Origin of the sequence: Parabacteroides sp. PF5-6 (genome assembly GCF_029504695.1) — a bacterium.
Lineage (GTDB): Bacteria > Bacteroidota > Bacteroidia > Bacteroidales > Tannerellaceae > QVMG01.
In genome coordinates this window covers 173,015-230,685 of the sequence record NZ_JAQFIN010000003.1, presented here as the reverse complement: position 1 = coordinate 230,685, position 57,671 = coordinate 173,015, and the positions used below count along the sequence as shown (strand labels likewise).

The following is a 57,671-nucleotide window of genomic DNA, read 5'->3' as shown; positions in this document are numbered from 1 at the left end:
GGTTACCGTCTTTGGTTTCTTCGATCAGAAGGAAAATACCACTGTTGGTCGCTTCCTTGGGATAACACCATTCGACGTGCAGTTTGCAGTCGCCATACTTCTCTTTGGTGTACATATAACCGAAAGGACTTCCGGCAATGTGAATCAAGCCGTTCTCGATGAAGAACACCTGATCGGCAGGTTTGGAGTTCTTGTCTACAATGAACGACCAGTTGGACAGGTCTTTTCCATTGAATAACTTCACAGTCTTCTGCGCATTTACATGGCTGAAAGAACAAAACATCGCGGCGATGGCGACCGCGGCAAAAAACAATTTTCTCTTCATGGCAAGAAATTTAATGATGAATTATTAATGATTATGATTAATTCTCTGCTGGTGGTGAATGACTAACCATTAAACATTAATCATTCACCATTAAACATTAAATTCAGTCTATCAGCTTCCGATACCGAACCCGCTTGGGCTCTTCGTAGCCTTGTTGTTTACGTTTGTACTCTTCGTATTCGGAGTAAGTACCTTCATAGTAAGCGACGTTGGAGTCGCCTTCGAACGAGAGGATGTGCGTGCAGATACGGTCGAGGAACCAACGGTCGTGGGAGATTACCACGGCACAACCGGCGAAGTTCTCCAATCCTTCTTCCAAAGCACGCAAGGTGTTTACGTCGATATCGTTGGTCGGTTCGTCGAGCAACAGGACATTCCCTCCGGCTTTCAAGGTCAATGCCAGATGCAGGCGGTTCTTTTCTCCACCGGAAAGTACGCTACAGAGCTTTTCCTGATCGGCACCGTTGAAATTGAATTTGGAGAGGTAGGCGCGGGCGTTGACTTCTTTATTCCCGACACGGATTAGTTCTTGTCCGCCGGAGATCACCTGGTAGACGGTTTTGTTCGGGTCGATATCTTTGTGAGTCTGGTCGGCATAACCGAGCACAACGGTTTCACCCACTTCAAAGTTCCCTTTATCCACGGTTTCCATTTCCATGATCATCTTGAACAAGGTGGTTTTACCGGCGCCGTTCGGACCGATTACTCCAACAATACCGTTTGGCGGAAGCATGAAGTTCAGGTCGTCGAACAATAACTTCTCACCGAACGCTTTGGCAACGTGTTGGGCTTCGATCACTTTATTACCCAGACGCGGACCGTTCGGGATAAAGATTTCCAATTTGTCTTCCCGCTCTTTCTGGTCTTCGTTCAATAACTTCTCGTACGAGTTCAGACGGGCTTTTCCTTTGGCATGGCGTGCTTTGGGAGCCATACTGATCCATTCCAATTCGCGTTCCAACGTCTTGCGGCGTTTGCTGGCCTGTTTTTCTTCCTGCGCCATGCGTTTGGTCTTCTGATCCAGCCAGGATGAGTAATTACCTTTCCAGGGAATTCCTTCCCCGCGGTCGAGTTCAAGGATCCAGCCCGCCACGTGGTCGAGGAAGTAACGGTCGTGTGTGATACAGATCACCGTTCCGGCATAGTGTTGCAGATGCTGTTCCAACCAGTCGATCGACTCGGCATCCAGGTGGTTGGTCGGCTCATCGAGCAACAATACATCCGGTTGCTGGAGTAGGAGACGGCAGAGGGCTACCCGGCGGCGTTCCCCTCCCGAGAGTGTGTCGACCACCTGATCTTCGGGCGGACAACGCAAGGCATCCATCGCCCGTTCCAGCCGACTGTCCAGGTTCCAGGCATCCGAAGCATCGATCTTATCCTGCAATTCGGCCTGGCGATTGAAGAGCTTGTCCATCTTGTCGGCATCTTCATAATATTCCGGCAAGCCGAACTTCTCATTGATCGCTTCATATTCAGCCAGTGTATCAACAATTTCCTGTACACCTTCCTGCACGATCTCTTTCACTGTTTTACCCGATTCCAGTTGCGGATCCTGCTCCAGGTATCCGACGGAGTAACCCGGCGAGAAGACCACATCGCCCTGAAATTCTTTTTCCAGTCCGGCAATGATCTTCAAAAGGGTAGATTTACCAGAGCCATTCAGACCGATAATACCGATCTTCGCCCCGTAGAAAAAAGATAAATAAATGTTTTTAAGAACTTGTTTTTGAGGAGGGTATATCTTATTTACCCCCACCATCGAAAAGATAACTTTTTTATCGTCCGCCATAACTTATGTAGTATGATTATTTGTCTGTTGTTTGCTTTGGGGACAAAGATAACAAAATAAAAAGGAGTCGAAAGCTTGCGAACTAAAAATTAAACGCCTATCTTTGCGCCCGTATTTCAATAAAATACACCGGAGATTTGCTAGCTCAGCAGGTAGAGCACATCCCTTTTAAGGATGGGGTCCTGGGTTCGAACCCCAGGCAAATCACCAGGCGGATCACAAGAGAAGCCAAGAAATCGAAGAAATTCAACGTAAATCCCTGATATTCATGAAATATCGGGGATTTTCTTTTTTGCCCCGGGTAGCAGAAAAAGGCGGGAAAATGCAGACTTAACTAGTCCAAATCGTGGAACTTTTGAGTTTTCCAAAAAGTCCCACGATTTAGGTGCTATTTCGCTGTATATCATAATTTTGCATAGTGTGTTTTTGGAGGATATAAAATAACTTTGTATCACTAAAAACGATGTAAAAATGAAAAGAAAAACATTCAACGTGTTGTTCTTTATCAGAAAGAACAAGCTACTGAAGAACGGCGGAGGAATGCTGAGGTGTTTCGGAAATATATAATTGAGAAATCTGTTAGAACCGAGAAAATAGCAAGGCTTATACTTCCATTACATATAATGGATATCAATAATTTAAACTAAATTTGTAGAACCATATTGTGGTCAGTTAGACACAATGAAAAACAGAATTAAAATGGCTAAGATTAAAGTACAAGAAGCAGATATCACGATTGTTCATATAAATAATGGCGACTATATATCTCTGACTGATATGGCAAACGCCAAAGAAAGTGGAAGTCGTGCTGCTGATATAATTAAGAATTGGTTGCGAAATAGATATACGCTGGAATTTCTCGGGACTTGGGAAGTGATAAATAATCCCAATTTTAAAGTGGTCGAATTTGACCACTTTAAATCACAAGCCGGATTACCCAGTTTTGTAATGAGCGTTTCAGAGTGGATTGAGAAAACGGATGCAATAGGCATCATAGTTCAAAAAGGCAAATATGGTGGGACTTTCGCTCACAAAGACATTGCGTTTGAATTTGGGGCAGCCATTAGTGTACAATTCAAGTTGTACTTGATAACAGAATTTCAACGCCTCAAGGAGCATGAACAGCAACAACTTGGTTGGTCTGCAAAAAGGGAACTATCAAAAATCAACTATCACATCCATACCGATGCAGTTAAGCACAATCTTATACCAGAAGAACTTACCGCTCAGCAAATATCGATTGTGTATGCCAGTGAAGCGGATGTACTTAACATGGCTCTTTTTGGTATTACTGCCAGGCAATGGCGTGATACGAATCCAGACAAAAAAGGAAATATCCGTGACTATGCTACTATCAATGAACTTATTTGCTTATCTAACATGGAGAATATCAATGCCGTTTTGATAAACGAGCAGGTTCCGCAATCTGACCGTTTACTAAAGCTCAACCAGATAGCCATTCAACAGATGCGAGTATTGCACGAAGTAGATAGTCGGAAATTATTGAAATGACAGGTATCGGATAGTTCCTTTTCAGTCACAAGCGATTGTACCATCCTGTTTTTTTAGATCAAAAAATATTCTTCAACAACGAATACATCGTCATATTATAGTGTTTATTATTCCAATACATCCAATCTCTCAAAACGCCTTCTTTTGTGAAGCCGAGTTTTTTAAGAACCTTTTCCGAAGCTATATTTCCTTGCATGACTTCGGCTTCAATTCTGTTTATTTCGAGCGTCTCAAAACCAAACTTCAATATTATTGTTAAAGCTTCGGTCATATATCCCTTATTCCAATAATCAGGATGCAGGTCATAACCGAAGTTTGCTCGATGATCCTTTAGGTAGTTGTTAAATCCGGCTGTTCCGATAATACCTGGTCTGCCTTTTAATTTGATTCCCCAGCGGATACCTAAGCCTTCTTTATAGCGAGATTGAAACCAATCAATATACTTCTGAGCCTCTTCTTCTTGATGAAAAGGAAGGACATTATAGTATTTTGTGGCTCTCTCATCTTTGAATATCTCATAGAAATCCGTAAGATGAGACTGGCTAATCTCTACTAAGTCTAATCTTTCGGTATGTAATTCCGGAAATTTGTCAAGCATAATTACTATTGTTGAGTTTTGCTATTAAAGGCTTAAATGCAATATCGGATAATCCTTCCCTGTCGAATCCTTCTCTGAGCGGGCGATCACATGGAAGCCGAATCGTTCATAAAATCCGACAGCCTGTGTGTTCTGCTCGTTTACATCTACTTTTGTCACTTGGAGATTATCGATAGCATATTTCAAAAGTTGTTTCCCATACCCTTGTCCTCGCGCTTCGGCGGAAACAAAAAGCATTTCAAGATTGTCGTCGGAGATTCCCATAAAAGCAACGATCTCCGTTCCCGAACGTAATACATGCAAGTCAACCTGTGGAAAATAACCAGGCACGGCCTGTTTAAAGAATTCGAAATCCTCCGGTTTTAAGAAATGGTGAGTCGCTTTAACAGAACTTTCCCAGATTGCGGCCAATTGATCGTAATCAGCTTCTTCGCCTTTTTGAATTTGATAGTTTTCCATGAATGGCAAAGGTAGCAAAAAGGGTACTCCGAAATGAATAGGAGTACCCTGTTTTGTGTTAAATATTTGTTCTTTTATTATCTTTTGCCGCCGTGTCCTTTGTTGTGTCCCTGGCCAGTGGTGGTGGCGTTTAGGCAATAGGTGCAGGTGCCGCAATTGTTGACGTGGCCTTTGTTGCCGTGGTGGTTTTTGCCTTTGCCGTTATTGGTATTCTGGCCTTGCTGGCCTTGTTTGCAGTAGTAGGTGCCATGGTGGTTGGACGCATTGATGATTTCGTTGTATTGTGTATCGTTCATCAAGGTCGGCTTGAATGTGCCACCTAAAGCCGTTATTTGCTTTACCAATGTTCTGAAATGATTTTCAGAGCCTAAGCCAAGATTGGTGATGATTACTTGCAGATTGATGTTGGTCAGCTCACCGGCGACTTTCCGATAGGTCACAATGTTTTCTTCTTCAATAAAAGCCATGATCTGGTAAGCGGCCGCTAATGTCGATCCCTCTGTTTTCAAGCGGTCATACGTGTCTTGCCGGTCTTTGTCGGTAAAGACACCCGGTTGACCAAGGGCCGGAAATTCAATCTCATAATAAGTCAGTACCCGCTCTATGGCAGCGATATGATTGGTTTCGGCATTCCCGATATTCGTTAACGGAAGTGCAGTGGGGTATTGCGAGGCGAAATAGTTATACAAGTCGCGGGAAAGCTTTTCTTCCTCCCGGACAATATTAAGGAATTCAATTTCATCGGCTGTCAACGGATCGGTAACCGACAGTACGGGGCAAACATTTTCAAGGATAAAGGTAGACGTACCATTACCGGCAACACGTAAGAGTTCTACCGGTGATTCCTGTACTAACTCATCCGTTCCTTCATTTTCATTGCAAGAGGTGAATACCAATGCAAATGCCGCTAAGGCTAACAGGCTTGCTTTTGTTTTCATTTTCATTCTTTTTTTAATTTAATAATCAATGGTTCATTGCTTTTAAGGTAAACCGCACAAAGGGGAGATTACCCTACCTGTTTTCAGAATATAATTTCAATAAAAAGTGTCGGAGTAAAAGGTTGTGCCTGTGTGAACACATTGGTTACGTCTTCGCGTGCGGGAAGTCGATAGGCGTATTTGATGTTTTCAGTTCCCAACACATTGATAATCGAAAGCCCGGTTTGCAGTTTCAGTTTCGGAAAGGAATAACTGTAAGTCGCGGCCACATCGAGTCGGCTGTAGTTCTTCTCCATATCGGCATGGTTGTTCGACTGCCCTTGTCCCGTGCCCGTTCCATGTATTCCATGCCCTCCGATATAAGGATAAGAAAAGCCGGAGCCGAAAACATAGTTGGCCGAAAATGTAAACGGAGAGAACGAAAGGATAGTTCCCGCTTTCAGTTCGTGTCCCGTTTCCGTAACCTGTTCCGAGAGATGGGACAAAGAATAAGAGCCAAAGAGAGAAACCTTATCGAACTCTTTTTTCAGGAAGACATCGAACCCGGTCATATCGACATCCGTCCGGTACACAGCGTCCGAGATCCGAACGACATCTTTGTTTTTCTTGTGATAGCCCTCTGCACTGATCAGTAATCCGTTGCGGTTGAAAGCAATACCGGCAGCCGATTGCATCGACGAAGGCGCGTTGTCTTCCTGTATCTGCCAGGCGAAAACAAAATTCCCGGCTTCGTCTTCCACCGGAATATGGGCGATATATTGCCGGTAAAGTCCCCACGAAGCGGTGCCCGTCCAATCTTTATTTATTCTATATCGCAGAGAGGCGCGCGGTTGAAAGTAAGCCTTTCCGGGAATAAAGTCCGTTCGCAAACCGGCATTCAGGGATAGATTGCCCAGGGTAAACCGGTCGGTAACATATAGGGTCGGTTTAGAGAGTTTTTGATTGACTCCGTTCAATTCGTCGGTATAGTGAGTGAATTCGCCGCCGGCTTCCAACTGCTGAAAGTACCCTAAAGGGAAAGAATGATTTAACCGGGCAGTCACTTCGCTGATCCGGTTTTCGGAATGGCTGGCGATCTCGGGCACCGCCTGGTTGCCTTGCACGCTGCTGATCAGGTCCTCTTTGGTTTTCAAGCGGGAGAAAGAAACCTGTATCCCTGTTTTCGAAGTATTGTTCCACATCCGGTCATAAGCGAACGAACCCGCTTGCTGATGGCTTTTCTCTGCCGCGTCCAGATTGAAATCATTATCCTGCGCGACTGTAAAGTCAAAATCATCATCGGCAGCATAGAACGATAAGGCATATTTATCCCGGTCCGAAAAGCTACCGCTATATTTCACGTTCACATCCCGAAAAGCATAGTCGGGGTAGATATAGAAATCATTATTCCCTGCCTGTGAACCCTGTCCACTTCCCGGACCTTGACCACTACCAGAACCATGCCCTTTACCTCCGTTTCCATTGCCTTCATTCCCATTTCCCCCGGTTGTATTTCCGTGGCTGTTGCCATACGGATTGAGCTTCTCCACATCGTAAAGATTATAATAAGTCTGGCGGTAGCCGACCATCAGGACAGATCTTTTCGTCACCGGCAGCGAACCGAAAAGATTAGCCGTAAGGTTACTTACGTTGGCTTTGAAAGAAGGCGCCGACAGGTTCCCGTCAACTCCGGTAATATGGCCCGTAGCCCCGATGCGGTTGCCTTCCGAAGCATCCATTCCGCCTTTGTTGAGGCGGATCTCTTTGACCATATAGGGATTGATAAAGCTGATATTATCACTGAAACTCTTCAACCCGAAAAGCGTATAACCATCGAATGTGATTTTGCTTTCCCCGCTTTCACTGCCCCATACGATCAGTTCTTCGTTGGGCTCTCCCGAAGCACGCACGCCGGGCATCATACGCAAAAGATTAAACACCGAGTTGTCGCCGCTACCCGGCATATAACGGGTAATCGCATGATTGACACGCACTTCTCCGGAAGTACGCCCCGTTTGCATCATCATGGCGCTTTTAGCCGGTGAGACAAACACCTCATCCATTACCATAGGCTGCGACGACAGATTGATAACATGGGAACCCGGCATCAAAAGGGTATCGACCGGATGATAACCAAGGTACGTAAACCGCATACGCAGCGGAACAGGACGATTGCTCTTCACACTGAAAAAGCCATTTTCATCTCCTACGATCATTCCCTGCGCGGTAAGAATATGGGCATAAGGCAATCGCTCGCCATTGTCTTTGTCCGTCAGTACGCCCGACAAGGTGTATGTTTCCGGAATAGGAACCGGTGCGATGACCTCCTCTTCGTAGGGCACAATGACATATACCTTGCCAATCTGCTCGCATACAAAAGGCTTTCCCTGCAAAAGAAAATCAATGGCTTCGCGGAAGGAAGAGAAGTCGCGGTTTACACTCACCCGGTAAACGGAAAGCGCTTTACTGTCGAACGATAATTCAACGTTCAATGTACTCAACACCTGGTCCAACGGTGTGTCGGAGGCCTGCAAGCGTATCTGTTGGGCAGACAACGGAAAAACGAATGCACCCACAAGAACCAGGATAGTCAGTAAACGTTTCAACTATTCTTTAATCTTAAATGCGATGCCAAAAGCTTTGCCGATGATATTCAGCGTTTCCTTCGGATCATCTAATCGGGCAAAATTGCCGCTGTAAAGATAGTCATTCTTCTCCGGCCGTTCAATCACGATCGCATACTGCCTTTCTATCTCGCATAAAACATCTTCCAGGGGAGTCTTCAAGAAGTAGAAGTGATAGGTCGTCCACGCTGTCGCCAATTGAGGTTCGCCGACTTCTTCGGCCACCATTCTATCGCCGGAATACAAGGCTTGCATGCCGGGAGTGAGGATGACACTCTGCTGTGCGTCGCTCACATTCACCTTTCCGGTAAGACAGGTGACGACGTATCTTTCCGAACGGGCAAAGACATTAAAAGAGGTGCCCAACACTTCCACATTCTTCCCATAGGCGCCGACCGTGAAACGGCTTCCCTTGGTGACTTCAAAATAAGCTTCCCCTTCCATCTCAACATCCCGTGAGAAACGCCACCAGTGCGGCTTGTAAATCAAACGACTATCGGCATTCAACCGAACATTTGAACCATCGGGAAGCGTAACGGAGCGATGTTCCCCTTTGGCAGCCATAAACGTTTGCGTATGCAGAAACATATATCCCGGCACGATCAATAACAGCAATAAAACCGCTGCCGCCGCATACATAAACACCTTCCGCAGAGAAAACGACGCTTTCTTTGCTATCGGTGTCTCGTCTGCCGCGGCAAACAGTTCATCCCATATCTCTTCTTTGTTTTTATTCCACTGAGGTACTATTTTTATTTGCTCTTCTTTATGCATATCTTCTTTATTTAAAGCAATTTCAGTTTCAAAACCTTCAGTGCGGCAGTCATCCTTTTCTCTACTGCCTTGACACTGATCCCCAGGCGTTCGGATATCTCCGTATATTTCAACTCATCGTTGCGGCTCATCAGGAAAGCGACCCGTTGGCCTTCGTTCATCGCATTCAGGGCATCCGCATACTGTTGTTTCAGTTCCTCGAATTGCATTTGTTCCTCCGGTGAGTGCGTCTGATTATCACGCTCTATTGCCATATCTTCCGCATAGTTGCGTTGTGAAAGCGTTTTGCGGTAGTCGCTGATCACCTGATCGTTTGCCATCTTATAGAGCAATGGCTTGATTGTACGCGGGTCGAGCTGTTCTTTCTTCTCCCAGACCTTCATAAACAGATCCTGTGTGATATCAGAAGCCGTCTCCTTATCGCCACAACGGTAGTAGACGAAACAACGGATCGTATCGAAATATTGATCGAATATATGTTTGAACTCAGCTTTATCCACAATCGCTTTCCCGCTTTTTTAGGTTATATCGCACAATATTTATTTTACCCTACCGGGGTTTTACAAAGTTATTGAATATTTGTTTCCCGGCTTGCCCCGGGGTAGTTTATTGCTACGAATCTAAATCCAAATTCACGGGACTAATTTCCCTTTTGCCGGGAGTATTTGTTTGTTGATAACCGTCAACACATTTGTTGACAATTGTCAACAGATCTGTTGATAACTATCAACAAATCTGTTGATAATTATCAACAAATAACTACTCTCGGCAATACGCTAAAATACAGGGTCTTATAGCTGTCGGAAAAATAGGGGAGGAAATTGGGGAAAAAATGGGAGATTTTTTTCAGAAGTTGGAAGTTAGAAGTTAGAAGTTAGAAGGCGCGAAGCGGGAGAGTAGAAAAGGATTTGAAGAAAGCCACGGATTGCGCGGATGACATAGATTTTCAGGGGAGAAAGAAAATTTCATTTCAAGATAGTTTTAGTATCCACAAACAAAATACATAATCCGTGTAATCCGCGCAATCCGTGGCTAAATAACCTTCACATCTCACCCGGTTTATGAATGATACAGGTCAAATGCCAAAAGAATTGATCAGGCGGTAATAAAGTATTCCAGTACCTTTTCGATATCAATAAAAGCTTTACGCATCACTTCTTCCACCTTTCCGCCTATGCTGGCGGCCATCGCTGCCGAATTCATGCGGGAGATATAGGCTTTTCCGCCTTCTTTCTCGTAGACCGACAATCGGCAAGGCATCATGGAGGAATAGATTTTCAAAGAATCTACTTCAAGCAGTTGACCGGAGTAAACCGGGTTGCACAGTTCAAAGATCTTTATCGGCAATACCTCTTTTCCATTCTTCTTCAAGGTAGCTTGCAAGTCATGAATCATTGAGGTTTTCCAGCCAATAGCTGAAATTCGGTCGGTAAGCAACCTAACTGTTTCGTCGTAGGGGAATTTGCTTGCATTTTCCAGAAACATCTGATCGGGTGAGAATTCATTTTCTTTCATAGTGCTGTGAGTTTTAAATGATTATTCACGTAAAGATAGTGATTCTATTGGAAAATGCACAAAAAAAGAGAGCACATTGGCGCTCTCTTTTCATAATAACTTGTATGGCTTGAATATCAATCCCGCTTATTTTACCTGCACGGTGATCGCGCTTCGGATATCTGCCGAAGAGGCGCCGACCATGATGTTCACTTTGCCGGGTTCTACCACAAACGTATTCGCGGCATCGTCCCAGTAGGCGAGATCTTCGGCTTTCAATTCGAAGGTCAATGACCGGTTTTCTCCTTTGGCAATCCTTGTGCGCTGGAAACCTTTGAGTTGTTTGACGGGTCGCGACACTTTGGAGTCGGGATAGGAGACATACAATTGCACGACTTCTTCTCCATCTCTTGCCCCTGTGTTTTTGATGTTTACCGAGACGTTCAACGTCTCGCCCTTTTGCAGCGTACGGGTGGAGGCCGTGAGGTTGGAGTAACTAAACGTCGTATAACTCAGTCCGTATCCGAAAGGGTAGAGGGGTTTTTCTTTGGCATACATATAGGTTCGGCCGTTGCGTATATCATAGTCCATCATCGGGGGCAGGTCGGCGATGCTCTTCACCCAGGTCTGGGTGGTTCGTCCCGCGGGATTGACCTGTCCGAAGATCACATCCGCCAGACCGTTGCCGAGCTCCTGGCTGTTGTTGGTGATCTGCAGGATGGCAGGCAGGTTCTCTTGCGACCAGTTGATAGCGAAAGGGAAGCTGCTGACCAGTACCATGATCGTATTCGGATTGGCCTTGTAGACGAGCCGGGCCAGGTCTTCCTGTTCCAATGACAATGCTTTACGGTCGACGGCTTCTCTGCCGTCGCTCGGAACGGGAGAGTATTTCCATTTGGGATCGGTGCCGTACACATGATTGCCGACACAGACGATAGCTACATCTGCCTTTTGGGCGGCGATAACTGCTTGTCCCATTTCATCCGTCGGTTCGTAATAGACTTGCACCTGATCGCCTACGGCATTTTTTATCCCTTGCAGGATCGTTACGACGTAGGGGGGAGTTCCACTGTACCAGTCTTCCAGTACTTCGTTGGCACGCGGGCCGATCACCGCGATGGATTTCACTTTGTTTTTATCCAAGGGTAAGAGGTTTCTCTCGTTCTTTAGTAGGATCGCGGATTTGGCGGTGACGAGGCGGACGAATTCCTGTACCTCTTTGTTATTCCACGGTGCAACGGTATCGGTCACACCGATATGTGCGTAGGGCACGTTTTCCTGAGTCGCATCGAGCAGGCCCAGGCGGAGGGCAATGAAATAATTGCTTCGGAGGGTTTTGTCGATCTCCTCTTCGGTGAGTAATCCCTGCGAAAGGGCTTCGTATATATATGGCTTATAGGTGTCGAGGAACTGGCCTACGCCTGCTTTAACGACAGCGGCCGCGCCTTCTGTGTGGGTCGGAAAAGCTTTGTGCGCAGTGATCAATAGATTCAACGCTCCGCCGTCGGTACAGATAATACCTTTCATATTCCATTCCTTGCGAATCTTTTCGAATACGGGGTGTATGGTCATAGGCGTGCCGTTCCAACTGTTGTAAGCCGCCATAAAGGCTTGCGAACCTCCCTCGACGATGCCTTTACGGAAAGGATAAGCATAGTACTCCTGGAAGAGGCGGTTGTCGAAGTTGGACGAGGTAGAGTCGCGCCCGTCTTCATTGCTGTTGGCCAGAAAATGTTTCATCAGCGAGGCGGTTTTCCAGTAACGCGGGTGGTCGCCTTGCAGCCCTTTGACGAAGGCAACCGTCATCTCACCGGTAAGAAAAGGATCTTCCCCGAAAGATTCTTCGGTACGTCCCCAACGCGGATCACGTGCCAGGTCGGCATTGGGTGCCCGCATGACGAGTCCTCTTTTCTGGTAACGATCGTTTTGTGCATAGTAGCGGGTTTCTGTCGATTCGATATCGGCTACCTTTTGGATCAACTCCGTATCCCATGTCGCTCCCAAGCCGTATGCCTGCGGGAAGGTGGTGGTGGGGTAGGTGACGGGCACCATCCTGTAGTTTCTCATTTGCATTCCTCCCCAGTTGCCGGGCCCGCCGAGTGCCAGGCCGTGCAATCCTTCGGAATGTCCCGTATTGCGTATGCCCAGGCGGGGTACTCCCAGATCGGTGGATAATGCATTTACCTTTTCATCGATGGTCATCAAGGATAATAGGTTCTCCACGCGTTCGGCGTCGCTCAAGGCGGTGTTCTGGAACGGATAAGTGTATTGTGCCTGTAAAAGATGGACAGACAATATACAAACGACAGTGAATACGAATCTTTTCATGATATGGAAGTTTAATAATTATTTACAATGGATACGCAAGGTCGCAGGCTTAAGTCCTTCGGCGGTTGCCGTCAGTTCGATATTTCCTTTTTTGCCATCCGACTGAACGACGGCCAATGCTTTGCCGTTAAACAGTTTGCGCGCGGGCTTTTTCAACGATTGGTGATCGGTCGGATTGCCATTGTCTGTTCCGGCAATAAAGCCGTTGCCCGTGATACTGAAATCGATCATGCAATCAGCCACAGGCACAGGGTGGCCGTTGGCATCCAACGCTTCAACGGTGATGAACGAGAGGTCTGTGCCGTCGGCATTCAAGGTGTTGCGGTCGGCGGTCAATCGCAATTCAACCGGCTCGCCGGAGGTTTGGATCTCGCGTACAACGACCTCTTTGCCGTCTTTGCGTGAGATGGCTTTCAAGGTGCCTTTTTCGTAGGGAACGCGCCACCATACTTTCATCTCGTCGTCTTTCTTGGTGCGTTTGCCCAATGAACGGTCGTTCAGATAGAGTTCCACCTCATCGGCCTGGTTGTAGTAGGCCCAGATATCGACGGTCTCACCGGCCTGCCAGTTCCAATGGGGGAAGAGGTGTAAGACCTCCTTATCGGTCCATTCGCTCTGATACATATAATATACGTCTTTAGGGAAGCCGGCCAGGTCGACGATCCCGAAATACGAGCTGCGCGAAGGCCACCAGTAGGGGGTCGGCTCGCCCAGGTAATCGAAGCCGGTCCAGATATAGACGCCCGAGAGGAAGTCGTGTTTCCTGATCAGTTGCCAGGTGCGTTCGTGGGTCGTTCCCCAGGGTACGCGGCTGTTGTCGTAGGATGAGCATTGATTACCCGGCTTCGAGTAAGGAATATCCCAACGGTCGGGACGGACAAACACCTGGTCGGAAGGCATCTCGTAATAGCCGCGCGACATCAGTGAGGAGGTCGACTCGGTGATGATATACTTCTGTCCGGGATACATCTCGGGCAGTTCCGACCATAGGCCATCGTTGTAGTTGATGCCGAGTATATCCATCGCGCCGGATTGAAAGAGGTGGTTGACAGGCCGTGCCTCGTTATTGCCCGAAGTCACGGGACGGGTGGGATCGAGCTCTTTTACCATATTGGCCAACTTGATGGTGAGCAGGGAGTTGACGTGTAAGTTCTCCGATTGTTTGTCCGCACTCATCTTGCTGGCGAAGTTGAACAGGATATTGGCTTGTTGCAGATCGAGTGTATCTACATTCATATCCGTCCATTGTTCGAGTATCTCATTGCCGATGCTCCACATAAAGACAGAAGGATGGTTGCGGTCGCGAAGGATGAAATCCGTCAGGTCGCGCTCGTGCCATTCGGCAAAGAACTGCGCGTAATCATGCGGTGACTTCCTTTTGCGCCACATATCGAAGACTTCGTTCTGCACGATAAAGCCCATCCGGTCGCAAAGCTCGAGCAGTTCCGGCGCCGGTGGGTTGTGGGCCGTGCGGATACCGTTGCATCCCATCTCTTTCAGGATTTGCAGTTGACGCTCCAAAGCACGTACATTCACCGCCGAACCCAGGCATCCGAGATCATGGTGTTGGCATACGCCCAGGATCTTTACCGGTTCGCCGTTCAGGATAAACCCTTTGGCGTGATCGAACGTAAAGGATCGAACGCCCAACGGCGTGTCGTACTCATCGACTATCTTGCCGTTTTCAATGACCTGCGTAGTGATACGGTACAGATACGGATGGGTATCCGACCACAACATTGGCTTTTCCAGTCGCATCACCTGTTCGGTTTCCGCTTTCTCTTCTTTCGGAATGGTGATCCGATTACTTATTGTTGCTTTTATATGCCCATCGGCATCTTTGACAACCGATACGAGTTCAGCACTTCGGCTTTCTTTACTCTTATTCTCCAATGTGATCCGGAGATTGATCCCGGCCGACTCCGCCGAGACATCGTGGGTGGTGACGTAAGTGCCCCAATGGCCGATATGTAATGGATCGACCGTGACGAGTCGGACATTCCGGTAGATGCCCGAGCCGGAGTACCAGCGTGAGTTGGGTTGTTGGGAGTTGTCTACCTTTACCGCAACCGTATTGGATTGTCCGTATTTGAGGTAGGGAGTAAGGTCGTAACGGAAGGAGATATAGCCGTTGGGTCTTTCGCCCAGCAGTTGGCCGTTGATCCATACGGAGCTGTTCCAGTATATGCCGTCGAACTCAATGAAGGTGTTTTTCCCTTCGTCGGCAGCGTCCGCTTTGAATGTTTTCCGGTACCAGCCTATACCGCCCGGCAGCGCACCGCCTCCGGGAGTTGCCGGATTGTCTTGAGAGAAGTCGGCTTCGATGCTCCAGTCGTGTGGCAGATTCAATACACGCCAGGAAGTATCATCAAAGCTTTCCTTCGAAGCTTCCGGATGATCTCCCAGGATAAATCTCCATTCGGAATTGAAGAGATTCACTTTTCTTACTTTCTTTTCTGACCTGTCCTTATCGTTGCACCCTTGCAGGGCGAACATCAGGGTAAATAGGTACACGATTACTTGTTTCATGATCTATTAAATTTTGAGTATTGCGGATTTAAGTTTGTCTTTAACGGGAATTATCGCTTTGCAAAAATACAATATCCTGTTCACTTCACCGCTCTCAGATGTTTTGAATATGCCTGTCTTATAGTGCATAAAGGGGCACTTTTGTATCACAATAGGGGAATTTTTGATAACGCGTGCTTTTCTAAAGTGTTTACTGTCGGGTGCATCGCTTTTTATTCTATTTTTGTGATACTCTATACAGTGTGCAGAGAACACCTCATGTAATTAATACTATCATGAAGACAAAGATCCAATTCATTGTGTGTCTGGCATTGATTGCCGTATTGCAAGCGAAAGCGCAGTATATTTTCGACAAACCGCTCTATGGGGCGGCTTATTACCATGAGTATATGCCGAACGAACGTCTCGATGAAGATATCCGGCTGATGAAGAACGCCGGACTGACGGTTGTCCGGGTAGGAGAGTCCACCTGGGGCGTCTTTGAACCGCAGGAAGGTGTCTTCGAATTCGAATGGATGGACCGCATCATCGACAAGATGCACGACGCAGGCATTAAAGTGATTCTGGGAACACCCACTTATTCAATCCCGGCCTGGCTGGCATACAAACACCCCGAAGTGATGGCCGAACATCAGCGTGGGAACAAAGCCTATTATGGTATCCGGCAGAATATCGACTTCACCAATCCCACCTTTAAGTATTATAGCGAGCGCATCATCCGTAAACTGATGGAGAGATACGCCCAGCACCCCGGTGTTATCGGCTATCAGGTAGACAATGAAACGGAAGCGCGTGGCGTGAACAACCGGGACTATTTCATTGGCTTCCGGAATTATATCAAAAACAAATTCAATAACAGTTTGGAGTCGCTCACCAAAGAGTGGGGAATGAATTACTGGGGTATGAACATCAACACCTGGGAAGAGTTTTATACGCGCGACGGAGTGACCAACCCATCCTATAAGAATGAGTGGGAGCGCTATAACCGCAAAGAGGTTGCCGACTTCCTGAACTGGCAATGCGATATCGTGAACGAGTACAAGCGCAAGGATCAGTTCGTGACCCATTGCTTTATGCCTGCTTTCCACAATATCGACCAGGTGGAGAGTTTCCGGCAGATGCAATACCCGGCGATTAATATCTACCACGATGTGCAGGACAAACAAGACGGTCAATACATTGCTTATGCCGGCGATTTCGTGCGCACCGTAGCCCACAACAACTACATTGTGATGGAAACCAACGCCCAGGGCATAGGCTGGGATGCTAAAGGACAATATCCTCCTTATGACAAGCAATTGCGTCAAAACGTATATGGACACTATGCTTCGGGTGCCAATATGGTGGAATACTGGCATTGGGCAACCCTGCACTACGGACAGGAAACCTATTGGCGCGGTGTCTTGGGGCACGATCTGCAGCCCAACCGTATATACAATGAATTCAAGACTACGGCCGAAGAACTGGAAAAGATCGGTAACCGGATTGTCGACCTGAAAAAGAAAAACAAAGTGGCTATCCTGTACAGCCACGACTCTTTCCATGCATTGAACTTTATGCCTTATACCAATAAGAGCAATTACCCGATCGATATGGTACACCGAGCGTTGTATCTCCAGAATATCGAGACCGACATCGTGCCTTGCGATAAGATAACCGATTTCAGCGGCTACACCATGTTGGTCATTCCTCCCCTTTATGTGGCAACCGACGAGCTCCTGATGCAGATCGACCAATTCGTGAAGTCCGGAGGACATGTAGTGATGATGCACAAAAGCGGATACACGAACGAACATTCAGCCGTTCGGGCAACGCTGGCTCCCGGCCCGTTGCGCAATGCCTGCGGTTTCTATTACCAGGAATACTCAACGATCAGCAACCTGGCATTGAAAGACAATCCGTTTAACCTGAAAGACTCGAAACAGATCGGCGAATGGTATGAATTCCTGATCCCCGAAACTGCCCAACCGTTGGCGTATGCCGAGCATCCGTTCTTCGGCAAATGGCCGGTGATCACTGAGAACTCATACGGCAAAGGCAAACTGACTTATATCGGAACCTATCCCTCGCAGGAATTACTGGAAGCCGTCGTGAAAAAGGTAGCCGAAGAAGCCGCAGTCGTATCCAAAGACCACCCGAGATTCCCGATCATCGAGCGCGCGGGCGTAAACAAACAAGGCAAAAACATCCGTTACCTGTTCAACTACAGTGATAAGACACAAGAACTGACCTACGCTTACCCGCAAGGCAAAGAACTGATTTCAGGTAAGACCTTGAAGCCCAATGAAACCATTCGATTGGAGCCGTGGGATGTCCTTATCGTGGAATGGTAATATCAATAACAATCATCAATACAATGTACATATCATGAAGAAGTTTATCTTATCCTTTCTTATTGTTTGCCTCGCTTTGACAGCAAACGCACAGTGGAACCGGGCTCCGCAAAGCAAAGTCGAGACCCACAGTATCCACAGCAAAGTCCTCGATGCTGATCGGGAGTATACTATCTTTCTGCCCAAAAGCTATGAGGCGGATACAAACCGGAAGTACCCCATTCTGTATCTCTTGCATGGCATGACGGATACCCATAGAGCCTGGTTCGACCGGGGGCATGCCAAAGACGTGATGGATCAGTTGGTCGCATCGGGCGAGGCCGTTGAAATGATTATTGTCAGCCCCAATGCCGGTGGTCGCTTCGAAGAGGGTCATTGGAACGGCTATTTCGATATGCCCGGCTGGAAATACGAAACATTTTTCTATACCGAACTATTGCCGCATATTGAAAGTACCTACCGCGTGATCGGAGATAAAGCCAACCGTGCCGTTGCCGGCCTGTCGATGGGTGGCGGTGGCGCTACGGGTTACGGACAAAAACATACGGAGCTCTTCTCTTCGGTCTATGCCATCAGCGCTTTGATGTCTATTCCCCAACAGGGAGCAGCCCAACCGCGTGAACCGGGTGATAAACTGGCGATCCTGACCGAGTCGGTGATCGAAAACAGTTGTGTGAAGTATGTCGAAGAAGCCGATGAAGATCGCATACAAGAATTGCGTTCAGTCAATTGGTTTGTCGATTGTGGCGACGACGATTTCCTTTTGGACCGAAATATCGAGTTCTTCCATGCCATGCGCAAACTGCGTATCCCTCTTGAGTTCCGCGTACGCGACGGTGGACACACCTGGGAGTATTTTCATTCGGCACTCTATACCTGCCTGCCGTTTGTGAGCCGCAATTTCGGGAAGTGATAATTCTTTCTTTTATATCCCTGCGATGAAGCTAAAACTTCTTCGCAGGGATATTTTATTTCATGCCGGAGCTGCCCCAAAAGCAATAGAACTTAGCTATTGTATTTGAGCCTATTATACGGAGTAGTCATTTGTTGATAATTATCAACAAACAAATACTCCCACCAAAATAAAGGAACATTTACGCCTCTCTTTCGAAACATTCTATCCCCTTGTGTAGACTTTACTGCCTCACTATTGAAAACATTTAAGCCGGCCGGTTCACTGCCTGTTCTCTATCTTTGCGTCAGCGAATTATGCCAATTAATAATACAGAAAACGATATGAAACGAATTCTTAAAAACGCAGTCCGGCTTATGATTATCACTACCATTGCAGGAGCGAATGCACAAAACACGCCCCAGGAAAAGCTTACCGTGAATGATCAAAAGATCAACGCGATCATCGCGCAGATGACGCTGGAAGAGAAAGTGGAGATGTTGCATAGCAAAACCATCATGTCTTCGGAGGGTGTTCCCCGTCTGGGCATTCAGGATATTAAATATGCCGACGGACCGTTTGCCGTGCGCGAAGAAATAGGCGACGGCTTCCAGCCTTTGAACTGGACGACCGACTCGGCCACGTATTACCCCACGGGTTCGGCCCTGGCGGCCACCTGGTCGTACGATCTGGCCTACGACTACGGGAAAGCCCTCGGCACCGAAGCCCGCCGTCGCGGAAAAGATATTATCCTCGGCCCGGCAATGAATATTCAGCGTTTACCCGTTGGGGGACGGACGTATGAGTACTTCAGCGAAGACCCGGCTTTGAATACCGTACTGGCCGTCGGTTATACCAAAGGTATGCAAGATGCCGGAACAGCCGCCTGCCTGAAACACTACGCATTGAACAACCAGGAAACCAACCGGGGCAGCGTCGATGTGATCATTGCCGAAAGACCTATGCGCGAGATCTACCTCAAAGCTTTTGAAGCAGCCGTGAAAGAAGGCGGCGCCATGTGTGTGATGCCCGCTTACAATAAGGTGAACGGCTACTATGGCTCCGAAAACAACCACCTGAACAACGTGATCCTTCGTGGGGAATGGGGTTTCAAAGGCATGACCGTCTCCGACTGGGGAGGCACGCACAGCACGATGGGCGCTGCTCTGGGTGGATTGAACGTGCAGATGACCGGCGATAACTTCTTCGGTCCTCCTTTGATCGAGGCCGTGCGCGAAGGCAAACTGAACGAATCGGTTATCGACGATAAGGTGCGCGAGATCCTGCGTCTTCGCTTTGCGGTCGAAGCGATCCCCAATGAGAAAGCGAATACCGTAAAGATCTCCCAGAAAGAACAGCAAGAGGTGGCCTACAATGTGGCTACCAAAGCCATCGTATTGCTTAAAAACGAAAAGACCGTATTGCCGATCAATCCTTCGAAGACAAAAAAGATTGCCGTTATCGGCCTGAATGCCACTGCTCCGACAGCTTGGGGAGGTATGGGTGCCGGTGCTAAAACGCCTTACGAGATCACGCCGTTGCAGGGACTTCAAAACCGCTTGGGCGATCAGGTGGAGATCCAATACGCTCAGGCGTATAAGAACTTTCTGGGTATGTTTGCCGCTTACCGGCCCAACGATCCTACGCTTGCCCAGACCCTCGACGAGGCGCCCGACGCGACACTGTTGGCCGAAGCCCTTTCCGTTGCCCGCAATGCCGATCTGGTATTATTCTTTGCCGGCACGAATAAGTTTATCGAAAGCGAAGGGGTCGACCGCGAGAATATCACCTTACCTGTCAGCCAGGATCTTATCATCGCGAAGCTTGCGGAGGTTAATCCCAATATCGTCACTGTAGTGGTGTCGGGTGGCCCTTGCGATTTGCGTGTGGTGGAAGAAAAATCGAAGGCGATTGTACAGGCCTGGTGGAACGGGCTGGAAGGCGGACACGCCCTGGCGGATGTATTGCTGGGAACGATTGCTCCGTCAGGAAAACTTCCGTTCACCTTCCCCCTGAAATTGGAAGACTCTCCGGCGTATGCCCTGAATAATTTCTCGAGCGAAGTGGTGAGCGACGGTGATGTCTTTGCCGCTCAGTTCCGCCACGACATCGTGGGAGATGCCGAGTACGATCCGAACATCCATTCGCCCAAGGCTTATTATTCGGAAGGTTCATTGGTGGGTTACCGCTGGTTCGACACCAAAGGTGTACCTGTATTGTATCCTTTCGGGCACGGTCTTTCGTATGTCGACTTCAACTATGCCAACATCCGCAGCGACAAAAAGCAATACGCTGCCGACGATATCATCAAAGTAAGCTTCGACCTGACCAACCAAGGCACGATGGCAGCCGACGAAGTGGTGCAACTCTACGTCCGTCGCCTCGATGCCCAAGTGGAATGGCCAAACAAAGAATTGAAAACCTTCGAACGTGTGACCCTTGCCGCCGGCCAAACACGGACCGTTACACTGGAAGTTCCCGTCGCCGAACTGCGCTACTGGGACGAATCCACCAACGGCTGGCAACTGGAAAACGGGCAGCTTGAAGTGCTGGTCGGCCGTTCCTCGGCGGATATGCCTCTGAAAATGACGGTAGGGATTTGAGTTTATACCGTGGCTAAGCTTTTGCCATGCCGTTGGCAAAAGTTTGCACCCGCTTGGCAAAACTTTGCCAACGCCGTGGCAAAACTTTGCCAAGCGCATGACAAAACTCCCTATACACGTCTCGAAGTGTATAGGGAGTTGTTTTATTAGGCTTGTTGCTCAGTTGTTTTCTTTCAAATAAGGGGTGAAGGTCGACAGGATCTTCTTGCCCGAATAGATCGTAACGAGGAGCTCTTCTTCTGCCGCCTTGAAAGTTTTGGAAGACAAGCTTAGTTCTGTCTTTTCGTACGCTTGTAAGGCCGGAATTTTGCCGGAAGCGACAACGACCTTCTTTCCGTTGCGGATGCACTCCACTTTCAATGAAGCTTGGCCGGAAGCGACCTGTCCGAAGTTTTCGACTTCGATCACACATGTGTTGTCCGCCGGGTGGAAAGAAGGCGCGCGGGCGGAGAGTACGGGTTCGATATAGTTGACATAGGGCAGGCGGGCGTAGCCGTAGAGCATTTGCCCGTTATTGTACTGACCGATCAGTTTGGGAGCGAACTCCTCCCGGGTGATGCCGTTTCCTTTGCCGTCGAACGTGACGATCAGGTCGTTGCCGTCGTTCTCTGTTTTCAATACGGTGCAGCCGCGGCCGTAGTTCACTTCTTCGGAAGCGCCGAAACGCAGGGAGTTCAGATCGATATCGGTTTGCGGATTGAAACCGTCTTCGGCCTGTATCCGAACGCGGATCGTCCGGGTTCCGGCGGTGATAGACTTCGTGTCCAGAACAGTCAGTAAGACGCCCGGGTTCAAAGGAATGCCGATATTCTTGGAACTATGGTTATCATACGGTTTATCTTCGTGTTTGAGGGTGTCGATCACGGCAAAATTAGCCTGGATGGCCCGGCCGTATTCATCCTGATACATCTTGATGCGTTCGTATTTGAACCAGTCTTCCGTCCGCCCGTCCGGGTGAATGGCTATTCCCGGGCTGTAAGCTTCTCCCGGGTCGACCACCCATTGGATACCGTCTTTCGACCGGAGATAGAAGGCGATACGTCCGAGCCAGTCGTTGACAATCATGTGATATTGTACGTGATCTTTCCAGATGACCGGGTCTTCGAATCGGCCGTCGACATCGGGATATACCCGCTTGTCGGTGATCTGCTGGTATTCCGAAAGACCGTCACGGCTGATCCAGATACCGCCGCCGCGGCATACCATCACAAACGAGCCGTCTTCGCGCGGCGCAAAAGAAAGGTTCGAGAGCCCTTCGATAATGCGGCGGTCGCGCGGGTTGAAATCGAATTTATCCTGCTGCCACGGGCCGTTGATATTGTCGGCGATGTAACGTCTGTTGATCACATACAAGACATAACGCCCGTCTTTCAGTTGGAAGACTTCGGGGTTATGCCCTTTCCCGATGATGTTACGGGGGATAAACGGTCCGGTCAGGTTATCGCTCACCGCATTAAAGACGTAGGAGTTGCCCCATTCCATGTGCCCTTTGGGCGAGTTCTCGAGCCAGCCACAAACAAAAAGGTGGTATTTGCCGTCGTCGCCTTTCTTGATGTTGCCTCCCCAATACGACCAGATGCGGTCTTCTATGCCGTTATCGATATACCGGGGCACGGTGGTTGCAGTTCCCCAGGTATCTGCCGACAACACTTTTCCCTGCATCGGCAGGAAGCGATCGATAAAGCGGGCGCCGTTAACCAACTGATCCCATTCGGCCGGGCGCGGGCGTTCGGTTATCTGAGCGAAACTTGTCTGACCTATCAGTAATGTCAGGCTCAATAATGTGAGTTTTAATATGTTATTTCTCATTTTTTTGTCTAATTATAATTATTGTAATCGATCCTTTATGCTCCATGTTTCATTACTTCGTTTACGGCTTCGGACTCCAGGTGTTCGCCAACCTTTTTATCAAAAGAAATCTTGAAGGCATAGGCATAACCGCAGGGTTTGTTCTTCGGGAAAGCGATTTTCAATCCGTCTTTGGTCTGCTCCCAGGTGATCTTTTCGTCTGATCCCAAGAGGGTGATATTCTGTATCTTCGCATCGGCAATGGCATTTGCATCGAGTGACTTGATGATCATGTTTGTATCCCAATTGAGGGCAATGGCGTAGAAATCATTGCCTTTGGTGGTAAAGCGGATATCGCGCGCGGTGTATTGTGTTGCTTCGTTATCGGTGAATGAACCTTTGGTGGGTTCTGCGTCACCTTCGCCGAATTTCTTCCAGCAGCGTGTGCCGTAGATGGCTTCACCGTTGACTTCGAGCCATTTGCCGATAGATAACAGGACTTCTTTTTGCTCTTCGGTGATCGTCCCGTCGGCACGAGGGCCGATGTTCAACAACAGGTTCCCGTTCTTGCTGACGATATCGATTAGGTCGTGTACAATCTGTTCAGGTGTCTTGTTTTCCTCTCCGTCGATATACGACCACGACCGCTTACCGACTGAGGTATCTGTCTGCCAGGGGAACTGCATCATTTTGCCTGACTTGCCGCGCTCCACATCCCATACGTGTATGTTGGTGGGATAGCCTTGTTTGGTATTGACGACCACGTCTTCGCCCCAGTCGAGGGCGTTGTTGTAATAGTAAGCCAGGAACTTATTGAAATAAGGCATCAACACGGGATTGTTTACCGTCCAGTCGAACCAAATCAGTTTGGGCTCGTACTTATCAATCAATTCGTAGGTGTGGGTGAGCCATTCCCGGGCCAGGTCGTCCGTGTATTTCTCATTCTCGTAGCGTCTGCCGTACAGGGAAATACTCATGTCCTGTACATCGGAGGGGAATTTCATCCCGCCATTGAAGAACCAGGCGTTTTCGGCCCTGTGGGTAGAAAGGCCGAAGACAAGCCCTTCTTTCTCGAGAGCACTCTTCAATAAACCGAGGATATCTTTATGCGGACCCATCCTGGCGGCATTCCATTCGTTCAGGTCGCTGTCGTACATCGAGAAGCCGTCGTGATGCTCGGCCACGGGGACCACATACTTTGCGCCCGACCGTTTGAATATATCCGCCCATTCGGCGGCATCGAACTGTGCGGCGTCAAACATCGGGATAAAGTCTTTATAGCCGAACTCTTCCTGTGATCCCCAGGTGTCGAGGTGATGCAGGAAAGCTTTGCTGTCTTTCAGGTACATATTACGGGCATACCATTCGCTGTCGAAAGCCGGTACGGCATAAGGTCCCCAGTGAATGAATATGCCGAACTTAGCATCCACGAACCATTCGGGAAACTGATAGTTCTCCGCGATATTCTCCCAGTTGGGCTGAAACACCTCCGTTCCCTTAGGGGATGCCACGGAGTCGATATTGTAGGTCTTTCTCTGTGGCTGCTGGCAGGAAACCAATAAGGCCGCCATGCATAATAGGGGCAACTTCTTTTTCATGATGTTTATTTATTGTATTTGTAAGTTTCAGTCTCATTCATATAGGTGGAATATGCGATCCATCTGTTGCCATTTCTCCGAAGAGGTAGCTCCCGGATCTGCTTCCTGGAATAACGACATATACTCTTCCCATTCGGCCTGGCGGGGTAAGCCGGCAAGCTTTGCGAAAGCAGTTTCCCACTCAAAGTCGAGCGGGGTCTCTACGATCATAAAGAGTTTGGTGCCGAGTTGGTAGATCTCCATCTCAAGGATACCGACGGAACGGATGCCTTCAGCGATCTCGGGCCAGTGGTGCGCTTCGCTGTGGCGTTTGATATACTCCCGGATCAACTCGGGATCGTCCTTCAGATCCAACGTCTGGCAATAGCGCTTGGTTGGTAGAGTGTATGATTTCTGTGCGTAACCTTCTGTTTTGTTCATCTTCTATTGTGTTTAATTATTCCGACATATTCTTTATATAAGGAAGCGGCTGCAGGTTGTCGAACCCGTAGAAGGCCGCGGCATTCCTACCCAGGAACAACGCCTTTTCTTCGTCTGTAAGCAGTGTCGAGCGGGTGACGAAATCGTAGGACATCCGGTAGGTGATAGCCACAATGGTGCGTGGATAATCGGAGCCCCACATCAGTTTCTCGATGCCGACCAGTTCGATCGCTTCGCGGATCGCCCATACGGCGCCGGTGAACGGGTAGAACTCGTCATTGAAAAGCCAGGTGATACCGCCCGATTCGATCCTTACGTTCGCATGGCGTGCCAGTTTGATCTGCTCCTGCCAGTCTTTGCGGGTGACCATTCCAAAGTGGCCGATGGCGATCTTCAATGCGGGACATTCGGCGATGATCTCGTTCATCTCTGCTACCTGTGCTGCGCCGTCGGCCAGGTCGATCGACAAGATGATCTCATTCTTTTCCATCAAGCGGAACATCGCCATCATCTCATCGCTTGTAAGCCAGACGCGGCTTTTGTCAGTGATCAACCGTTGTGCCGGTATCTTTATCGCCCGGAAGCCTTGCCGAATTAATGCCTCGGCATGAGGCAGGTAACCAGGCTTACGGGCATCCACCATGCCGCAACACAGGAAGCGGTCCGGGTATTTCGCTTGCACATCCAACAGGTAGTCGTTCTGCATGCCGTCGATATATTCCTGCGTAATCACCGCGGCTGATACCTGCGCGTAGTCCATATTGGACAGAAAGATCTCCGCCGTATTCCGCCCGTCGGTCATAAAAGGCGGGATCATCTGGCGTATTTTCCCCATAAACGCAGACTTGCCATTGTCTAATGTCTGTATCTTCTTTCCTTCGACCTCGGCATCCTGGCGAAGCCAAAGGTGAGCATGTGCATCAATTATTGGGAATATCATATCAGAAACGGATTAGAATTCGGAAAACTTCACCCGGGTGGGCGGCCCACTTCTGCAAAGCGGTTTGTGCCTCTTCAGGTGTATATACGGCAGTGATCAGTTCGTCAACCGGACAAATGCCCCGTTTCAGGTACGCGATAACCGCTTTGAAGTCAGCAGGCAAAGCATTGCGTGAGCCCAAGATGTTCAATTCTTTCTTTACAAAGTATGGTGTGTCGAAAGGGATCTTCTCTTTGGCGTAGCCGATATAAACAATTCGACCGGTAAAGGCAACTTCGGCAACGGCAGCCAGATAAGTCTCCGGACGTCCGACGGCTTCAATCACGACATCGACTCCATTATCGGCGGTGATTTCCATGATGCGTTCGTGCAGGTCCTCTTTTGCTGAATTGATCGTGTATTGCGCACCCAAACGGCGAGCCAGATCCAACTTCTGGTCATCCACATCGACCGCAATCACTTTTGCGCCCCGAAGAGCAGCACGGACAATGGCACCGACACCGATCATGCCGCAACCCATCACCATCACCGTATCCAGATCGGTTACTTCCGCACGGCTTACGGCATGAAAGCCAACACTCATCGGTTCGACCAACGCAAAGTCGCGCACGGAAACCGCCTCGTCGGCAATCACCTTTTCCCAGGGAACCAAGAGATATTCCGCCATGGCGCCATCGCGTTGCACACCCAACGTCTGATTGAATTCACAGGCATTCGGACGATTATTCCGGCACGCCGGACAATGTCCGCAACTGGTATAAGGATTGACCGTCGCATGCATCCCCGGTTGCAAACCGGAAGGTACATCATCGGCCACCGCTTCGATCACCGCTCCAATCTCATGTCCGGGAATGATCGGCAGTTGAACCAGCGGATTCAATGCCCGGAACGTATTCAGGTCCGACCCGCAAAACCCGACATACCCAATCTTCAGTAAGACGTGCCCCGGTTTCAACTCCGGCTTGGGGATCTCAATCACCTGTGTTTTTCCTTCTCCTATAATCTGTATGGCTTTCATAACTATCAATTATCAATTGTCAATCGAAGATCGCTTAGCGCAGCGTAAAGCAATTATCAACTACTTTAGCTATTCACCCACGTATCCCTGAACCCCGGTTCGAATATCTTCTGTACCTCCGCCAACAGCTCCATATCCAACGGCGTATTTGCATAACGGATCGTCTTTAATACATTCTCCGGATTGGTGGTGCTGAAAAGCGTTGTGGCAATCCGGGAATTGGCCACGGAGAACCCAACAGCCAGTTGTTCAATAGAGATCCCTCTCGATTGGCAGAAAGCCACGGCTTTGGCAGCCAACCGTTTCAATGCCGCTGGTGCCGGATGCCAGTCGGGCACACCTCGTTCGGTCAACAAACCCATGGAGTAGGGGGAGGCATTGATCACGCCGATATGATTCGCTTCAAAATAGTCCAGATAGTCCGCCAGGGCATCATCATTCAAGGTGTAGTGGCAAAAAGAAAGTATGCTCTCGACTGTACCTGGCGGTACATGGTCGATGACATACTTAAAATGACGTAGTGTCAAGTTGGTTATCCCAACGTGTTTGATTACCCCTTCATCGCGAAGTGCTGTCAATGCCGGAAGCGTTTCCTTGCATATCTGTTCGAGATCCGCAAATTCAATGTCATGGATATTGATCAGGTCGATATAGTCGACGTTCAACCGTTCCATGCTTTCATAAACACTCTCTTTAGCTTTCCGCCCGGAGTAATCCCAGGTGTTCACGCCGTCCTTGCCGTAACGCCCCACTTTGGTCGAAAGGTAATAGCGGCTCCGTTCAATGTTCTTCAATGCCTTGCCCAATACGGTCTCCGCTTTCAGATGCCCGTAGTAAGGAGAGACGTCAATAAAGTTTATACCGTTATCGATAGCCGTATGTACCGCCTCGATCCCTGTCTCTTCCTTTAATGAATGAAAGACTCCGCCCAGTGAAGAAGCGCCAAAGCTCACTTTATACACTTTCATGCCTGTATTTCCAATATTTCTGTATTCCATGGTATGATATATAATCTCTGTGTACAAAACTATAGAATTAAACCCGGAATATTTTACCTAATATCGATTAAGAGCTATACTTAATCGATATCCTTTCCGACAGCATATCGGAAATGTGCTGAAAATGAGGAATCAAGAGTTAACCGTTAATGATCCGATCCAATCTATTGCGTAAGTCTTTTAATTCTTCCGGTGTGCCTGCCGGCCCTTGTTCGGTCGTGAGCCAGGTGCCCTTGTAATGTTTGCGTGCGGCTTCCATCACTTTCTTCCAGTCGACATCGCCTTCGGTCAGGGGCGTGCCGAAGCCTTCCCAGCGCCCTTTTGTGTCAGCGGTCTTCGTACTGAATTCTTTGATATGGATACGGCCGATGCGATCTCCCAGGATATTGATCCATTGCTCCGGCCAGCCATACATTAATATATTACCGCAATCAAAATAGAATCTGACATACGGACTGTTGAACTGGTCGACATAACGTTTCGCCTCCAATGGACTCAGGAGGAAATTGTTCCATACATTCTCGACACAGAGCTTGACTTTTAACTTCTCGGCAATCGGAACCAATTGACGGATACATGCCGTCGAGCGGTCCCAACATTCGTCGTAGCCGGTATTCGCGTCTACTCTGCCGGGGACAATCAATAACGCATCCGTTTGATACGCTTTGGCATCTTCCATCGCAATGATGATATTCTCGACTCCTTTTTCCCGGATGGCGGGGTCGGGATGGGAGAGGAGCAGTTCCCAATGCGTCGAGCAGCAGACGCTCGATGCCAGCAGACCATTTGCTTTCATGGCTTCGATTACTTCATTGCGGTCCATGTGGCTGTTGGGTTCGATGCCGTCGTAACCCGCCGCTTTGATGGCTTTGCATTTCTCCATGACCGAACCTTCCATTGAGACCGTTCCCCACATGATCGAACGTTTGAACGCCGGGCATGTCACTTCCGACATCGGTATATTGTTATTCGCGAATGTATGGATTCGGCTTCCGGCAAATGATAATGCCGCGAGGCCTAAACTGTTTTGTATGAATTTTCTGCGTTGCATGATGGGTTGTATTTAGATTTTAGGGGCAGCTCCTGCCAAAGGAATTTCTTCTTTGATGCCCGGAACGGGTCCGAACGCATATTCTTCCGGCCCAAGCCGTTGTGAGGAGGCGATGATCTGATCCCAGGTAATAAACTTACCGGTATAAGCCGACTCCCGTCCCATAATCGCCATCAGGGTGGATTGCACATGCAGTTCCGTGTCGTTCATGGGTTTATTTGTCCGTATGGCGGTGACCAGGCGGATCAACTCCTGCACGTACGGGTCGGGCACGGCCATGGACTGATCCGCATCCTCCGGTTTGGGATGAGGATATTGCCAGGCAATGGATCCGTCTAAATTGTATATCTTATCAAAACAGTTGGTATATCCTTTCGTGCCGTAGACCATTACGCTGTGATTGTAGTCGCAACCGCCCATCTGGCGGGAGGTACAATGCGCGCGGCTTCCATTGTCGTACACATATTCAATGCTGAAGAAGTCGTACATATCGCCGGTCACCCGACGTTGGCGTCCGCCGGTTGCTTCGGCGCGTACCGGTTTGCGATCGCCCATAAACCAGGACATCATATCGATCTCATGGATAAACTGTTCGACCACCAGATCGCCGGAAGTCCAGCAGAAATTCACCCAGTTGCGCATCATGTATTCCATATCATTCCATTCCGGGCGGCGTTGCACGAACCATAAGGCCCCACCCAGGCGGGATACGTGCGCCGAGACGATCTCGCCGATCGCTCCTCCGGCTACCCGGCGGTAGGTTTCGATACAGTCTTTTTGCGACCGGCGTATGGTTCCGCTAATGATCGACAGCCCTTTCTGATCGGCCCGCTTGCTGGTGACCAACATCTGTTTGGCGCCATATGGATCGACCGCACAGGGTTTTTCGATAAAACAATGCTTTCCTTTCTCTATAGCGTATTCGAAGTGGATCGGCCGAAATACGGGAGGCGTACACAATAAGACGACATCCACGCCCGAGTCGATCACTTGTTTGTAGGCTTCAAAACCGATAAAGCAATGTTCGTCGGCAACGGTTTGTCCCCTTTCTTTCAATGCCGCGCGACAGGCTTCCAATTTGTCCGGGAAGATATCCCCCAAAGCCGTTACTTCCAGTCCGTTTCCTGCATCCAGGAAATTGATGGCTGCGCCGGAACCTCTTCCTCCGCAACCGACCAGCCCGGCTTTCAAGGGTTTGCCGTCGGGTGCCTTAGCCAATATCTCGGGCACAGAGACTTCCCTTAGTATTTCTTTTTTTGAGGATTTAGATGAATCACCGGAGCAACTACTCAAAAAGGCCGGAACAGACCATGCACCGATGGCTCCCGCCGCTGAACTTTTAAAAAAACTTCGTCGATTGAATTTGTTTTGATGGATCATAGTATTCAGAATCTATAAGGTGAATAAAAAGAGGACTTTACCTCATTTAACAAATGTAGCTGTTTTTGATCAGTTGAAATTGTCTTTTACAAATATTAGGTATTAATAACTACTCTTTGCGGTCTTTTCCCCGGAAATGGGAGGGTTTAATCTGGGTTGTTTTAATATGATGTATGATTTTCAGACCTTATAGCTTGTTAAATATAAAGCCTTTTGTTAGATTTGCGATAAAATATATGCGAATGAAATCATTAAAAAGGTCAACCGTTTTATTATTTGCTTTTCTTTCTTTATTTCTTGTCGTCATCTTTGCTATGGCCCGATTCGAAAAGGAAGATTTGAAGGGAGGTATATCATTACCCGGAAGCAAATTGATTAACTTTCATCAGGTAGACTCGGGAGTATACCGTTCCGACCAACCCTATCCCGACGATTTCAAAGCCTTGGAGCAATATGGCATCGTTGAAGTCTTAAACTTAAGGCGCTACAACCAGGATGATGATAAAGCAAAAGACACTTCGCTCACCTTACACCATATCCCGATACACGCCCATCTGCTTTCCGAAGCGGATCTGGTCGAAGCCATGCGTATTATCCGCGACCGGAAAGGGCCGATACTCATTCATTGCTTTCATGGATCGAACCGGACCGGAGCTGTCGCCGCCCTTTATCAGATGGTTTTTTGCGGAGTGCCCAAAGAAGAAGCGATCCGCGAAATGCTCGAAGGGGGATACGGGCATCATAAAGTCTACATCAATATTCCCCGGTTGTTGCGGAAGATTGATGTAGAGAAGCTGCGGAATGAGTTGGGATTGGAAAAGAATCCTGTTTAAATATAATTATTGTAATATCGGATATTCTCTTTGATCAGGATATCGATCGGCATATAGTTGATCTGCTCCACCGCTTCGTGCAATACCAGATGCCTGAACAGGGCCTTGACCGCATTGAATCCCTGTACTTCCGGACGCTGTGCGATCAAATGAGTGATGTGTCCACTGTTGAGATACTGAATATTTTCTTCGATCACGTCATATCCCATGAGTTTGAACGAGAGATCCGGATGCTGACTGAAGTAATACCCCAATTGATGCGCCCGTGAATTAAAGATTATACCGGCTTTGACATTCGGGTTGTCATGGAAGAAATCGTCCAGGATTTTAAAGTTCTCCTCCTGGTTATCGGCATGGATACGCACCGGATAAATCCTTCCTTCAAAATGGTTTTCATTCAGATAGGTGCGGAATCCGGATTCGCGCACTTGTACCTGGGTCGAATACAAATCGCCCCGCCGCAGAAACCGGAAGATCGCGATATCTTCGGCCGGCCGGATCTGTTCAAACAATAAACGTCCGGCGATATAGCCCGAATCATAAGAGTTGGTGCCGTAATAGGCCACACAGTTGGTGTTTTCGATATAGGCATCGATCAGTACATAAGGGATCTCTTTCTTATCCAGCGTTTGAACAAGCTCCAAGACACTTTCTTTGAAGAGGGTCGCAATGACGACGCCCTGGCAGTCGGCTTCAACCAATTGTTGGATCAGCCGGTCGAAGCTGTTCCGGTCGTACTGATTGAAATAGAGTGGGGTGATCTCCACATTGTAACTGAATAATTCCTGTTCGGCTTTGGTTATTCCCATCGAAAAAGTTTCCCAGTATTCTCCCGTTTCATACGAAGGGATCAAGGTATAAAAGTGATATTGCTTTTTCAGTGCCAGCGAACGGGCGATCAGGTTGGGATGATAATCAATCTCTTTCAATACCTTTTCTACTTTCTTCCGGGCTTCCTCGGACACTTTTCCCCGATTATGCAGGATGCGGTCGACCGTTCCGGTCGACACGCCCGACATCTCTGCAATATCTTTGATGCGATAGTTTTTGTTCATGATTTTATATTTGTTCGGCTACGTCCTGAGATCCTTCTTCGGCTATGGCCAAAGGATTGTTCAATAGTCTGAATACGTAACATTGGATCATATAGACGAAAGGAGCTGCGACCAATACGCCGATACCTAACAACAAAATGCCTACAATCAGGATGGCGAGCTGCACCAAGCCCAACAGGAACAGTTGCATGGCACGCCCTTCGGTCAGCGCCCAACTGCGTTTCAGCGAATCGATAATACCGGCATTCTCTTCCACGATGAAGCAGGAATAGAATTGTAAACGAATCATCAGATAGATACCCGGCACAATCAACAGCATGATCCCGATCGTAACGGAAACCCCGAGGATGATGTTCGCGATAAAATAAGTCAGGAACTTGGATGCCTGCTGGCCGTAAGCCGAAAACTGCGGTTCCAGATCGTCTAAGGTCTGGAACATATTCTTATAATATCCCAGGTAAAAGATACAGGAAATGAGCGCGGAAACGACGGTCCCAACGATCGTCATCGTGATGGATGTCGGTGAGATCATACTGCTCAACAGGAAAGAGAGAATAGTAAAACCGATAAGAAGGCCAACCAAAACCCAGATTTGTTGTTTCAAATAACTCCAGGAAGTTTTCACTACTTCAGAGATTGTAAATGTTTGCTCCATAATCTTTTCTTTTTATTGTTTATAACTTGTGTGTGCGGACAAATTTAACAATATTATTGTAAATTTGCAATTGTTTTTCAAAGTGTATAATATGCCGGATATTTCTTTGTGGATGAATTCTCCTTACGATTGGGTGTTATTAATGGTGTGTGCCCTGTTTATCGGGATGTCTAAGACAGGCATCCAGGGAATAACCATGCTCGCCATTCCGTTGATGGCTATTAATTTCGGTGCGAAGCCTTCCACCGGATTGATTCTTCCCATGCTTTGTTTTTCCGATATCATTGCTGTGATCTATTACCGGAGGGCGGCCGAATGGAGATATATCTTCAAGCTTTTGCCCTCGGCTATCGTTGGTTTTTTTCTGGCCATCGCTGTCGATAAATTGATACCGGCTGATGAATTCCGGCGTTTGATGGCTGTCTGTATTTTTCTCGGCCTGGCGGTTATGTTCTGGACCGAGCGGAAAGGGGTCAATAGTAAGATGTTTTCGGCCTGGTGGTATGCCCCTTTGTTTGGCTTGATGGGTGGGTTTACGACTATGATCGGCAATGCGGCGGGAGCGGTGATGTCGGTCTACCTCTTGTCGATGCGGCTGCCCAAATATAGTTTTGTCGGGACCAGCGCCTGGTTCTTTCTGGTGGTCAATTACCTGAAACTGCCGCTTCAGATCTTCGTGTGGGACAATATCTCCTGGACTACACTTTACCTCAATGCGCTCACGATCCCCTTTATGCTTATCGGTGCTGCTTTGGGCATCTATTTCGTAAAGAAAGTAGCCGAAAAGACCTACCGGGTTTTTATCATTGTCGTCACCGTCCTGTCGACATTGATCTTGTTTGTCTAATCAAACTCAATCGTATAAGACACCTCTTCGTCAGTGGGTGTCCAGCGTGGACCTTCCCGGATCAGGCGCATGGCTTCCCGGTCGTTCGAGGGGCATAGGGATCGGGTAACCCTTATATCGTAAGGCTTCCCGGCAGGATCGACAAAGAAACTAACCGTCACTTGCCCTTGGGCGTCTTTGCAGGCGTCGGTCGGCCGCTTCATTTCTTTCTCTACATATTTAATATAAGCCTCAAAGCCGGCCGCCGGCTCTATTTGCGATTCCTGCGGATCGGCCGCCTGTGATTCTTCGATCATCATGCGGTTCAGGGGTTTCTGTTCGGGCAGTGATCCGCCTTTATGAAATCCGAAATAAATGCCGAAGCCCAGAATAAAAACAAGACTGGCGGCAAGCCCTCCGTATTTGAATACATCCAACCGGCGCTGGTTGCGCGAACGGATCTTGCGGCGTAAGATATTGATATGCGGGGTCGGATCTTCTTTGGCCCGTTCATACCCTTCGAGCGCTTCGGCCAGAAAGGGATCGCGCATCGCATCCCGCTCGAGGCGATTGGCTTTCCGTCCCCGGCGATGTCCCTGTATGTAACGTCGTATTCTCATTTCATTTGTTTTTCAATGCATATCTTCAGGTTCCGTTTCCCGTTCTGGATATAACTCTTTACGCGGCTTAGCGAGTATCCGGTCGTCTCCACAATATCGGCATACGACATTTCATCGATAAAGAAATGCGTAATGCTTATTCTTTGTTCTTCCGGAAGCTTCGCCATACAGCATTTCAAGGCTTCCATGCGTTCGCTATCGGGTTCTTCGTCTTCCAATAGATGCAGGATCTCGTCTGATTCCACAAGATCAGCCCGTAAATCAACGACAATCTGCCGGCTTTCTTTGCGTAAGATCTGCAGGCAATGATTCTTCACGACCGAATGCAACCAGGTGCGAAACACCTGGATCTCGTACTGGGAAATCTTGGGAAGCAACTGCTCAAAGAGTTGCATCACGGCATCCTGTGCTTTGTCGGCATCTTTCAGGTATTTCAGGCAAACCCCATACAACAAAGGTGTATACCGGTTGTAGAGTTCACCGAAATAGGCCGTGTCGCCCGATCTTTTATACTCCGTCAGTAATTCCTCGTCGGCCAGTTTCGATATATTTCTGCGAAAGCGCATAGACAAAAGTAGTAAAAAAGACCTTGAAAATAAACTACCGGTACTTTGCGAATAAACTACCGGTAGTTCGTCGACAAACTACCGGTAGTTGATGAGCAAACTACCGGTAGTTTTTTCTCTTGATTTTAAGGGATTCTAAGGAGCAGTAAATCAGCTTCTTATGAAAATGAGTATTGCTTGACAACTATCAACAAACAAATACTCCAGCCCGTAGCTTTTCAACCGCCCTTTGGTAGCCATTGAGGAGGTCGGAGAGGATTTCGGCGACCGATTCTTCCTGGCGCAAAAGGGAGGCTATCTGGCCGATCTCCAGTTCGCCTTCTTCCAGGTTGCCTTCGAAGATGCCTTTCTTGGCCCGGCCGCGTCCCAGGAGGGCGCGCAGTTCTTCGACGCCGGCGCCCCGTTGTTCGGCTTCTTTTACGGCATCGGCAAAGGGGCTTTTGACCAGGCGGGTGGGAGAGAGTGTCTTCAACAAGAGCTGGGTGTCGCCTTCGTTCAGGTTGAGACAAAGTTGTTTGAAGTTTGCATGCGCCGAACTTTCTTTCGACAGGGCAAAGCGCGTACCGATCTGTACCCCATCGGCACCCAGGGCCAGGACGGCGGCGATGCCTTCGCCCGTCGCGATACCGCCGGCAGCGATCAGGGGCAGGGAGGTGGCCCGGCGTACGGCGGGGATCAGGCACATCGTGGTGGTCTCTTCCCGCCCGTTATGTCCGCCGGCTTCGAATCCTTCGGCTACGATGGCGTCTACTCCGGCTTCTTCACATTTATGTGCGAAGCGAGAGCTGCTCACTACATGCGCCACCTTGATGCCTTCCGCCTGCAGCCGTGAAGTCCAGAGCTTCGGATTGCCCGCCGAGGTGAAAACAATCTTCACCCCTTCTTCGACGATGATCTGCATGAGGGTTTCGATTTCGGGGTACATCAGGGGTACATTGACCCCGAACGGGCGGGTGGTTGCCGCCTTACATTGGCGGATATGCTCGCGTAAAACTTCCGGATACATCGATCCGGCACCCAATAAACCCAGTCCTCCGGCGTTACTTACGGCCGAAGCCAGGCGCCAGCCACTGCACCAAACCATGCCACCTTGCACGATAGGGTGATTTATTTCAAAAAGAGAGGCAATTCTATTCATGACCGTTGTTTTTGTTTCAAAATTACAAAATTGATCGAAATACCGCTAATAAGGGTTGAACGAATTACCTTGCCTGTCGATTTAAATACCTCTATAGCGGAAATGGCGGCTGATTTATTCACCTTGGATGCCGATTTGAATGCCTTTGTCGGACACTTTTCGAGCACCTGCAAATTGAACTTTTTACAAATATCAATTGATTGAATTACATAGCTGCACCAATTATTTACTGCCGTACCTTTGTCGTAACCAATTTAAACAAAGTAGAAATGATGAAGGACGTATATGTATATCTATCCGGTTTGCCGGAGGATAAGAAAAGATTATTTGTACCGATATTTGGCAGCGTAGATCGCTTTTATACTGTAGTCTATTTAATAGCCCGCAACGGGCATGCGACAGAACAGGATAAACCGCATCTATGGGAGGAAAGGCTTCGGGTGATTCGCCAGGTAGAAAAGAAAGTGGAAAAACTGTTGAACTCTTTTCATCTGAATGGTCAGGAGATCGTCGCGGATATTGCCGGTGATTACTTTAATGATTTTGTCAAGTATAAGGAGTTGGAGCCGGACCTGAGTAATGACGAATTTATTTCGATCATTCAACGGATATCATTATTTGCTTAATGCTGCAGTCAGCGATAAATAAGGGTTTTCACAATTAAATTAGTCTATCTCAAGATAGACAGACCGAATAAATCAGCGATTGATATGTAGACAACGTTTGTAACACTGAGGGTGTATGGCACGGCTTATACGGTGACGTATGAGACCGTGCCTTTTTTTTGACCCGTACGACTGTCGGTATCCGCTTTTTTCGTTATCTTGCCGCTGAATACCATATCTAATACACGTATGCAAGAACTAAATGAGGCGCTTTCATCTCTTGATTCTTTTATCAGCGGATCGCAATGGTTCGTTTTTCTTCTTCTGGGAACCGGTTTGTTTTTTACGCTTTATCTGCGGTTTCCCCAGATCCGTTTCTTTCGTCACGCGATCGATGTGCTCCGGGGCAAGTACGACCAGGGGCATCATATAGGCGATACCTCGCATTTTCAGTCGTTGGCCACGGCGTTGTCGGGCACGGTAGGCACCGGCAATATCGCCGGGGTGGCGTTGGCAATCCACCTGGGTGGGCCTTCAGCCCTTTTCTGGATGTTGGTAACGGCTTTTCTGGGCATGACTACCAAGATGGTAGAGGTGACCCTGTCGCATAAATACCGGGAGCAGACGGAAGACGGCACTATCTCGGGCGGTCCGATGTATTATATGAAGAACCGTTTGAATATGCGGTGGCTGGCGGCGATCTTTGCCGTGGCCACTATCTTCTCCTCTTTCGGCACGGGCAGTCTGCCGCAGAGTAACAGCATCTCCAACGCGCTCTTTGCCGCGTGGGGCATTCCGCATTATATCGTGGGGCTGATCCTGGCGCTTTTATTGGCGCTGATCGTAATCGGGGGCATCAAACGGATTGCCCAGGTGACGGAGAAGCTGGTACCTTTCATGAGTGTGGTCTATGTATTGGCCGCTTTGAGTATCCTGGTTTACAATTACGAGAATGTGGTGCCGGCTTTTCTCTCGGTCTTCGCCAATGTGTTTACCGGCTCGGCGGCAACGGGTGGATTCCTGGGGGCTACGGTGATGTGGGCGTTCAACCGGGGCGTGAACCGGGGCCTGTTCTCGAACGAGGCAGGGCAGGGCTCGGCGCCTATCGCCCATGCGGCTGCGAAAACGGAAGAGCCGGCCTCCGAAGGTATGGTAGCTTTGTTGGAACCGTTTATCGATACGATCCTTATCTGTGCCTTGACGGGGCTTGTGCTTTTATCTTCCGGCGCCTGGCAGGAGAAGTTCGATAATAAATTCCAACAGGCCGATACGATTGTTTTCGCCGGCACGTATGCGGAAACCGATCCGGAAGAGAAACAGCAGGTGGCCGATCATATCCTGGGCAAATCGCGGATCCCTTTGTTCACCGGTGAGTTGCCGGTCGAGAAAGGCCGAATAACGCATCTCGGCATTACCCTGATCCATGCCCGTTCGTTTGCGGAGAATGTGGAAGTAAAGAAAGGAGATGGATTATTTCATGGTACACTCACCGTGCGAAACGGACGGATCGATCTCCCGCAGGAAGGGGATGCATCGGTCTACCTCACCGGCCGTTCGCTGCTCCATTCGGCGCCTCTTTCATCGCAGGCATTCAAAAAAGGTTTCCTGGGCGATTGGGGTGAATATATTATTCCTTTATCTTTGTTGCTCTTTGCTTTTTCAACAGCGATAGCATGGTCGTATTATGGCGACCGGGCAGTCACTTATTTGTGGGGAAGTAAGTATGTCAAGGTGTATCATCTTGTTTATGTGGCCGGCTTCTTCCTTGCTTCTTTCACGGATACGACTATTGTCTGGACGATCTCGGGCATTACTGTCGTTCTGATGACGTTGCCTAACCTGATCGGTATCCTGTTGCTGCATAAAGAAGTAAAAACATCTATCTTTGCCTATTGGAAACGGATTAATACAGAAAAGAAATGAGAACGGAAAAGTCACATCTGAAAAAAGATTTGCATCATGTGGGGCGTAAAGTCGTAATCGGATATGTAGCCCTGATCGTTATCGCGGTTTTTTCTCTGATCTATATTTATACGATCGTGCAAAAGATCGCTGCCGAGGAAGATATCAACAGTGTGCCCCGGCAAAAGATCTATTTGGTCACCCAGACCCAGACGCTGCTCTACGAGAGTGAAGCCATGGGGCAGCTCTTGGATATGGAAGACGACGACTTCAGCCATTTCAATGAGACATTGGATCAAGCGCATGCGAATATGGACTCCCTGCGTGTATTGGTTGCCGATGAACTGCTGCTGGCGCGCATCGATACGATCGATATGTTGATCGAACGCAAACGGATGAATACCGGTGCGCTCCTGGAGATCTGGCAGGAGGCGAACAAAGATCTGTACGCCAAGAATATCGAGAAAGCTTTAGCCACGCAGGTGGCCGCCGTGGAAGAGAGAGATGTGAAGGAGAATGTGACTACCCAGAAAGATACGCTGGTGGTCTCTTCGCAGAAAAGAGGTTTCCTGAAGCGGTTGAAAGAGGTTTTTGTGCCGACGGATACCGATTCGAGTGTGATCATCTCGCAGAATGAAAAGCTGTTGAAAGATACCCAGCTCAAAGCCTACGATCCCAACGAGGCGATCTCGAAGACACTGAAAAACATACAGAGTAATGTTGCTTCGGAAAGGGAACGCCTGCGTACGCTTCTGGTGGACCAGTCGGCTGCCCTGCGTTACGACAATAGTTTGATCAACTCGCGCATCAACCAGATCCTGCGCGCCATGGAAGAGGAAGAGCTGACCGCTTCGCTGGTTCGGCTGGAGAGACGGCAGAGCCTGTTGGGGAAAACGGCCTATCTGATCACCGGTATCGCGTTGCTTTCTATCTTTGTGATCCTCTTCTTTGTGATCCTGATCGGGCGTGATCTGTTCCGCAGCCGCTACTACCGAGAACAATTGGAAAAGGTGGTGCAAAGCCGCGAAAGATTGATCCTAACGATCAGCCATGATGTGCGGGCGCCTTTGTCGTCGATTATCGGATACACCGAACTGATGCAGCGCTACCGGCATACCGAGCAGCAAAGCGCTTACCTGCGCAATATCGCCGGCTCCTCCAAACATATTCTTTCGCTGGTCAATGACCTGTTGGATTATCAACGCCTGGAAGCCGGGCAGATGGATCTGCACGAGGTGCCTTTCCGCGTACCCGACTTTTTCCGCGAGATCAGCGACAGCTTCCTGTTGCAAGCGAAAGCGAAAGGGCTCGACTATAATTTGCAGATCGAAAACGAAACGGATCAGGTCTATTCGGGCGACTCGGTGCGTATCCGTCAGGTTGTGGGCAATCTGATCAATAACGCGATCAAGTTCACGCCGGAAGGAAAAGTGGAACTATTGGTCGACTGTGTGCAGCCTGCTCCGCCGGCGGAAGGTGTCGCTGCGGCCGATCCGCAATTGATTATCACCGTTCGCGACTCAGGTCCGGGCATTGAGCCGGAACAACAGCAAAAGATCTTTGCCGACTTCGCACGACTTCCGGGAGCTGAGAAAGCGGAAGGCTTTGGATTGGGACTGTCTATCACCAGCCGTTTGGTGACGCTCTTGGGCGGGAAGATCGAACTGCAGAGCGAAGTGGGGCAGGGCAGCGCCTTTACGGTGACTTTACCGCTGAAAGAGGCGGATAACCAGACGATCTGTGCAGCCGAAGACCAGTCGGAGAGTATTGCTTTCGAAGAAGGGACGGTCACCTGCCTGGTGGTCGACGATGATCTCCTGCAGGTCGCGCTGATCGAAGAAGTGCTCAAGCGTTGCAACGTTCGCGTCCTTTCTTGTACCAATCCGTATACGGTCGTGGATTTTCTGGAGAAACATCCAGTGGATATCTTGCTTTCCGATGTGCAAATGCCCGGCATGGACGGACTCGAACTGATCCGTCAGATCCGCGCCTCTGCCGTGCCGGAGATAAACGCCTTGCCTGCCATTGTCCTGTCCGGATCGGTGGGGAAAGATGAATCGCGCTACCGGGAAGCCGGGTTTACCGGTTGCCTGAGCAAACCGTTTACTGCCGAAGGGCTCGTTCGCCTGGTGGCCAGTCTGTTGCCCGAAGACAAACAATTGAAGAACGCGCAAGGTAAGGCGATCGAAAAGAGTCAAACGGCGAAAGGAGAGAAGATACTTGTCGATTTTTCCGGGCTGACCGAGTTTGCCGGCGACGATGAAGATGCTTCTGCCGCGATCCTGAAAACTTTTTTTGTGGAGACCGCCAAGCATGTCGACTGGTTGAAAGAAGCCCTGGAGGCCACCGACCGGGAACGGACGGCGGAGATCGCGCACAAATTGATCCCTTTGTTTACGACACTCGGAACGGATACCTTGGTGCAACAACTAAAGATCTTGCAACAAAACCAACCGGAACTGACGCATTCCGGCTGGACGCGCCTGGTGACCGATGTGATCGAACAGGCATCATCTATCGTGGACATGCAAGAAGAGCTCGGTTGAAGTTGGGGAAATTCTCCGCGCATTGGGGAATGTTTCCCCATATTTCGGGAGGCGAAGAAAATAAAGCGCTCAAAGGATAAGTAGGTGCGGCGCTCATACTCTGACAGTTACGCTTTTTCGGGGTTTTTCTTTTCAGTTTGGCACGGTATTCTCTTTATATTAAATGAAAAACGTTTCTACATTTATCCCCGTTTAACATACATAAGTCAAACTTCTGTATGAATGAAAATGAAAAAGAGCATCCGAGAGCGGGTGTTCTTTTTCTTTTTTTTCCTCTTTTTGCTCTTTAAAAATCGAAAAGATAGGACTATCTTTGCATTTTCAAAGTTTGAATCACATTGTTGTGACCTTTTGAAGCGATGAATGAAACACCAAATAAGAAGCTTGCTATATTCATCATTGAAGATGATGTGACCTTTTCCCTTATGCTGGCCACCTGGCTGGCCAAAAAGGGATTTGCCGTGAGTACGACTACCACCTTGAAGGATGCCATGCAGAAAATCAAAGTCGGATCGTATGATCTGATCATTTCCGACCTGCGTTTGCCCGATGGCGATGGAATCGAGTTGTTGCAATGGAAGAAAGAAACGGCGCTGGCGGTTCCTTTCATCGTCATGACGAATTACGCCGAGATACAAACTGCCGTACAGGCAATCAAACTCGGAGCTTCCGATTATATAGCCAAACCAATCAATCCCAATGATCTTTTAGCCAAGATCCAGGATATCCTGAAAGGCGATCCGGCGAACAATGCCGCGAAGGCCGCTCCGGCCAAGAAAGAAAAGCCGCAGTTGGAATATGTCGTGGGCGAGAGCAAGGTCTCTCTGCAACTGCATGAGCATGCCCGCCTGGTGGCTCCGACGGATATGTCGGTTTTGCTCTCCGGTTCGAGCGGAACGGGCAAGGAATATGTTGCCCGCTACATCCATTCACATAGTTTGCGCAAGAATACGCCCTTTGTGGCTGTCGATTGTGGCGCTATCCCTAAGGATCTGGCGGCATCGGAGTTCTTCGGCCATATCAAAGGCTCTTTTACGGGAGCGATAGAGAATAAGACCGGCGCTTTCGAAGCGGCGCAGGGCGGAACGATCTTCCTGGATGAGATCGGCAACCTGACGTATGAGGTGCAGGTACAGCTCTTACGCGCGTTGCAGGAGCGCAAAGTCCGGCCGATCGGCAGCACGCAAGAGATCGCGATCGATGTGCGCCTGATCTCTGCCACCAACGAGAACCTGCAGAAAGCCATTCAGCGCGGTGATTTCCGGGAAGACCTCTATCACCGCATCAATGAGTTCACCCTCCGGATTCCGGACCTGCGCGAGCGGGAAGATGACTTCTCCCTCTTCGCTGAACGCTTCCTGGAACAGGCGAATAAGGAGTTGCAAAAAGAGATTACCGGCTTTGATCCGGAAGCCTTCGCACTGATGAAAGCCTATGCCTGGCCCGGCAATATCCGCCAGTTGAAGAATACCATCAAATACGCGACCCTGTTGGCCACAGGTCCCTATATCAGCCCCCAACACCTGCCTAAAGAGATCGGCGAAGCGGCTAACGAATGGGCAAACCCGTCAACCGGACTCTCCCTGAAAGATGAAGATCACGAGCGTAATCTGATTCTCAAAGCCTTGAAAGAAGCCGACAGCAACCGAACCAAAGCCGCCCGGCTCCTGGGGGTCGACCGCAAGACGCTTTACAACAAAATGCGGCAGTACGGGATTTAATCTACGTGATATTTCTTGAATATCCGGTCGTTTTCTTGAAACGGCTACGCCCTTTTTTGGCTTTCCCGCCTAAAAAAATGAGTATGAGGTACCTCTAAAATTATTTTGAGGTACCTCATAATTTGTTTTGAGGTACCTCATAATCGATTATGACGTACCTCTTACTGTTTTTTGCTGGGCATTCTTCGGATTTTTCCGGTAGGAGTTGTGATTTTTCGGTTTCGTTCGGATAAAAATCCGGAGCGTTATATCGAATCCATGTTCTTGTTGTTCAGCGGATTCTTGCCTTCCGGCGTGAAGAGGTGTTCGATGCGGTCGGCATAGTGTTTTTCCACTTTGCCACGGACGATTTTCATCGTACTGTTCACCATGCCGTTCTGTTCGGTAAAAGCTTCGGGCAATACGGCAAAGGTCGTAGGCAGCCAACGCTCGGGGAAGAGGTCGGCCAGGTCGCCGCCTTTGCGGAAACGACCGATCTGACTTTGGATATGGCGAATGGCTTCTTTCCGGCCTTCTTCATTTTCCAGAGATAACCCGGAATGAGCTAAGTATTTCTTTAATACCTCTTTGTTGACGGTGATTAAAGCAACGGTATAAGGACTTTGATTGTTGTAAAGGATGGCCTGATCGATCGTTGAGCAGTGCTCGACCAAAGCTTCTTCGATTCCTTCCGGACTGTATTTCTCGCCGTCGCTCGAGATCAACAGGCTTTTGAAACGGCCCAGGACATACAACAATCCGTCTTTCATATATCCCATATCGCCGGTATAGAGCCAGCCGTCTTTGACGGTTTCGGCCGTGGAGACGGGGTTCTTCCAGTATCCCGCCATCACGTTCTCGCCCCGGATCACCAATTCGCCTTTTTCTCCCGCGGGAAGTTCTTTGCCGTCGGTGTCGCATATCTTCAGATCCAAGGGCTTCACCAATACGCCACTGCTACCGAACTGATACCGTCGTGGCCCGTTGGTCGAGATCACCGGCGTGGCTTCGCTCAAGCCGTAGCCCTGGTACATCGGCATGCCCAAGGCGTAATAGAACTTCTGCAAGTCTTTGTCCAACAGGGCGCCGCCGCCGATAAAGAAGCGCAGTTCGCCGCCGAAGTTCTGGCGTACCTTAGAGAACACGAGCCGATCGACCAACGCCACATAAGGCTTCAACAGGAACCGCCAGCCGCGCCCTCTCTCTTCGCGGCTTTCACCGTAATAGAGCATCGCGGCGTTCAATCCGGAATAGAAAAGATTCTTGGCCACCTTGCCCTGCGAACGGATCGCCTGTTCGATATTCTTCTTGAAATTCTTTGCCAGAGCAGGCACGCTCAGGATCAGGTAAGGCTTTATCTCTTTGATATTGACGGGGATATTCTTGAGCGTCTCCATGCCGGTTTTGCCCACCTGTACGGTGGCCACACTGGCGCCTTTGGACATAAAGATATAGAACCCGACCACATGCGCAAAGCAATGATCAAGCGGAAGGATAATCAGCGTACGCCACGTAGAGTCGATATCCATACAGGAGAGCGATTGCTCAACGTTCGCCGTATAATTGCGGTGGGTAAGGATCACCCCTTTGGGATCGGCTGTCGTGCCGGAGGTGTAAGTGATGGTCGCGTAATCGTCGTTCTGAAGCGAACGCCCGATAGCCAGAAATTCATCCATCGGATGCGTTTGTAGCCATTCCTGTCCCAGGCGGATCACTTCCGGCATCGGGATTTCCTTTTCCTGGTATGCCGTTTGTTCGTCCAATACGATAACCTTCTCGACCAGCGGTAACTGATCGATTATACTTCGTATCTTCTTCAACTGCTGACCGGACACCATGATATACTTCACCTCAGCATGGATCATGCGGAAAAGAAGGTCGTTGGCCTCTTCCAGTTTGATCGACAAAGGCACATTGGTCGCCCCGGCGTAGAACATCGCCAGCTCACCGATAATCCAGGCATTCCGCCCTTCACTCAACAATGCCATATTGTCTCCCTTGCGAACGCCCAATGCGACCAGCCCCAGGCCGAAGGCATAGACCTGATCGCGCACCTGGCTGTAGGTGGTCGGTTCAAATTTATCTTTCGTCTTCTCCAACAGGAACGTGTGGTCGGGATACTGCTCAACCGAGCTTTCGAACAGGTCAACTAATGTCTTTTTCATGGCGGAAATCTATTTTACTAAATACTTTTTTCTATAGAATACTTAAAATGCTTTCTTTGAACCAATTTGTTTTTGCCAATTCCAGCTTGGATATATTCTGCCTTTGCGGAAGCTGAGTGCAATATGTTTTCATTGGCAACGACTTATAGAACGTTTCAAAATCATCACTATTCAGATCGGACACGATCGCAACAGCCTGTTCTTCGTTTTCTCCTTTGTTTTTGAAACGATTTTGCAAAGGGCTACCGTTGTACTCCGGTTCTCCGAAATAAGGATATTCTGTCCGTTTCAAGGCGATTGTCGGAGTGATCTTATTTATTACTTTGTTTTTCTCTTCGACAAGTAGCTGCACATAAGCTGTTTTATCAAAAGCTTTTCCTTTACCTTTCCAGTAATCTTCCAAATTGTTCGGGTGAAAGAGATAGTTTTCGATACTGTAATAGGGCAGAATCGTCAGTCGGGGATAGGCTTCCTGTATCCTGTCTATATCTTCGTCCGAGAGAAAGTCGCGGTCGACAATGCCTTGAAAATTATCAGCCGATCGAACCTTATGGAATACATTGTTTCGATTATTATCGGACACAAATACGGTTTGGGGAATGCCTAAAGAGGCGTAGAATTCTTTATCTTTGTTTTCCACAAAATAGATAGTCATTCCCTTAAACAGGGAAGGCAGAAACTCTTTCCCTACCGCTATTTCATAAATGTCAGGATTCTCTTTAGTCTCGGGATAAAGGGTCTGGGTAAAATCAAAATCCAAATCATCAAAGTCAAAGATAACAGCCTGATCACTTTGGCGGGCGTACTCAATAAAGCCCAATGAATGTGAAGCTGTCCAGAGCTGTGAACTCGGAGAGATCCAGTTTTCGGTAATTTCTTTTAAAAGATTAAACTGAAGTTTCGTATTCAGGTGAAGATCTATCTCGTCGAAGAAATAGATCGTATCCTGATAATACTCCCTTCGGGTGAGTAGATTTATCAGGATGTTGAAAACCTCTTTCTCTCCGGCACTTAGATAATCATAATGGATCTTTGAGACACCTTTCGTAAATGTAATCTGTGCCACCTTACCTTCCAACGGAGGAATAATCTCTATCAGCTGTAGCCGGGTTCCGTTTTGATGCCCGAAAATACGTATCAAAGCTTCATTGATCGGGTCGACATATTTTTTCTTGATATCTATATTTTGATTTGTCGAAAGGAAAAACTCTTTCAATAAGATCTCAGTGATTTTCTCAATATCATTCTCAAATCGGTTATCTCTTTCAATAAATTGAATAGGACGATCGGAGTCACGTTCAATGTCAAAACTCCCTCCACCGCCGAGAGCTTTTCGTGTCAACCGAGGAATCTGTCGGAAGCTGGTTCTGCCGTAAAAGCTGTTCGGACTAAAACCTGTAGGTGTAGGTAATTGATGATAGGTATCTGTTGAGAATGATAGCTGCCTGTTATTAAAGAAGTCGATCGAAACAGTTGCGGCGTTTTGATCATCTTTTTTATAATAATTCAAGTGATCACTCCTCCAACCGTCTTGTTTGATATATCGATTGGCAGCTTCAAATCCGTCGAATACCGATGATTTCCCCGAACCGTTCGAGCCGATTAGTAGAACCAGCTTGGTTTCTTCCGGAATGCCTTCAAGTGTAAGATCTGTGAAACGCTTGAAGTTATTCATATACAACCTTGAAATTCGCATAACGATCTTTTTTTACGCAAGTTAGTTATATTTTCGAATATTCAGCCCATTTGCTCCATTTCCTCCAAAATCGCCACGGCTTTTTCGACGGTGTCGACTTGCTTGATGACGATGCTGCGTTTGCCGTTTTGTTCGCGCAGGTTGCAGAGGCGGGGGTGTTTCTGGATGTAGGCCAGTAATTTGTCGAAGGCTTCGCTCTGGTAATAATGGCTGTCGGGATTGGCCACCAGGAAGATGCTCATCTGTCCTTTTTTCAGTACGAGCTTCTCCATACCCAGATTTTTCGCCATCCGGCGCAGGCGCACGATGCGGATCAATTCTTTTCCTTCTTTGGGGATCTTGCCGAACCGGTCTTTCAGGCGTTCCGTAAAGGCCAGGATATCCCGTTCTTCCTCCATATTATCCAACTCGCGGTAGAGCGAGATCCGCTCCGAGTCGTTGGGGATATAGGTTGGCGGGAACATCAGTTCCAGGTCGCTTTCGATATGCGTATCCCGCACGTAATCCTGGCCGGTATCCCGTTTGTCGCCTTCGGTATCGGTATGCAGGTTGGCAAATTCTTCCGTGCGCAGTTCGGCAACGGCTTCTTCCAATATCTTCTGGTAGGTCTCGTAGCCCAGGTCGGCAATGAAACCGCTTTGTTCGGCTCCCAACAGATTGCCGGCGCCACGGATATCCAGGTCTTGCATGGCGATGTGCATGCCACTGCCCAATTCGGAGAAATTCTCTATCGCTTGCAAACGCCTGCGCGCTTCCTGGCTCAAAGAGGAAAGAGGAGGGGAGAGCAGGTAACAAAAGGCTTTTCGGTTGCTTCGCCCCACACGTCCGCGCAGCTGGTGCAGGTCGGACAGGCCGAACTGCTGCGCGTTGTTCACGATGATCGTGTTTGCATTAGACACATCAATCCCACTTTCGATGATACTGGTGGCAATCAATACATCGTATTCGTAATTGACAAAGTCGAATAATATCTTTTCCAGTGTTTTGGGATCCATCTGTCCATGTCCGATGGCTATGCGCGCGTCGGGCACCTCCCGGCGCACCAGGGTTTCGATCTCATGAATGTTCTGTATCCGGTTATTGATAAAGAAGACCTGTCCGTTACGGCTCATCTCGAAGTTGATGGCTTCGCGGATAATATCCGGATTGAAACGTTGTACTTCGGTCTGTACCGGATAACGGTTAGGCGGCGGAGTCGTGATATTACTCAGGTCGCGGGCTCCCATCAGTGAGAATTGCAGCGTACGCGGGATAGGCGTTGCCGTCATCGTCAGTGTATCTACATTGACTTTCATCTGCCGTAGTTTCTCTTTGACAGATACGCCAAACTTCTGTTCTTCGTCGATAATCAACAGCCCCAGGTCTTTAAACTGCACGTCTTTGCTGACAATCCGATGCGTTCCGATCAGGATATCGACTTTACCTTCTTTGACCCTTCCCAGTGTCTCTTTTATTTGTCCGGCAGAACGTGCCCGGCTGATGTATTCGATTGTGCAGGGGAAGTCTTTCAATCGCTCGGAGAACGTCTGGAAGTGCTGGAACGCCAATACGGTAGTCGGCACCAGTATGGCGACCTGTTTGTTGTCGGCAACCGCTTTGAAGGCGGCACGCACGGCGACTTCGGTCTTGCCGAATCCCACATCCCCGCAGATCAGGCGATCCATCGGCCGCAGGTCTTCCATATCGGTCTTCACATCGGCTGTGGCTTTCACCTGGTCGGGCGTGTCTTCGTAGATAAAGCTGGCTTCGAGTTCCGTTTGCAGGTAGGTGTCGGCGGTATAGGCAAAACCTTTCTCCTGTTTGCGTTTGGAGTAAAGCAGGATCAGGTCGCGGGCGATATCTTTGACTTTTGTTTTTGTCTTTTCTTTCATCCGCTCCCAGGCGCCGGTACCCAGTTTATTGAGTTTGGGAGGCTCGCCGCTTTCTTTTCCTTTGTATTTGGATAGTTTATGCAAGGAATGGATACTGACAAAGATCGCATCGTTGTTCTGATAAATCAGCTTGATCACTTCCTGTATCTTACCGTTCACCTCCATCCGAACCAGGCCGCCGAACTGGCCGACTCCATGGTCGATATGCACAATATAGTCGCCGGTCGTAAACTGGTTCAGTTCCTTCAGGGAGAGTGTGATTTTCCCGCTCCGCGCTTTTTCGCTTTTGAGGTTGAACTTATGGAAGCGGTCGAATAGTTGATGATCGGTGAAGAAGCAAACCTTCAACGTCTCGTCGGCAAACCCTTCATGCACCGTTTTATCCACAGGCGTAAAAGGCAACTGATCGCCGCGGTCCTCGAAGATCGCTTTGATGCGCGCCGTCTGTTTCTCTACATCACTCAGGATATAAAGCGTATAGCCCAATACCAGGTAGTTATGGAACGACTCATTTACCCGGTCGAAGTTCTTATGATAGATCGGTTGTATCTGGGTCTGGAATGTCAATGTCGCATCGGCCACGCCCATCGGATGTGCCCCGATATGCAAACGGCGAAAGTCTAAGGCGCTACGCAGAAAGTTCTCCGCCGTGATCAGCTTACATTGCATATCTTCCGGCGAGGCGAACGATTCTTCATCGCCCGTCATCGGGATCTCCTGCCACAGGCTCTCGATGCGTTCTTTTGCCCAGGCCAGGTCTTTTGCCACGAATATCGTATCGGTCGGAAGCGCTTGCAATAGAGAGGCGTTCGCACCTTTGCCCGTACTGATCCGGGGAACGAGGTAGATACTGTCCAATTTTTCTTTCGATAACTGTGTCTCCACATCGAACGAACGGATCGTCTCCACCTCATCGCCAAAGAAGTCAATGCGGTAGGGATACTCAAAGGAATAGGAAAAAACATCGAGGATACTGCCGCGCAGCGCATACTGCCCCGGCTCGTACACATAATCGGTCTGCTCAAAGCCATAAGAATCCAATACATCGGCCACGAAGATATTATCCAGCCGTTCACCCGTATGGATCTTCAGTGTATTCTCTTTTAAGGTCTTTTGTTCGACCACCTTTTCCGCCAGCGCATCCGGATAGGTCACAATCACAAATGGCTGTTCCGGGCTTTGCAGCATACTCAACACTTCCGTACGAAGAATTTCATTAGCCGCATCGATATGTCCGTATTTGATGGAACGGCGGTAAGCCGAAGGAAAGAAATACACCCGTGGACTGGAAGTGATCTGCATCAGGTCGTGATAAAAATAACCCGCCTCCTCCTGATCATTTAGTATACAAACAAAGCAGCCGTCTTTCTGCGAAAAAAGAGAGGCAATAGCCATAGCCGCCGCCGATCCGTTGAGCCCTTTTAGAAATATATTTTGGGTAGTCCCCTCTTGCAATAGGGTATGTAAGGCCGAAATATGCGGATGCCCGGCATATAAACGAAGTAATTCCTGTATCTTCAAAATTATCTGAAATTTAGAAGTGCAAATTTAGACAAAAAAATACTTTTTCACCCCCTGATTTAGCGAAGATTATAAAAGGCAGTAAATGAACGTATTGCAGGGAGTAGTTGTTTGTTGATAATTATCAACAAATGTGTTGACGGTTATCAACAAACAAATACTCCCGACAAAAAGAGAAAATACTCCCTTGAATTTGGATTGAAAGCCGTTTAAATAATAAAGGCCCGGACTCACTGATGCGAATCCAAGCCTTGTGAATATCTATGAATAACGGTTACGTTGTTTATTTATCGGATAAATGATTTCAGATAAGTAAAGAAAGAAGCATCCATGTAATTGCCTTCGTAGATCACGCCGTTGACAAAGAAGGTGGGGGTGGTGTCGACGTTGTTTTGAATGCCGGTCTCGTAGTCGTGATTTACTTTCTGGAAATAAGGATCTTTGCCGAAGTCTTTTTCGAAACGGGCCACGTCCAGGCCGATCTCTTTAGCGTATTCGATCAGGTGATGATCGTCTATATGTCTTTGATTCTCAAAGATGATGTCGTGCATCTCCCAAAAACGGTTCTGTGCAGCAGCCGTTTCGGCTGCGATTGCCGCGTGAACGGCATGCGGATGCAACTCGGCTAAAGGGAAATGACGGAAAACAAACCGGAGATCATCCCCCAGTTCTTTTTGTATATCCTTGATCCTGTAGTAGGATTGTCGGCAATAAGGACATTGAAAGTCAGCGTATTCTATGATTTCGATGGGGGCGCTGGCCTTCCCGAGAACGTGATCATTTGCATTTATTTTCAGACGCATATTCAAAACGGTATTTATTTTATTTCCACCCTAATAACAGCGTTTGTTATGTTTTTGTTTTGGAAGAAATCATTTATCTTTGCAAGCTTAGAAATGTAAACAATTATATATAATGTATAGAACAAGAACATGTGGCGCATTACGCCTGGCAGATGAAGGCCTCGAAGTGACCCTGGCCGGATGGGTGCAGAAAGTGAGAAGAATGGGAGGCATGACCTTCGTTGACCTGCGCGACCGTTATGGTGTCACGCAGTTGGCTTTTAATCAGGAGATCAACGCACCGATATGGGAACAAGCCAACAAATTGGCGCGTGAATTCGTGATTCAGGTGAAAGGGGTAGTGCGTGAGCGTTCGAGCAAGAATCCGAATATGCCGACCGGGGAGATTGAATTGATCGTTTCCTCCCTGAACGTTTTAAATGAAGCAATCACCCCGCCGTTTACCATTGAAGACGAAACGGATGGAGGCGACGATATCCGGATGAAATACCGTTACCTGGACCTGCGTCGTAATCCGGTTCGCGCGAACCTGGAACTGCGTCACAAGATGACGTTTGAGGTGCGTAGCTATCTGGATAAACAAGGGTTTCTGGAAGTGGAAACACCTGTATTGGTTAATTCCACGCCGGAAGGAGCGCGCGACTTTATCGTGCCTTCGCGTATGAACCCGGGACAGTTTTATGCTTTGCCGCAATCGCCGCAGACATTGAAACAGTTACTGATGGTTTCCGGTTTCGACCGTTATTTCCAGATCGTGAAATGCTTCCGTGATGAAGATCTGCGGGCCGACCGTCAGCCGGAGTTTACACAGATCGACTGCGAGATGAGCTTTGTCGAGCAGGATGATGTGTTGGAATTGTTTGAAGGCATGGCCAAACACCTGTTCAAGGTGATCCGTGGCGTAGAGATCAAAGAACCTTTTGTCCGTATGCCCTGGCACGACGCGATGAAATATTACGGCAGTGACAAACCGGACCTGCGTTTCGATATGCGCTTTGTGGAGCTGATGGATATTATGCAGGGACATGGATTTCCGGTCTTCGATAGCGCGGCGTATGTAGGTGGGATCTGTGCCAAAGGAGCGGCTACGTATACCCGTAAACAACTGGACGCGTTGACCGACTTTGTGAAACGTCCGCAGATCGGAGCTAAAGGCATGGTTTATGCCCGCGTGGAGGCCGATGGTAGTGTGAAGTCGAGTGTCGATAAATTCTATACGCAGGAGACCTTGCAGCAGATGAAAGATGCTTTCCAAGCGGAACCGGGTGACCTGATCCTGATCCTGTCGGGTGACGATGTGATGAAGACACGGAAGCAACTCTGCGAACTGCGCTTAGAAGTGGCCAGTCAGTTGGGCTTACGCGATAAGAATAAATTTGTATGTCTTTGGGTGGTGGACTTCCCCTTATTTGAGTGGAGCGAAGAAGATCAACGCTTCTATGCAATGCACCATCCGTTCACCTCGCCTAAGCCGGAGGATATCCCGTTATTAGACTCTGATACGGGGGCGGTACGTGCCAATGCGTACGATATGGTGATCAATGGCGTGGAAGTTGGTGGCGGTTCGATCCGTATCCACGATAGCGCGTTGCAGAACAAGATGTTCCAACTGCTTGGCTTTACAGAAGAGAAGGCTGATGAACAATTTGGCTTTCTGATGAATGCCTTTAAGTTCGGCGCGCCGCCTCACGGTGGATTGGCCTATGGTCTGGACCGTTGGGTTTCTCTGTTCGCCGGCCTGGATTCGATCCGCGACTGTATCGCTTTCCCGAAAAACAATTCCGGCCGCGACGTCATGCTCGATGCACCGACCGCAATCGATCAGGCACAATTGGATGAGCTCAATCTACGGATAGTTGAAAGTTGAAAGTTGAAAGACATTGATATGGGATTACGGATAAAGGATATCATTCGGGAGATCGAGCAATACGCTCCGTTGCCTCTACAGGAAGACTTTGATAATGCTGGAGTGCAGGTAGGGGATGTCAATCAAACGGCAACGGGTGCTTTGTTGTGTCTTGACGTGACGGAAGAGATTGTCGATGAAGCGATCGCAAAAGAGTGTAATCTGATCATTTCCCATCATCCTTTAGCTTTCAAGCCTTTTAAATCGTTACGTGGCGCTACGTATGTGGAACGTTGTATGATCAAAGCGTGCAAACACGATCTGGTGATCTATGCCGCGCATACAAACCTGGATAATGTACAGGGAGGCGTTAATTATAAACTGGCGGAGATGATCGGACTACAGAATATCCGTATCCTGAGTCCGCAAAAAGAATCTTTATTGAAGCTGGTTACGTTTGTGCCGACGCCTTATGCGGATGTTGTGCGCAACGCCTTATTCCATGCCGGAGCAGGAAGTATCGGGAATTATGATTCTTGTAGCTTTAATCTGTCTGGCGACGGCAGTTTCCGGGCCAAAGAAGGAGCGCATCCGTTTGTCGGAGAGATCGGTGAACTGCATTATGAGAATGAGACCCGTATCGAACTGGTTTTGCCCGCATACCGTCAGTTGGCGGTTACCCGTGCGCTGCGTTCGGTGCATCCGTACGAAGAACCGGTCTTTGATTTTTATCCATTAAAGAACGCTTGGGAGCAGGCCGGATCGGGTGTAGTAGGGGAGTTGCCGGTGGAAGAAGATGAGTTGACCTTCCTGTTGCAGATCAAAGACCTCTTTAACGTGCCCTGTGTCAAACATTCTCCGCTGACCGGTAAGCCAATCCGCGAAGTGGCGATCTGCGGCGGCAGTGGTGCTTTCCTGATTAAAGATGCAATCAGTTATGGCGCGGATATCTTCATCACCGGTGAAGCAAAGTATAATGACTATTACGATGTCGAAGATCGTATACTCTTGGCAGTCATCGGGCATTACGAGTCGGAGGTTTGTACAAAAGAAATATTTTATAATATATTATCGAAAAAGTTTCCTACCTTTGCACTGCATTTATCAAATGTGAATTCAAACCCAGTAAAATATTTATAGAATGGCTACAGATAAAAACGCTGCTGAAAAAGAATACACCGTAGAAGAAAAGCTTTCTACCTTGTATCAGCTTCAGACGATGATGACTGAAATCGATAAAATCAAAACGCTTCGCGGTGAGCTTCCTTTGGAAGTGCAGGACCTTGAAGATGAGATTGCCGGGCTGGAAACTCGTCTTTATAATTATCAGGCTGATATCAAGGACTACGAAGGAGCAGTTGTAGAGCAAAAGAATAAAATAACGGACTCAACCGCTTTAATTGAACGCTATAAATCCCAGTTAGACAATGTCCGCAACAACCGGGAATTTGATAACTTATCCAAAGAAATAGAATTCCAGGGATTGGAAATGGAGTTCTCCGAAAAGAAAATCCGGGAGTTCACCGAAGCTATTGCCCGCAAGAACGAAGAAATCGCTCAATTGACGGAAATCCTGGACGGACGCAAAGCCGACCTGGTACAGAAGAGAGGCGAATTGGAAGAGATCGTTTCCGAAACGAAGCAGGAAGAAGAAAAATTGCGGGAGAAAGCTAAAAAGCTGGAATCCATGGTGGAGTCGCGTTTGTTGACGGCATTCAAACGTATCCGTAAGGGAGCGCGCAACGGTCTGGCTGTGGTTTATATCCAACGCGATGCCTGTGGGGGTTGCTTCAATAAGATTCCGCCTCAGAAACAAATGGATATCAAATTGCGCAAGAAAATTATCGTATGTGAGTATTGCGGCCGCATCATGATCGACCCGGAACTGGCCGGAGTAGAAGAGTAGTTATTGTTTTAATAAATAAATAATATAGTATAGGGATACATTGTTATCCCTATATTTGTATAAGTATGTTTGAGACGATACGTACATATATTCATCAATACAACTTATTGCCGGAACGCTCTCCGGTGGTGGTTGGATTGAGCGGGGGAGCCGACTCCGTTGCTCTGTTGGTTCTTCTTGTACGTTTAGGTTATAAATGTATAGCCCTTCATTGCAATTTTCATCTTCGGGGCGAGGAGTCTGATCGGGATGAACGTTTTTCCCGGGACTTAGCCTTGCAACTGGGGGTTCCTTATTATTCCACAGATTTTGACACAACCCGTTTTGCCGAAGCGAATCATCTTTCGATCGAAATGGCTGCCCGCCAGTTGCGGTATGGCTGGTTTGAAGAAAAGCGCAAAGCGTTCAATGCGCAGGCGATCGCGGTAGCTCACCATCAGGATGATAGTGTGGAAACGCTATTGATGAATCTGATGCGCGGAACGGGCATACGCGGTCTGTCGGGTATCCGGCCAAAGAACGGCACGGTCGTTCGCCCCTTATTGGCGGTAGGGCGGGAAGAGATCGAGCGTTGGCTTGAAGAGCAAGGCTATGCGTATATGACCGACTCGACGAATCTATCCGATATTTATACCCGGAACTTTATCCGTTTGCGGATACTTCCCCTGATGGAAGAACTTAATCCGGCGGTAAGGCAAACGATTGCCCGGACGGCCGAAAATCTTTCCGATGCGGAAGCGATCTATATCCATTTTATCGAAGAAGCGACTAAGCAGTTGCTTTCTGAGGATAAACGTGTTTCTATTTCCGGATTGCTGGCGTTGCCTGCTCCCGAAACGGTTTTATACGAGATCCTGAAGCGCTATGGCTTCAGCCGAATTGTCTCCCATGAGGTCTATCAGTCTCTATCTAAAGAATCCGGGAAGATCTTTTATTCTCCCCATTACCGATTGATTAAGGATCGGGATTGTCTTTTGCTTTCAAATCGGGAAGAAAAGAATGACGAGTCTTCTTATACCGTGGAGAGTATAGCTGATTTTTATCATCTACCCGTTGAGTTTGCGTGTGAACAATTCACCCTGTCGGATGGTTTTAGTATAGAGAAAGATCGAGATATCGCATATTTTGATCTGGCTAAGCTTCGTTTTCCCCTGACCTTGCGTCGTTGGAAAGAAGGAGATTGGTTTATCCCTTTCGGCATGACCGGGAAAAAGAAACTGAGTGATTATTTCTCTGATCATAAATACAGTCGCATAGAAAAGGAGAATGCCTGGCTTTTGTGTAGCGGAAAAGATATCATTTGGTTGGTCGGGGAACGAACGGATAATCGTTTCCGCATTGAAAAGACGACAAAAGAGGTGCTTAGCCTAAAAAAAATGGGACAAAAGCCGCTTTAGTTTAAAAAAGTTTATACATTTGCACAGATTTTCTCCGCAGATATGTTGCTAATGAGTCAAATTAGTCAAACATTCCGGTTTATTCAATAAAAAGTTTTTTACACAAGCATTAATTAACAAAATAATTACGCGCGTTTGACTATCGTCTATCGATATACGTGCGTCTTACCATTACATATTATTAACCTCGCATTATGCAGAAATACAACATTTTAGAACTAAATGAAAAACTTTTATCCGAACTCCAGGATATTGCCAATGAGTTAGGAATAAAAAAAGTCAGTAGTTTCAAAAAGGAAGAGTTGATCTATCGTATCCTTGACGAACAGGCTATATCTTTAGCTGGTATCCAGGTCGAAAAGGAAAAAGAAAAAGAAGCGAAAATTGCTGAAAGTCGTGCCAAGCAAAAAGCGGCAAAGTCCGTAGCATCCAGCACTAAGAAATCAACTAAATCAGAAACAAAAGCCAAAGATGCAACGAAAGAGCCGAAAGAAAAGGCTCCGGCAGAAAAGGCAAAGGCTAAAACTCCTGCCCCAAAAGCTACACCGGAAGTGGTAGAGGCTGAATCGAACGAAAAGGCAGCCGCTAAACCTGAAAAGAAGAAGAGGGTACGTATCGATAAAAAGGAAAAAGTAATCGCGGCAATCGCTCCGACCGGCACCAATGAACAACCGGTAGTTACGAAAGCGGATACGGATACGGCTACTCCTCCTGTGGTAAAAGAAGAACCGGTTGCAACCGTAAAGAAAGTGATTCTTCCTAAAAAACAGGAACCTGTTGCTGAAGAAAAAGCTTTACCTCCTGTTGTTAAGAAGAAAGAGGAAGCTTTGCCTGCTGCTCCGAAAGAAGAAATTTTGCCTGCGGAAAAAGTGGAGAAAGAGCAGACTGAATTACCTGCCGCTAACACTGTGGATACAAATGCTGAAGCGACACCGGAAGAAACAGAACCCAAACGGGTTGTCTTCCGTCATCCGGATGCCAAATCTGTTCTCGATCAGATATTCCCGTTCTCCTCTTCGCAACCCAAAGCAGAACCTAAACGTCAGGAAGAAAAAGAAGTTGCCACACCGCAAGCCCCTTCAAACAAAATAAACAAACAACCCAATCATCCGAACAATCAGAAGAATAATACGCATGCAAATCAGCCACAGGAGAAACCCTACGAGTTTGATGGCATCCTGATCGGTACCGGCGTTTTGGAAATGATGCAGGACGGTTACGGCTTCTTACGTTCTTCAGACTATAATTATCTGACTTCTCCTGATGATATTTATGTTTCCCAATCACAGATCAAACTGTTTGGACTTCGCACGGGAGACGTGGTGGAAGGAGCTATTCGTCCGCCGAAAGAAGGAGAGAAGTACTTCCCGCTGGTAAAGGTCGACCGGATTAACGGACGTACGCCGGAAGAAGTACGCGACCGTGTACCGTTTGATCACCTGACACCGCTTTTCCCCGATGAAAAATTTATGCTGACGGCACGCCGTGCTCCGAAAGTATATGACAAGACTGCTGTTCGTGTGGTCGATTTATTCTCGCCGATCGGGAAAGGACAACGTGGACTGATTGTGGCGCAACCGAAAACCGGTAAGACTATGCTGCTGAAAGATATCGCCAATGCCATTGCAGCCAATCATCCGGAAGTCTATA

43 protein-coding genes and 1 tRNA gene (2 of these 44 running past the window's edge) are annotated in these 57,671 nt (G+C 48.3%); 16 read left to right on the top strand and 28 right to left on the bottom strand.

All coding sequences use genetic code 11. The annotated features are described in order from the left end of the window. Both M2133_RS05185 and ettA read right to left on the bottom strand, forming a co-directional pair. Window positions 1–325 carry the 5' portion of a DUF1080 domain-containing protein gene (locus tag M2133_RS05185; RefSeq protein ID WP_277464930.1) on the bottom strand. The gene continues 329 nt to the left of window position 1, outside the view, so 325 of the gene's 654 nt are visible here — the first part of the coding sequence; it begins with the start codon at window positions 323–325; its stop codon lies off the left edge, out of view. Between the two features lie 103 nt (window positions 326–428). Beyond that, on the bottom strand, window positions 429–2,114 hold the full coding sequence (gene ettA, locus M2133_RS05180) for an energy-dependent translational throttle protein EttA (protein ID WP_277464929.1): 1,686 nt from the start codon (window positions 2,112–2,114) through the stop codon (window positions 429–431). Between the two features lie 134 nt (window positions 2,115–2,248). On the opposite strand from ettA, the gene M2133_RS05175 reads away from it, so the two are divergent. Together M2133_RS05175 and M2133_RS05170 are read left to right on the top strand one after the other, a co-directional pair. Continuing rightward, window positions 2,249–2,324, top strand: a tRNA-Lys gene (locus M2133_RS05175). 489 nt (window positions 2,325–2,813) lie between these two features. After that, a complete protein-coding gene (locus M2133_RS05170; protein WP_277464928.1) occupies window positions 2,814–3,626 on the top strand; it encodes a KilA-N domain-containing protein in 813 nt (270 codons plus the stop codon). Between the two features lie 58 nt (window positions 3,627–3,684). On the opposite strand, the gene M2133_RS05165 is transcribed toward M2133_RS05170, so the two are convergent. From M2133_RS05165 to M2133_RS05125, 9 genes are all read right to left on the bottom strand, one after another. Then, complete coding sequence (locus tag M2133_RS05165; RefSeq protein ID WP_277464927.1) at window positions 3,685–4,224, bottom strand: GNAT family N-acetyltransferase; 540 nt, start codon at window positions 4,222–4,224, stop codon at window positions 3,685–3,687. Between the two features lie 24 nt (window positions 4,225–4,248). Next, window positions 4,249–4,683, bottom strand: a complete 435-nt coding sequence (locus M2133_RS05160; RefSeq protein WP_277464926.1) for a GNAT family N-acetyltransferase — start codon at window positions 4,681–4,683, stop codon at window positions 4,249–4,251. Between the two features lie 77 nt (window positions 4,684–4,760). Then, window positions 4,761–5,621 carry a DUF2202 domain-containing protein gene (locus M2133_RS05155; protein WP_277464925.1) on the bottom strand — a complete coding sequence of 287 codons (861 nt, stop codon included), beginning with the start codon at window positions 5,619–5,621 and terminating at the stop codon, window positions 4,761–4,763. 83 nt (window positions 5,622–5,704) lie between these two features. Continuing rightward, window positions 5,705–8,206: a TonB-dependent receptor gene (locus M2133_RS05150; RefSeq protein WP_277464924.1), complete on the bottom strand. Its 2,502-nt coding sequence runs from the start codon at window positions 8,204–8,206 to the stop codon at window positions 5,705–5,707. Next, window positions 8,207–8,998 carry a FecR domain-containing protein gene (locus M2133_RS05145; RefSeq protein WP_277464923.1) on the bottom strand — a complete coding sequence of 264 codons (792 nt, stop codon included), beginning with the start codon at window positions 8,996–8,998 and terminating at the stop codon, window positions 8,207–8,209. A gap of 11 nt (window positions 8,999–9,009) precedes the next feature. Then, window positions 9,010–9,498: an RNA polymerase sigma-70 factor gene (locus tag M2133_RS05140; RefSeq protein WP_277464921.1), complete on the bottom strand. Its 489-nt coding sequence runs from the start codon at window positions 9,496–9,498 to the stop codon at window positions 9,010–9,012. A 595-nt stretch (window positions 9,499–10,093) separates the two neighbouring features. Then, window positions 10,094–10,513, bottom strand: a complete 420-nt coding sequence (locus M2133_RS05135) for a DUF302 domain-containing protein (RefSeq protein WP_277464920.1) — start codon at window positions 10,511–10,513, stop codon at window positions 10,094–10,096. A 126-nt stretch (window positions 10,514–10,639) separates the two neighbouring features. Continuing rightward, entirely contained in the window at window positions 10,640–12,820 is a 2,181-nt protein-coding gene (locus M2133_RS05130; protein ID WP_277464918.1) for a glycoside hydrolase family 3 C-terminal domain-containing protein, read from the bottom strand. 18 nt (window positions 12,821–12,838) lie between these two features. Then, window positions 12,839–15,349, bottom strand: a complete 2,511-nt coding sequence (locus tag M2133_RS05125) for a sugar-binding domain-containing protein (protein WP_277464917.1) — start codon at window positions 15,347–15,349, stop codon at window positions 12,839–12,841. 275 nt (window positions 15,350–15,624) lie between these two features. Between M2133_RS05125 and M2133_RS05120 the strand changes: the two genes are divergently transcribed. The 3 genes from M2133_RS05120 (at window position 15,625) to M2133_RS05110 (ending at window position 21,177) form a co-directional block, all read left to right on the top strand. After that, window positions 15,625–17,682 (top strand): beta-galactosidase, encoded by a 2,058-nt coding sequence (locus tag M2133_RS05120; RefSeq protein WP_277464916.1) that lies wholly within the window; start codon window positions 15,625–15,627, stop codon window positions 17,680–17,682. Between the two features lie 34 nt (window positions 17,683–17,716). Beyond that, the gene (locus M2133_RS05115; protein WP_277465106.1) at window positions 17,717–18,595 is read left to right on the top strand and encodes an alpha/beta hydrolase-fold protein; all 879 of its coding nucleotides are present in this window, start codon (window positions 17,717–17,719) and stop codon (window positions 18,593–18,595) included. Window positions 18,596–18,918: 323 nt separating this feature from the next. Beyond that, window positions 18,919–21,177 carry a glycoside hydrolase family 3 C-terminal domain-containing protein gene (locus tag M2133_RS05110; protein ID WP_277464915.1) on the top strand — a complete coding sequence of 753 codons (2,259 nt, stop codon included), beginning with the start codon at window positions 18,919–18,921 and terminating at the stop codon, window positions 21,175–21,177. Window positions 21,178–21,336: 159 nt separating this feature from the next. Here the strand turns inward: M2133_RS05110 and M2133_RS05105 are convergent, their stop codons facing one another. The 8 genes from M2133_RS05105 to M2133_RS05070 all read right to left on the bottom strand — a co-directional run bounded on the left by M2133_RS05105 (window position 21,337) and on the right by M2133_RS05070 (window position 30,220). Continuing rightward, on the bottom strand, window positions 21,337–22,986 hold the full coding sequence (locus M2133_RS05105) for a glycoside hydrolase family protein (protein WP_277464914.1): 1,650 nt from the start codon (window positions 22,984–22,986) through the stop codon (window positions 21,337–21,339). A 35-nt stretch (window positions 22,987–23,021) separates the two neighbouring features. Further along, window positions 23,022–24,563: an alpha-L-fucosidase gene (locus M2133_RS05100; protein ID WP_277464913.1), complete on the bottom strand. Its 1,542-nt coding sequence runs from the start codon at window positions 24,561–24,563 to the stop codon at window positions 23,022–23,024. 33 nt (window positions 24,564–24,596) lie between these two features. Further along, window positions 24,597–24,983: an L-rhamnose mutarotase gene (locus tag M2133_RS05095; RefSeq protein WP_277464912.1), complete on the bottom strand. Its 387-nt coding sequence runs from the start codon at window positions 24,981–24,983 to the stop codon at window positions 24,597–24,599. Between the two features lie 16 nt (window positions 24,984–24,999). Continuing rightward, complete coding sequence (locus M2133_RS05090; RefSeq protein WP_277464911.1) at window positions 25,000–25,923, bottom strand: amidohydrolase family protein; 924 nt, start codon at window positions 25,921–25,923, stop codon at window positions 25,000–25,002. A 1-nt stretch (window position 25,924) separates the two neighbouring features. Continuing rightward, window positions 25,925–26,941, bottom strand: a complete 1,017-nt coding sequence (locus M2133_RS05085; RefSeq protein WP_277464910.1) for a zinc-binding alcohol dehydrogenase family protein — start codon at window positions 26,939–26,941, stop codon at window positions 25,925–25,927. A gap of 65 nt (window positions 26,942–27,006) precedes the next feature. Then, entirely contained in the window at window positions 27,007–27,939 is a 933-nt protein-coding gene (locus tag M2133_RS05080; protein WP_277464909.1) for an aldo/keto reductase, read from the bottom strand. Window positions 27,940–28,078: 139 nt separating this feature from the next. Beyond that, window positions 28,079–28,990, bottom strand: coding sequence for a sugar phosphate isomerase/epimerase family protein (locus tag M2133_RS05075; RefSeq protein ID WP_277464908.1), 912 nt, complete (start codon window positions 28,988–28,990; stop codon window positions 28,079–28,081). A gap of 12 nt (window positions 28,991–29,002) precedes the next feature. After that, entirely contained in the window at window positions 29,003–30,220 is a 1,218-nt protein-coding gene (locus tag M2133_RS05070; protein ID WP_277464907.1) for a Gfo/Idh/MocA family oxidoreductase, read from the bottom strand. A gap of 521 nt (window positions 30,221–30,741) precedes the next feature. Here M2133_RS05070 and M2133_RS05065 point away from each other — a divergent pair. Further along, a complete protein-coding gene (locus tag M2133_RS05065; RefSeq protein ID WP_346843229.1) occupies window positions 30,742–31,203 on the top strand; it encodes a tyrosine-protein phosphatase in 462 nt (153 codons plus the stop codon). Here the strand turns inward: M2133_RS05065 and M2133_RS05060 are convergent. Together M2133_RS05060 and M2133_RS05055 are read right to left on the bottom strand one after the other, a co-directional pair. After that, window positions 31,200–32,258: a substrate-binding domain-containing protein gene (locus tag M2133_RS05060; protein ID WP_277464906.1), complete on the bottom strand. Its 1,059-nt coding sequence runs from the start codon at window positions 32,256–32,258 to the stop codon at window positions 31,200–31,202. The two genes, M2133_RS05065 and M2133_RS05060, sit on opposite strands and share 4 nt — an antisense overlap. Before the next feature lie 4 nt (window positions 32,259–32,262). Beyond that, on the bottom strand, window positions 32,263–32,913 hold the full coding sequence (locus tag M2133_RS05055) for a hypothetical protein (RefSeq protein WP_277464905.1): 651 nt from the start codon (window positions 32,911–32,913) through the stop codon (window positions 32,263–32,265). A 91-nt stretch (window positions 32,914–33,004) separates the two neighbouring features. Between M2133_RS05055 and M2133_RS05050 the strand changes: the two genes are divergently transcribed. Further along, window positions 33,005–33,760 (top strand): sulfite exporter TauE/SafE family protein, encoded by a 756-nt coding sequence (locus tag M2133_RS05050; protein WP_277464903.1) that lies wholly within the window; start codon window positions 33,005–33,007, stop codon window positions 33,758–33,760. Here M2133_RS05050 and M2133_RS05045 read toward each other — a convergent pair. The 3 genes from M2133_RS05045 to M2133_RS05035 all read right to left on the bottom strand — a co-directional run bounded on the left by M2133_RS05045 (window position 33,757) and on the right by M2133_RS05035 (window position 36,063). After that, window positions 33,757–34,359, bottom strand: coding sequence for an energy transducer TonB (locus M2133_RS05045; protein ID WP_277464902.1), 603 nt, complete (start codon window positions 34,357–34,359; stop codon window positions 33,757–33,759). The genes M2133_RS05050 and M2133_RS05045 overlap by 4 nt on opposite strands. Continuing rightward, window positions 34,356–34,925 (bottom strand): sigma-70 family RNA polymerase sigma factor, encoded by a 570-nt coding sequence (locus M2133_RS05040; RefSeq protein ID WP_277464901.1) that lies wholly within the window; start codon window positions 34,923–34,925, stop codon window positions 34,356–34,358. The genes M2133_RS05045 and M2133_RS05040 overlap by 4 nt, the downstream gene beginning before the upstream one ends. A gap of 187 nt (window positions 34,926–35,112) precedes the next feature. Then, on the bottom strand, window positions 35,113–36,063 hold the full coding sequence (locus M2133_RS05035; protein ID WP_277464900.1) for a nitronate monooxygenase: 951 nt from the start codon (window positions 36,061–36,063) through the stop codon (window positions 35,113–35,115). Between the two features lie 272 nt (window positions 36,064–36,335). Here M2133_RS05035 and M2133_RS05030 point away from each other — a divergent pair, with 272 nt between their 5' ends. The 4 genes from M2133_RS05030 to M2133_RS05015 all read left to right on the top strand — a co-directional run bounded on the left by M2133_RS05030 (window position 36,336) and on the right by M2133_RS05015 (window position 42,837). Beyond that, entirely contained in the window at window positions 36,336–36,689 is a 354-nt protein-coding gene (locus M2133_RS05030; RefSeq protein ID WP_277465104.1) for a hypothetical protein, read from the top strand. Window positions 36,690–36,917: 228 nt separating this feature from the next. Then, the gene (locus tag M2133_RS05025) at window positions 36,918–38,591 is read left to right on the top strand and encodes a sodium:alanine symporter family protein (RefSeq protein WP_277464899.1); all 1,674 of its coding nucleotides are present in this window, start codon (window positions 36,918–36,920) and stop codon (window positions 38,589–38,591) included. Then, window positions 38,588–41,116: an ATP-binding protein gene (locus tag M2133_RS05020; RefSeq protein WP_277464898.1), complete on the top strand. Its 2,529-nt coding sequence runs from the start codon at window positions 38,588–38,590 to the stop codon at window positions 41,114–41,116. Before M2133_RS05025 ends, M2133_RS05020 begins: the two co-directional genes overlap by 4 nt. A 359-nt stretch (window positions 41,117–41,475) precedes the next feature. After that, complete coding sequence (locus M2133_RS05015) at window positions 41,476–42,837, top strand: sigma-54 dependent transcriptional regulator (protein WP_277464897.1); 1,362 nt, start codon at window positions 41,476–41,478, stop codon at window positions 42,835–42,837. A 245-nt stretch (window positions 42,838–43,082) separates the two neighbouring features. Here M2133_RS05015 and M2133_RS05010 read toward each other — a convergent pair whose 3' ends face one another. The 4 genes from M2133_RS05010 to M2133_RS04995 all read right to left on the bottom strand — a co-directional run bounded on the left by M2133_RS05010 (window position 43,083) and on the right by M2133_RS04995 (window position 50,872). Continuing rightward, window positions 43,083–44,981 (bottom strand): AMP-binding protein, encoded by a 1,899-nt coding sequence (locus tag M2133_RS05010; RefSeq protein WP_277464896.1) that lies wholly within the window; start codon window positions 44,979–44,981, stop codon window positions 43,083–43,085. 31 nt (window positions 44,982–45,012) lie between these two features. After that, entirely contained in the window at window positions 45,013–46,677 is a 1,665-nt protein-coding gene (locus tag M2133_RS05005; protein WP_277464895.1) for an AAA family ATPase, read from the bottom strand. 41 nt (window positions 46,678–46,718) lie between these two features. Beyond that, a complete protein-coding gene (gene mfd, locus M2133_RS05000; RefSeq protein WP_277464894.1) occupies window positions 46,719–50,069 on the bottom strand; it encodes a transcription-repair coupling factor in 3,351 nt (1,116 codons plus the stop codon). 287 nt (window positions 50,070–50,356) lie between these two features. Further along, window positions 50,357–50,872 (bottom strand): DsbA family protein, encoded by a 516-nt coding sequence (locus M2133_RS04995; protein ID WP_277464893.1) that lies wholly within the window; start codon window positions 50,870–50,872, stop codon window positions 50,357–50,359. Between the two features lie 112 nt (window positions 50,873–50,984). Between M2133_RS04995 and aspS the strand changes: the two genes are divergently transcribed. The 5 genes from aspS to rho form a co-directional block, all read left to right on the top strand. After that, a complete protein-coding gene (gene aspS, locus M2133_RS04990) occupies window positions 50,985–52,739 on the top strand; it encodes an aspartate--tRNA ligase (protein ID WP_277464892.1) in 1,755 nt (584 codons plus the stop codon). A gap of 18 nt (window positions 52,740–52,757) precedes the next feature. After that, window positions 52,758–53,858, top strand: coding sequence for a Nif3-like dinuclear metal center hexameric protein (locus tag M2133_RS04985; protein WP_277464891.1), 1,101 nt, complete (start codon window positions 52,758–52,760; stop codon window positions 53,856–53,858). A 1-nt stretch (window position 53,859) separates the two neighbouring features. Next, window positions 53,860–54,624 (top strand): C4-type zinc ribbon domain-containing protein, encoded by a 765-nt coding sequence (locus tag M2133_RS04980; protein WP_277464890.1) that lies wholly within the window; start codon window positions 53,860–53,862, stop codon window positions 54,622–54,624. A 65-nt stretch (window positions 54,625–54,689) separates the two neighbouring features. Next, on the top strand, window positions 54,690–56,021 hold the full coding sequence (tilS, locus tag M2133_RS04975) for a tRNA lysidine(34) synthetase TilS (RefSeq protein WP_277464889.1): 1,332 nt from the start codon (window positions 54,690–54,692) through the stop codon (window positions 56,019–56,021). A gap of 194 nt (window positions 56,022–56,215) precedes the next feature. After that, window positions 56,216–57,671 carry the 5' portion of a transcription termination factor Rho gene (gene rho, locus M2133_RS04970; RefSeq protein ID WP_277464888.1) on the top strand. 647 nt of this gene lie beyond the right edge of the window, so 1,456 of the gene's 2,103 nt are visible here — the first part of the coding sequence; the start codon lies at window positions 56,216–56,218; its stop codon lies beyond the right edge, outside the window.

Excerpts from the sequence above, each read along its gene's own strand:
- ettA (WP_277464929.1), bottom strand. The coding sequence starts at position 2,114 with ATGGCGGACGATAAAAAAGTTATCTTTTCGATGGTGGGGGTAAATAAG.
- M2133_RS05170 (WP_277464928.1), top strand. The coding sequence starts at position 2,814 with ATGGCTAAGATTAAAGTACAAGAAGCAGATATCACGATTGTTCATATA.
- M2133_RS05165 (WP_277464927.1), bottom strand. The coding sequence starts at position 4,224 with ATGCTTGACAAATTTCCGGAATTACATACCGAAAGATTAGACTTAGTA.
- M2133_RS05160 (WP_277464926.1), bottom strand. The coding sequence starts at position 4,683 with ATGGAAAACTATCAAATTCAAAAAGGCGAAGAAGCTGATTACGATCAA.
- M2133_RS05155 (WP_277464925.1), bottom strand. The coding sequence starts at position 5,621 with ATGAAAACAAAAGCAAGCCTGTTAGCCTTAGCGGCATTTGCATTGGTA.
- M2133_RS05145 (WP_277464923.1), bottom strand. The coding sequence starts at position 8,998 with ATGCATAAAGAAGAGCAAATAAAAATAGTACCTCAGTGGAATAAAAAC.
- M2133_RS05135 (WP_277464920.1), bottom strand. The coding sequence starts at position 10,513 with ATGAAAGAAAATGAATTCTCACCCGATCAGATGTTTCTGGAAAATGCA.
- M2133_RS05130 (WP_277464918.1), bottom strand. The coding sequence starts at position 12,820 with ATGAAAAGATTCGTATTCACTGTCGTTTGTATATTGTCTGTCCATCTT.
- M2133_RS05125 (WP_277464917.1), bottom strand. The coding sequence starts at position 15,349 with ATGAAACAAGTAATCGTGTACCTATTTACCCTGATGTTCGCCCTGCAA.
- M2133_RS05120 (WP_277464916.1), top strand. The coding sequence starts at position 15,625 with ATGAAGACAAAGATCCAATTCATTGTGTGTCTGGCATTGATTGCCGTA.
- M2133_RS05115 (WP_277465106.1), top strand. The coding sequence starts at position 17,717 with ATGAAGAAGTTTATCTTATCCTTTCTTATTGTTTGCCTCGCTTTGACA.
- M2133_RS05110 (WP_277464915.1), top strand. The coding sequence starts at position 18,919 with ATGAAACGAATTCTTAAAAACGCAGTCCGGCTTATGATTATCACTACC.
- M2133_RS05105 (WP_277464914.1), bottom strand. The coding sequence starts at position 22,986 with ATGAGAAATAACATATTAAAACTCACATTATTGAGCCTGACATTACTG.
- M2133_RS05100 (WP_277464913.1), bottom strand. The coding sequence starts at position 24,563 with ATGAAAAAGAAGTTGCCCCTATTATGCATGGCGGCCTTATTGGTTTCC.
- M2133_RS05095 (WP_277464912.1), bottom strand. The coding sequence starts at position 24,983 with ATGAACAAAACAGAAGGTTACGCACAGAAATCATACACTCTACCAACC.
- M2133_RS05090 (WP_277464911.1), bottom strand. The coding sequence starts at position 25,923 with ATGATATTCCCAATAATTGATGCACATGCTCACCTTTGGCTTCGCCAG.
- M2133_RS05085 (WP_277464910.1), bottom strand. The coding sequence starts at position 26,941 with ATGAAAGCCATACAGATTATAGGAGAAGGAAAAACACAGGTGATTGAG.
- M2133_RS05080 (WP_277464909.1), bottom strand. The coding sequence starts at position 27,939 with ATGGAATACAGAAATATTGGAAATACAGGCATGAAAGTGTATAAAGTG.
- M2133_RS05075 (WP_277464908.1), bottom strand. The coding sequence starts at position 28,990 with ATGCAACGCAGAAAATTCATACAAAACAGTTTAGGCCTCGCGGCATTA.
- M2133_RS05060 (WP_277464906.1), bottom strand. The coding sequence starts at position 32,258 with ATGAACAAAAACTATCGCATCAAAGATATTGCAGAGATGTCGGGCGTG.
- M2133_RS05055 (WP_277464905.1), bottom strand. The coding sequence starts at position 32,913 with ATGGAGCAAACATTTACAATCTCTGAAGTAGTGAAAACTTCCTGGAGT.
- M2133_RS05050 (WP_277464903.1), top strand. The coding sequence starts at position 33,005 with ATGCCGGATATTTCTTTGTGGATGAATTCTCCTTACGATTGGGTGTTA.
- M2133_RS05045 (WP_277464902.1), bottom strand. The coding sequence starts at position 34,359 with ATGAGAATACGACGTTACATACAGGGACATCGCCGGGGACGGAAAGCC.
- M2133_RS05040 (WP_277464901.1), bottom strand. The coding sequence starts at position 34,925 with ATGCGCTTTCGCAGAAATATATCGAAACTGGCCGACGAGGAATTACTG.
- M2133_RS05035 (WP_277464900.1), bottom strand. The coding sequence starts at position 36,063 with ATGAATAGAATTGCCTCTCTTTTTGAAATAAATCACCCTATCGTGCAA.
- M2133_RS05030 (WP_277465104.1), top strand. The coding sequence starts at position 36,336 with ATGAAGGACGTATATGTATATCTATCCGGTTTGCCGGAGGATAAGAAA.
- M2133_RS05025 (WP_277464899.1), top strand. The coding sequence starts at position 36,918 with ATGCAAGAACTAAATGAGGCGCTTTCATCTCTTGATTCTTTTATCAGC.
- M2133_RS05020 (WP_277464898.1), top strand. The coding sequence starts at position 38,588 with ATGAGAACGGAAAAGTCACATCTGAAAAAAGATTTGCATCATGTGGGG.
- M2133_RS05015 (WP_277464897.1), top strand. The coding sequence starts at position 41,476 with ATGAATGAAACACCAAATAAGAAGCTTGCTATATTCATCATTGAAGAT.
- M2133_RS05010 (WP_277464896.1), bottom strand. The coding sequence starts at position 44,981 with ATGAAAAAGACATTAGTTGACCTGTTCGAAAGCTCGGTTGAGCAGTAT.
- M2133_RS05005 (WP_277464895.1), bottom strand. The coding sequence starts at position 46,677 with ATGCGAATTTCAAGGTTGTATATGAATAACTTCAAGCGTTTCACAGAT.
- M2133_RS04995 (WP_277464893.1), bottom strand. The coding sequence starts at position 50,872 with ATGCGTCTGAAAATAAATGCAAATGATCACGTTCTCGGGAAGGCCAGC.
- aspS (WP_277464892.1), top strand. The coding sequence starts at position 50,985 with ATGTATAGAACAAGAACATGTGGCGCATTACGCCTGGCAGATGAAGGC.
- M2133_RS04985 (WP_277464891.1), top strand. The coding sequence starts at position 52,758 with ATGGGATTACGGATAAAGGATATCATTCGGGAGATCGAGCAATACGCT.
- M2133_RS04980 (WP_277464890.1), top strand. The coding sequence starts at position 53,860 with ATGGCTACAGATAAAAACGCTGCTGAAAAAGAATACACCGTAGAAGAA.
- tilS (WP_277464889.1), top strand. The coding sequence starts at position 54,690 with ATGTTTGAGACGATACGTACATATATTCATCAATACAACTTATTGCCG.